The sequence below is a fragment of the Streptomyces sp. NPDC043878 genome, from assembly GCF_056435735.1.
This window is the reverse complement of record NZ_JBWKDW010000023.1, coordinates 88,533-144,838: the sequence shown is the minus strand read 5'-3', so window position 1 is coordinate 144,838 and position 56,306 is coordinate 88,533. Positions and strand designations below refer to the sequence as shown.

The window sequence follows — 56,306 nt, the reverse complement described above, 5'->3', positions numbered from 1 at the left end:
GGTCGGCTCCCCTGTCGAGCATGGCCCGGTGTGCGACGAGCGTCGCCCCGGCGGCGACGAGCACCGCCACGGTGATCCCCAACTGGCAGTACAGGCGCCTGCCACCCGGCACCGGCAGGCCTTCGGTCACGGTCACGACGCTCACCGCCCCGGCCGGATGTCGGGAGCCAGGTACGCCTTGAGCGCTCCCACCCGTTCCACCGGCCAGGAGCGCGCGTAGGCGGGCGGACGGCCACCCGGTCGGGTGAGAACGGCGACTGGCGTCCCGTGCGTGGTCCGGGCCAGTTCGGCCGTGGTGGTGCTCGTGTCGTGACCTGCGGTCTCGGCCGAACCGCATCCGGTGTAGAACGCGATCGGGACAGCCTCGTAGCCGCTGAGCAGACATGGCGGACGTACGCCGGCGGTGTGGAGGGCGGCCGCGGTGCGGGACCACTCGGCGCGGCCGGCGGCGGAGCGGCGCACGGTGTGTTCAAGGACGACGAACTGCACCGCCAGATGGCCCAGGAGGCAGACCGCCACCAGGCTCACGGCGAGGGTGCGGGCGACCTGCCGGGCCGGCGCGCCGACGAAGTGGAGGAGTCCGTACGCGACCGGAAGGGCGAGCAGGGCGTAGGTGGGCAGCAGGAAGCGCGGGGCAGCGTAACCGATCAACAGCAGGTAGGGGACGGCTGCCGTCACCGCGCAGGCCAGCGGGAGCACGACGGGCAGCGCACGCCGGGCGCGCACCGCGGTCACCGCGCCGGCGGCGGCGAGGAGCGGCAGCGCGAACCACCACAGGGTCACCGCGGGGCTGGGAAGCGATCCGGTGCAGGGCCGGCAGAGGACACGACCGCCGAGACCGCGCAGTTGATCGGCGACGGCGAGATGCCAGCCGAGGCCGCCCTGGATGCTGGAGGCGTCGGACAGGCGCCGCGCGAGGCCGCCGTAGCCGGTGTACGCCTCGATCACCCACTCGGCGGCGCCCGCCAGCAGCCCGGCGGCCGCCACGGCGAGCAGACGCGGGCGGCGCAGACCGAGGGCGAGCAGGGGCAGCACGACGTAGGCAGCGTCCATGGGACGCATCCACGCCATCAGCGCCGTCCCCGCGAACACGCCCCACCACGCCGCCCGGTCCCGCGTGTTCACGCGGGCGCGCAGAGCGCAGCCGACGCAGACCAGGGCGCCGACGGCGACCCAGTAGTTGGGCATGGCCTGCGGGCCGTAGAACACCGTCACCCACAGCGAGGCGAACAGGGCGCCCGCCAGCGCCAGGACGCGCGGCACGAGGTGCGCCCGCCAGACGCGCAGGGCGAAGTAGAGAGCCAGGCCGGAGAGGACGGCCAGGTAGCACCTGAGCAGGGCGGTGGAGTCGGACCACGACGTGATCGGCGCGACGAGCAGGGGGACGCCGCGGGCCCGGGGCGCGCTGAAGAAGGCGGCGGGAGCGTGGCCGCTGACCTGGCTGACGTACACCGTCTCGTCCCAGCCGAGGCCGAGATCCGGCCGGACCAGGAGGACCTGGGCGAGGGTGAAGGCGGCCGCGACCGTCGCGAGCCGGGGATCGACCGGCCGGCGCCGGAGCCGGGCGGCCGGTGAGGGAAGGCCGGCGGGAGGGGCTCCGGTCGTCGTGGCGTGCGAGCCGTCGGCCATCGTGCACCTCTCGTCGTCGACGCCACGGGACGACGCCCCCATGTTCGTGGGAGCGCCTGCCCACCGTACGAATCGCAGGTTGGAGACAGGTGAGAGGACGTTCTCCCACCTCTGCAGGGTGACCGAGACGAGCGGCGCAAGCACACAGCAGAGGTCCGAACGGCGTAGTGCGCCCGCCGCCTCGGCCGTGAAATTCACTGTCTTCCTGCCGGAGTGCGGTGATAGAGGGTCACCTGCGACAACGGCCGCCGCCTCTGGCCGGGGCACGGCCGGTGACCTGCTCCTCCGCCTGTACGGCCGCATTCCGTCGGACTCCCTCGAACTCGAAGGGGACCGAGGTCTGTTCGATCGGCTTCAGGCCTGGGAGCCGGAGGAGTAGCCCGCCGCCGGGAGTGCGCGTGCCACGCCGTGACGCCTCGGAGTCGGCGGGCTGCTCCCCGCCGTCCGTTCACCCGGCGTCCGGGCGGACGAGTCCGAGGTCGTAGGCGAAGATCACGGCCTGGACGCGGTCGCGGGCGCCGATCTTGGACAGGACCCGGCCCACGTGCGTCTTCACGGTGGACTCGGCCACGACGAAGTGGGCGGCGATCTCCCCGTTGGTCCAGCCCTTGCCGATGGCGACGAGGATCTCGCGCTCCCGGTCGGTGAGGGAGCCCAGTCTCGGGTCGTCGTCGCCGTCGCCGCGGGGAGCGGGCACGTGCTGGGCGTACTCGTCCAGGAGGCGGCGGGTGAGGGCCGGAGCGATGACGGCGTCGCCGGCGGCGACGGCCCGGATGCCGGCGAGGAGTTCCTCGGGGCGCGCGTCCTTGAGGAGGAAGCCGCTGGCTCCGGCGCGCAGGGCGGCGTGGACGTACTCGTCCAGGTCGAAGGTGGTCAGCACCAGGACGCGGGAGCGGGCCCCGGCGGCGCTGATCCGGCGGGTGGCCTCGATGCCGTCCATGCCCGGCATCCGTACGTCCATCAGGACGACGTCGGGGCGCAGTTCGGCGGTCTTGCGGACGGCCTCGGCGCCGTGCGCGGCCTCGCCGACCACCTCGGTCTCGGGGATGGAGTCGAGGAGCACCCGGAAGCCGTACCGCTGGAGGGGCTGGTCGTCGACGATGAGCACGGTGGTCACCGGGTGCCCGCCCGGGGTGTGAGTTCGAGAGTGGCCTCGACCGTCCATCCGCCGCCGGCCGCGGGTTCCGCGCTGACGGTCCCTCCGTAGAGCGCCGCTCGTTCTCGCATGCCCACCAGGCCGTGTCCTTCCTCGTTGCGGGGTCCGAGGCGGTCGGTGGGGCCGTTGTCCCGGACCCGGACGACCAGCCGCGTGTCCTCGACGACGACCGCCAGGTTGACCCGGGTGCCGGCGCCGGCGTGCTTCAGGGTGTTGGTGAGGGCTTCCTGGACGATCCTGTAGACCGTCAGCTGCACCCCGCTGTCCAGGGCGTCCACGTCGCCGACGGTCCGGTAGACGACCTCCAGGCCGGCGCTGCGCACACCATCGCACAGCGCCTCGACGTCCGCCACGCCGGGCTGCGGACTGAGTTCCGGCGCCCAGGCAGGGCCGTCCGTCGCCTCCCGCAGGACGCCGAGCACGCGCCGCAGCTCGCTGAGGGCCGTCCGGCCGGTGTCGCCGATGAGCTGCAGTGCCTCCTTGCCGCGTTCGGGAGCGGTGTCCGTGGCGTAGGCGCCGGCGTCGGCGAGCGTGATCATCACGGACAGGTTGTGGCCGACGATGTCGTGCATCTCACGGGCGACGCGGGCGCGTTCGGTGGCCGCCGCGAGCCGGCTGCGCTGGTCGCGCTCTATCTCCAGGCGGGCCGCCCGGTCCCGCAGCCCGGCGAGCTGGGCCCGGCGGATGCGGACCACCAGGCCGAGCGCCAGGGCGGCGGTCGCCGTGCTCAGCAGGAAGAACAGCGCGTCCCAGACGGACACCGCCTCCGACGCGCGCAGCGCGACCAGTCCCATCCCGGCCGCCATGACCGCGCAGGCCCACGGCAGCTGCCGTAGCGGACCGTGCAGGGCCAGGCTGTACAGGGCGATGAACAGGGCGATGTCCGCGCGCAGCGCAGCACCCAGGGACCACTGGAGGACGAACACGGCCGTGATGGTGGCGAAGGCCGCCATGGGCCTGCGCCGCCGCCACAGCAGCGGCAGCACCAGGCCGAGCTGCAGGGCCAGCATGGCCACCGGGGGGAGCCGGGTGAAGGCGAGCCGGAACCGGCGCGGGGCGTCACCGTCCCCGGCACGCCCGTGCATCAGGTCCGGCAGGCAGAACATGAGGAAGACCAGCACCACCACCGCGGTGTCCAGTACCCAGGGATGTGCCCGGTCCGCGTGGCGCAACCGCTGGCCGACCCGGCCGAGCCGGGCGACCAGCGGTCCCATCCCGCTGACGTCTTCGGTGGTGGTCGTCAAGGTGGTCACCTGCCCGTGGTGCGGGCGGTCAGACGTCGCTGCGGACCAGCCGGTACGCGGCTCCCGCCAGCGCGAGCGCCGTCCAGCCGAGGAAGACCAGCAGTCCCGCCGTGGGTGACAGCGTGGTGCTGTCGTGGGTCAGCGCGAAGAGCGACTCGCCCGCGTTGCTCGGCAGGTACGGGCTGATGTCGTCCCGCCAGGAGCTGGGGAGCAGGGAGATGAGTCCCGGGATCAGCATGAACGTGGCGACCAGCACCGAGATGCCGCCGGCCACCGACCGCAGCAGCGCGCCGAGGGCGACGCCGACCACTGCGACGAGTCCGAGGTAGAGCCCGGCGCCCAGCAGACTGCGCACCGCTCCGGCGTGCGAGAGGCTCATGGCGGCGGGTGTGCCGGAGACGATGCCGCTGCCGAACCCGAAGGCGATGAACGCGCCCAGGGTGCCGACCACGAGGGCGACCAGGCCGAACACGGCCGCCTTGGACCACAGGACGGGCAGCCGGCGCGGTACGGCCGCCAGCGTCGAGCGGATCATGCCGGTGGAGTACTCCCCCGCCGTCACCAGCACGCCGAGCACGCCGAGGGCGAGCTGGGCGAAGTTGGTGCCGAAGAGGGACAGGCTGACAGCCGTCGAGTCGGCGAAGTCCCGGTCCATGTGGCCGGAGCCGATCCCCGACTTGTAGCGGCTCGAGGCGATCAGGCCGAACGCGACGAGGAAGAGCAGGCCGAGGCCCAGGGTGATCCACGTCGAACGCAGCGTCCAGAGTTTGGACCACTCCGAGGCCAGCACGCGGCGCCCGGTCACCCGGTAGGCGGGCCGGGAGGGCGCGGCCGAGCGCGCCTCGGGGGTCGTCGTCAGGGTGCTCATGCGGGCCTCCCGGCGGTCGCGAGGCTCTCGACGGTGGTGGTGCCGTGGTACTCCACGGCATCCCTGGTCAGCTCCATGAACGCCTCCTCCAGCGATACCGACCGCGCGCTCAGCTCGAACAGCGCGATCCCGTGCTCGGCCGCCCTGAGACCGATCTCGCGGGCGCTGAGCCCGGTCACCTGCAGTTCCTCCGCTCCGATACGGCCGGTGACGTCGACGCCCGGACCGGCCAGGACGTCCCGCAGCCGCGCGGGGTCCTGCGTGGCCACCTTCACGGTGTCGCCGCCCGCCTCGCGGATGAGGTCCGCCACGGTGGTGTCGGCCAGCAGCCGGCCCCGCCCGACGACGATGAGGTGGTCCGCGACCAGGGCCATCTCGCTCATCAGGTGGGACGACACGAACACCGTCCGGCCCTCGTCGGCGAGCGACTTCAGCAGGTTGCGGATCCAGAGCACGCCCTCCGGGTCCAGTCCGTTGACCGGCTCGTCCAGCATCACCGTCTGCGGATCGCCCAGCAGCGCCGCCGCGATGCCCAGGCGCTGGCCCATGCCCAGGGAGAAGGCGCCGGCCCGCTTCCTCGCCACACTGCCGAGCCCCGCGAGGTCGATGACCTCCTCGACCCGGCGCCGGGGGATCCCGTGGGTGAGCGCGAGCGCCCTCAGGTGGTTGTAGGCCGAGCGGCCCGGGTGGATCGACTTCGCCTCCAGCAGGGCCCCGACCTCCTGGAGCGGCGCGCGGTGCCGGGCGTAGTGGTGGCCGTTGACCTGAACGGACCCTCTCGTCGGGGCGTCGAGTCCGACGATCATGCGCATGGTCGTCGACTTCCCCGCTCCGTTGGGCCCCAGGAAGCCGGTCACGGTGCCCGGCTTGACGGTGAAGTCCAACCCGTCGACGGCGGTCTTCTCGCCGTACCTCTTCGTCAGCTGCTGTGCGTCGATCATTCGCGTTTCTTCCTGTCGGGCACTGGCGTCCATCGGTCGCCCCCGAACGCCTCACCCGACAACCTAGGCACCGAACTGCCCCGATGCCGTGGTACCGGGGGCTGATCCACACCCGTCCGGTCGTACCGCGGTACTACGTGCCGCCCCGCCGGCTCCCGCCGTGCAGGCTGCGTTCAGGTTCGCGGTGCCACGGTGCGGATCACGACCGCGGAGCACCGGTCTGGGCGAGACGGCCTCCGACCTGCCGGCCCGTCTGCTCGGGGCGGTACCGGCGGTCGCACTGTCACCCTCGTGTGGACGGCGGCGATCGTCGGACACGTCGGCCGGCTGACCCTGCCACAGCGCGGCACACGCACCCACTCCGCGGCCTGAGACCGGCCCGGCCTGCGAGTGCCTCCCGGCCGGGGCCGCACCCCGGCGGGCGGATACCTCCCGGCCGGGGGCCACACCCCGGCGGCCGTGCCGAGGCTCCCGGGTTCCTCCCGGATGGGCCGATCCGTCCGGTCCGGCGTGATCGCGGAGGGACAGGGCAAGCGGTGGAGCAGACGAGAGAACCGCTGCAATCCACTCGACGCTCCGGGAGCCCGTACATGATCATCGCCGTTGTCCTTGCCGCCTGTGTCCTCCTGGCCGTGCTGGCCTTCTTCCTGCCGCGGCTGTCCCGGCATCCGCAGAACGGCGCCCAGCGCGGCCTCGGCGCCGGCTCCCGCGCCGGGTCGAAGGCTCCGGGTGCGCTGGGACGGCTGCTGAGCAAGCCCTTCAGCTCCAGTTCCCGCGCGGTCGGCCGCAGCGGCTCCGCCGGCCGCCGGGCCCGCGGCCGCCTCCCGTTCTGAGCGCCGTACGTACGTCCCGGACACGCGCCGCCGACCGAACCCGGTCGGCGGCGCGTGTTCGTCCGGGCGTCCTGCGGGAACTGTCCACGTCGGCCGGTACACGGGGATGATGGGGAGACTGACGATGTCAGAGCACGACGACGAGACGCGGTACGAGGACGACGAGACGCGAACCGAGGAGGATCTGCTCGACGGCCTGCGTGTGGACGAGCGCCGGCCGGAGAAGCCGATCCTGCTGGACGCCGACGGCAGCGCCGTGGACACGTGGCGGGAGAACTACCCGTACGACCGGAAGGTGAAGCGGGCCGCCTACGACCGCACCAAGCGGGTCCTGCAGATCGAGCTGCTGAAGATGCAGCGCTGGGTGAACGAGACCGGGCAGCGGATCGTCGTGCTGTGCGAGGGCCGTGACGCGGCCGGCAAGGGAGGCACGATCCAGCGGTTCACCGAGCGGCTCAACCCACGGGGCGCCCATGTGGTGGCGCTGGCGAAGCCGACCGAGCGGGAGGCGGGCCAGTGGTACTTCCAGCGGTACGTGCCGCACCTGCCCTCCCGCGGTGAGATCGTCTTCTTCGACCGCTCCTGGTACAACCGGGCCGGCGTCGAGCGCGTCATGGGCTTCTGCACCGAGGCCGAGTACCGCACCTTCCTCGAACAGGCCCCGCTGTTCGAAAAGATGCTGACCAAGGACGGGATCCTGCTGGTCAAGTTCTGGTTCTCCGTCTCGCGGGCCGAGCAGCGGACCCGGTTCGCGATCCGCCAGGTCGACCCGGTTCGCCGCTGGAAGCTCTCCCCCACCGACCTCGCCTCACTCGACCTGTGGGACGAGTACACCGCCGCCAAGGTCGACATGTTCCGGGCCACGGACACCCCGCACGCCCCGTGGACGGTGGTCAAGAACAACGACAAGCGCCGCGGCCGGCTCGAGGCGATGCGCAGTCTGCTCGACCGCTGCGACTACCCCGCCAAGGACCACACGGCCGTCGGCAAGCCGGACCCGCTCATCGTGGGCGCCGCGAACACCCTCCTGGAGACCGGCGAAGCACCCACCGACCTCTCCCCCACCCCGCTGGCCGGGTACGGCCACGGCCCGGGGAACCACCCGAACTCGGCTGACAGCAAGGGCAGTTGACGCACGGGCCGATGTGCTGCGTGGGCCGCCGTCCCCACCTCGCACCCGGACGCTTCCGCCGGCGGACGTGTGGCTTCCACCACTGCGTCCGAGGCGCAGCGGGCGGACCTCGGACGAGTTCCTACCCGGCTGGCCGTACTCGTTCGTCGCCGCGCTGGAGTCGGGCCGGACGTCCTGGTGCCAGCTCCTGGACGCCGTGCGTCTCGGGCCCGTCGACGACGTCGCCGAGGTCACCGCTGCCCAACTCCGCCGGGTGGTCGTGGATCTGATCGAGATGGGCCGCTGGCACACCGGCGACCGCGACATCCTCATCGTGTTCGACGCCGGCTACGACGCCCCGCGCATGGCCCACCTCCTCGACGGCCTCCCGGTCGGGGTGCTGGGACGGATGCGCTCCGACCGCGTCATGCGACGGCCGACGCCCTCGCTCAAGGAGTACGCCCTGTCTTGTCCCCAGGGCGGGCGACCACCGAAGCACGGCAAGGAGTTCCGCTTCGCCAAGCCGGAGACCTGGGGCGAGCCCGACGCTGCGACGGTTCAGGTCCCCGACCGGTACGGAACCGCCCGCGCGACGGCCTGGGACCGCCTCCACCCGAGGCTGACCACCCGCTCTGCGTGGATCGACCACACCAATGAACTCCCCGTCATCGAGGGCACGTTGATCCGCCTCCAGGTCGACCGCCTGCCCAGTGGTGGAGACCCGCTGCCCCTCTGGCCATGGTCGTCGGCCACCGGTCTGAGCGGCGAGGACGTCGATATCCGCTGGCAGGCCTTCCTGCGGCGCTTCGACCTGGAGCACACGTTCCGGATGATGAAGCAGACCCTGGGCCGGACCCGCCCGAAACTCCGCACCCCCGAGGCCGGCGACCGCTGGACCTGGATCGTCATCGCCGCCCACACCCAGCTCCGCCTCCTCCGCCAGGCGGCCACCGACCTGAGACGGCCGTGGGAGAAGCCGGCCGAGCCCGGCCGGCTCACCGCGGCCCGGGTCCGCCGGGGGTTCAGGAACCTCCGCCCCCACCTGCCCTGTCCAGCCCGTGCGCCAAAACCCTCAACTCCAGTCCCTGGAAGGCCACTTGGCTCGAAGAATCAGTGGCCCGCCACCCGCTACGACGTGGGCAAGACGATCAGACGCCCCGGCACCATCGCCGAACGTGACCAGGTCAGACCATGAAGGACAGGCTCAGCCGGCGAGCAGGGCGTGCACCCACTGGTCTTCGCGTTGCTCGATGTATTCGGCGTCGTTTCGCCAGGCGTCACCGTGGCCTTCAGCCCACAGCCTTGCCCAGGGTTGGACACCTTGGGCTGCCTGGTCTCGAAGGAAGTCGTGCATGGAACGCGTACGGCGCCCCAGCAGAGGGACCAACCGACGACGTTCGGACTCATCGAGACCGTACGCGTCGGCGAAGACTCGCAGTCGTTCCGCCGCGTCCGGGCGCTGCCAGTCTGGATGTGCGGACAGCGGGATGAACCCGTGCATGGCGTATGCGACATCCCACAGGAGGGAGCCGGGACCTGCTGCGTCCCAGTCGATGAGGGCCCACCGCGTCTCGTCTGCGACCACGAGGTTCCAGGGGGCCAGGTCGTTATGGGCGATGATGTCACCGCCCTCGGGAGGGATCAGCGTCTGCCAGTGCGCGTCGGACGGGGGCGTGAAGTCCTGCACGGCATCGTGGAAGTCTCGGACGAGGCGTGCAACGCGAGCCAATTGTCGAGCAGGTTCCATCAGCGAGAACCGGTCGGGCCAGACCACATGTCCCGGCATGAAGGTCAGGACCTCACGTCCTTGATCGTCGATGCCGAGTGGGCGAGGCGCCGCGCTGAATCCCACCTCGTTCAGGTGGGCAAGCAGGGCATGCACGGAGGGAGTCCACGGTCCTGCCGGACGGCGAACGGTGTCGCCGACGCGAACGACACCATCACTGACGTTGCCGCCAGGCAACGGCTGTTCATCATCGTGCTGCATCGAACCAGTGTGTCGGACCAGCTCGCCAGGATCACCCCATTAACAGGGGAACGTCAGACTGCGGGCAGAGGTTGAAGAACAAGCTGAGCGCCTGTGTCTGATGCGCGCATGACAGGTTGGGTGTACGGCTTCAGTGTTGCTGTCGCCTGCGGCTATCCGGCATCACGGACCGAGTGTTGTCAGTAGGGCCTGTCAGGATGCGGCCATGGAGTCTTCGAGGATCGTTGAAGCGATGTGGGACCGCATGCAGGCCCGGGACTGGGAGGGGCTAGGCGAGTTGCTGGCCGATGACCTGGTGGTGGAGTGGCCCGTGAGTGGAGAGCGGATCGTGGGTCGCGACAACTTCGTGAGCATCAACGCGGAGTACCCGGAGGGGTGGTCGATCCGGGTGCTGCGGATCGTGGCGGATGGCGAGGCAGTGGTCTCTGAGGTGGAGGTCCCGCACGACGCCATCGGGGTCCACCGCGTGGCATCGTTCTGGACCGTTCGGGACGGAAAGATCGTTGGTGGGCGGGAGTACTGGACCGAGCTGGGTACGGACCCGTCGCCGGAATGGCGGGCCGCGTACGTGCAGCGGATGTAGACCGCTCGCGTTGGCCGTCCGTGCGCCTGTCGTAAGCCGGCTGCCGGTCCTACGGTGCCCGTATGAGCAGGGACGGTGGCCCCGCTGCGGCTGGTTCTGGTCGCGGAGGGGGATGTTGGACCGCGGTCGTGCCGGGGGGTGCGGTGGGCCGTTAACGCCGTCGGCGAAGGCCACGGCGGTGTTCTGTGAGGCGGCCTGCCGCTCCAGGCACTGGCGGCGGAGGCGTCGGGCGAGGACAGGGACCGTGGCGGTGAAGGCCGTCCGGACGGCCGACTGCCCGCAGTGCGGGGTGTCGTGGATGGTGGGAGTCGACCGTCCCGCCTCGGCCGTCTACCGCTCTCCCGCCTGCCGCAAACGGGCCTGGCACGCGCGGCGCGCGCAGTCCGGCGGGGTGTGAGCCTGCGCGTTCGGTGATCGCGGGGCCGCTTCGGGCGCCGGGGCTACCGGCCGGTGATCACCACGCGGGCTCCGCCTTGCACCAGCAGCTCCGCTACCGCGAGCCCCATGCCGCTGCTGCCACCCGTGATCACCACATTCTTGGTGAGGACCCAGGGGATGGTCGCCTGCGTTCGGCTCGTTCCCCGCCTCGCGACGACGCCCGAAACGGCTCGTCAGGTACTCCTGCCGTCCTGACCGCTCAAGAGCCTGGCCGTTCTCCTGGGGCGAGGGCTTGGTTCTCGGCTCGGATCATTCGACGCAGGCCGTTCCGCCAACCGCCCTGGCCAACCTGCTCGGCCGCACCCGCGCCTGCACCCTTGGCCACCTCAAGTTCACCGGGCATCGCGAGCAGAGTCTCAGACGGTGCCCTCGTCCGGCTTGTCGAGGAGAGCCAGTTCCTCTTCGGTCAGGCGCAGGCTTCCGGCGGCGATGTTCTCCGCGAGGTGTGCCGGGTTCGTGGTGCCGGGAATGGCCAGCACGTGCGGACCGCGGTGGAGGGTCCAGGCGAGCCGTACCTGGGCCGGCGTCGCGTGGTGGGCGTCAGCGACGGAGTGGACCCGCGCATCGTGCTCCTGGCCCGCGGCCGCCTCGCGCCGCAGGCCGGAGACCGCGAAGAACGGGACGAAGGCGATGCCCTGCTCCCCGCACAGGTCCACCAGCCCGCTCTCGTCGGCACGGCGCCAGTTCAGGCCGTAGGAGTTCTGTACGCAGACCACGGGCGCGATCTTCTGGACCTCGGCCACGTGCTCGGGCAGGACACCGGAGAGCCCGAGGTGCCGGACCAGGCCCGCCTCGCGCAGCTCAGCGAGGGCGCCGAAGTGTTCGGCGATCGAGGCCGTGCGAGGGCCGCCGGCGCGCAGGTTCACCACGTCCAGGCAGTCCCGGCCGAGCTGGCGCAGGTTCTCCTCGACCTGGCCACGCAACTGGTCGGGACGGGCCATGGAGAGCCACTCGCCGGAGGGATCGCGCGCCGGGCCGACCTTGGTCACCACGACCACATCGCCGGACCAGGACGAGAGTGCGCGGTTGATGAGCTCGTTGGCGGACCGCAGTGGTGAGAAGTAGAAGGCGGCCGTGTCGATGTGGTTGACACCCTGCTCGAACGCGCTGTGCAGCAGGCCGACGGCGACATCGCGGTCGATCGGCATGCCGTCGGAGTTGCCCATCATGCCGTTGCCCGTCAGCCGCATCGCGCCGTAGCCGATGCGATTCACCTCCAGGTCCCCGAGCTTCCAGGTCCCTGCTGCCGCTGCTGCGCTCACCGTGCTCCTTCACCCGTCGGTTCGTCAGGTCCCGGAGTATGGGGCCGTCACGGTGTGCTGCGACAGATCAACGGGCTGGGCGAAACGTCACACGCCTATCGGGAACTCGCCATCGTCGCAAAGCCGTTGGACCTGACAAGAGAGCGTCGGTCGGGACGAGCTTTCAGACCTTGTGCCGCTGTCCTGCCGAGGCGGCAGACGATGGTGGCTGCGTCCAGTGCGGCCGGGCAAGGCGATCACCATTCCGCCGGTCGGACGGGGCTCGGGCGAGCGAGACGGAACGCGACCTGCCCGCGAGCAGCGAGTGGTGAGACGAGGCGAGCAGGTCCGTCCCGTGCCTGGGTACAGGGTGGGGATTTCAAAAGGCCCCATCACCAACGCGCTGCCGTTGCCGTTCGGAACGGCGACCGTCGACGCCCAGCCGAACGGCAAGCGGGATCACTACATCCTCCATGCCCTCGTGACCTGCGCGAAGAGGATGTGACACAGCTTCTGAACGGCCGGAGTCGGCCATGGCGGTCCGACACCTCAGGTGTTGTCCGTGCCCCAGGCTGCCGGGCCGCGGGAGATCAGTCCGGTCTCGTACGCGAAGACGACCGCCTGGGCCCGGCTGTTCAGCATGAGCTTGCTCATGCAGCGGTGGACGTGTGTCTTGATGGTCGCCGTGCTGAGTACGAGTCGCTGGGCAATGTCGGAGTTGGACAGGCCCGCCCCGACCAGCCCGAGGACTTCCAACTCCCTGGGGGTCAGCGTGTCCAGCCCGACGTGCGCCTCGGGCGCGGCCGGGCGGGGGGTGTAGGTCTCGATGAGCCCTTTGATCACCGAGGCGCTGAACAGCATGTCGCCTGCGTGCACGGTGTCGATGGCGGCGAGCAGCCGGTCCGGCGGGGTGTCTTTGAGCAGGAAGCCGCAGGCGCCGGCCTTCAGCGCGCCGTAGACGTACTCGTCGAGGTCGAAGGTGGTCAGGACGAGGATCTTGGGGAGCGGGGGCGCGGCCTGGGCGAGGATGCGCTCGGTGGCGGTGATCCCGCTGATGCCCGGCATCCGAATGTCCATCAGGACGACGTCGGGTCTGGTCCGCGTGGCGATCTTGACGGCCTCCTCTCCGTCCTGCGCCTCGCCGATGACGTCGATTCCCGGTGCGGCCCGCAGGAGTGCGACGAGTCCCGAGCGGATGAGGAACTGGTCGTCTGCGACGAGCACTGTGGGCATGCGGGGTTTCCGCCTTCCTCGCGGCTGCCCGGCCGGGAGCCGAGACTCTTCCTCACCCGTCGCGGGCCACGGGAACGGTCAGCGCGACTTCGAACCCGCCCTGCGGCCCGGGGCCGGCGGTCACCGTCCCGCCGTAGACACCGGCCCGCTCACGCATGCCGATCAAACCATGGGCAGCGGGCCCCGCGGTAGCGCCGGACCGAACCGGCGCCTGTCCGTCGTCGGCCACCCGGACGCGGATCTCGGCCTCGTCGAAGTGCACCGTGACACGCGCGTTCGCCGCCGGCGCGTGCTTCATGACGTTGGTGAGGGCCTCCTGGATGACCCGGTAGACGCACAGGTCGACGCCCGGCGGCAGCGGGAACGGGGCGCCCGTGATCCGGACGTCGACGGGAACGCCCGCGGCTTCGACGCGCCGGGCCAGCTGGTCCAGCCGCCCGAGACCGGGGCTCGCGGTGGGGTCGCCCGGCCCTTCCTCTTCCTGGGCGCGCTCCGCCCCTTCCCTCAGCACGACCAGCATGCGGCGCATCTCCGCCATGGCCTCCTGGGCGCTGCCCGCGATGGTCTCCAGCGCCTCGCGGGCCGTCCCCGGATCGGAGGTGAAGACGTATCCGGCCAGGCCGGTCTGCACAGAGATGGCAGACACGTGGTGGGCGACCACGTCGTGCAGTTCACGGGCTATGCTCATGCGCTCGGCCATGACGGCCCGCTGCGCCTTCTCCTCCTGCTCCAGGCGCAGTTGCTCGCTGAGCACCGCGAGCCGCTCGCCGCGCTCCGCGAGCCGGCGGGACCGGTCGCCGGTCACCCACAGGACGACGACCGTCACGGTCACGAAGACCACACTGAGCGGGCCGATCCCGGGCTCGGCGAGTCGCGTGCCCCACAGCAGCACGAGCAGCGACGCGGCGGCACACTTCGCCGCGACCCTGCGCGGGCACGACGCCGCGACAGTGTAGAACGCCAGGCCCAGTCCGCAGACGACGACCACGTGGTAGTAGCCCAGGGTGAAATAGCACAGCGTCCAGGCCGCCGTGCTGACGAGCACGGTCAGCGGAGCCCGGCGGCGCACGGCCAGCGGGAGATAGACCAGGGCGATCAGCACGTAGGCCCATGCATCGGTGTGCCGCCAGTAGCCCTGCGAGTTCGGCCAGTTGCGCAGCATGGTGCCCATGATGCCGAGCGACACCACCGCGTAGACGATGTCTGCCACCTGCGGGAAGGCCTGGCGAACCGTCCCGCCCCACGTGCGCCGCGCGAACATCGTCCGAGCGTAGGCGCCAAGCGGTGATCGCTCCACCCCGCTGTCCACCACAACTGCACACCGTTGCAACCACGTTGTACTCCGGCAACCGGTCCGGGCGGGCTCCCGGAATCCGCTGGCCGACTGGGTGGCCCTCGTAGAGCTGCCGGCCTCAAGCGGCGAAGGCTGATGTGCACGCTTCCCTGGCCCGAGGTCAGTTCGGACGACTCGTGGTTCCGGATCTCCGCGCACCTCGACGAGCACGGTGGGCAGGCGTGGTGTCAGCTTCCTCGCCCGGCTGCCCGGACGGGAGCCGAGACGCCTGTTCACCTGCCGCGGGCCACGGGGACGGTCAGCGCGACTTCGAACCCGCCCTGCGGCCCGGGGCCGGCGGTCACCGTCCCGCCGTAGATACCGGCCCGCTCGCGCATGCCGATCAAACCATGGCCGGCGGGCTTCGCGGTGGTGCCGACGGGAGTTGCCCGCGCTCCGTCGTCGGCCACCCGGACGCGGACCTCGGCCTCGTCGTAGTGCACCGTGACACGCGCGTTCGCCGCCGGCGCGTGCTTCATGACGTTGGTGAGAGCTTCCTGGATGACCCGGTAGACGCACAGGTCGGCGCCCGGCGGCAGCGGGAACGGGGCGCCCGTGATCCGGACGTCGACGGGGACACCCGCGGCTTCGACGCGCCGGGCCAGCTGGTCCAGTCGCCCGAGTCCGGGGCTCGCGGTGGGGTCGCCCGTACCCTCCTGGGCACGCTCGGTCCCCTGCCTGAGCACGACCAGCATGCGGCGCATCTCCGCCATGGCCTCGTGGGCGCTGCCCGCGATGGTCTCCAGCGCCTCGCGGGCCGTTGCCGGGTCGGAGGTGAAGACGTATCCGGCCAGGCCGGTCTGGACGGAGATCACGGACACGTGGTGGGCGACCACGTCGTGCAGTTCACGGGCTATCTTCATCCGCTCGGCGATGACGGCCCGCTGCGCGTTCTCCTCCTGCTCCAGGCGCAGTTGCTCGGTGAGCACCGCGAGGCGCTCGCCGCGCTCCGCGAGCCGGCGGGACCGGTCGCCGGTCACCCAGGCGACGGCGACCATCACGGACACGAAGGCCACACTGAACGGGCCGCTCCCGGGCTCGGCGAGCCGCGCGCCCCACAACAGCACGAGCAGCGACGCGGCGGCGCACTTCGCGGCGACCCTGCGCGGGCACCGCGCCGCGACGGTGTAGAGCGCCAGGCCCAGTCCGCTGACAACGACCACGTGGTAGTAGGCCAGGGTGAAGTAACACAGCACGCAGGCCGTCGTGCCGATGAACACGCTCAGCGGAGCCCGGCGGCGCACGGCCAGCGGGAGATAGACCAGGGCGATCAGCACGTAGGCCCATACATCGGCCTGCCGCCAGTAGCCGTGCGGGTCGGGCAGGTTGCGCAGCGCGGTGCTCGAGATCCAGACCGACACCACCGCGTAGACGGTATCTGCCACCTGCGGGAAGGCCGTGCGAACCGCCGGGCTCCACGTGCGCTGCGCGTACATCGTCCGAGCGTAGGCCCCAGGCGGTCGCTCCACCCGGCTTTCCACCCCGGCTACACCCCAGGTGGTACAGCGACAACCACCCTGGTTGCAAGCGCGGTTCAACCCTTGGTTGGGCGAGGAAGGAGGGTCCTTCCAGCTAGCTTTCCAGCTGTCACAAAGGCTGGGCATCGCCATGGCACTCCTCACGGAATTCCGGCGCTGGCCGGTTGTCCGATCGGCTCTGCCTTCATGAAAAAGCAGGCAGCGTCCGTCCTGACGCGACAACGATGGTCCGGAAGACTCGGGGGATTGCACGATGCGACGACCACAACGAATGCCGGTGATGATCAGAACGCTGGCGGCAGCAGCACTCGCGCTCGGTGCGCTGGGGGCCGGTGCCCAAGGCGTGCGAGCGGACGACACCGCCCCGGACACGGCGCGACCGCCGGTCGCGGTCGGCCGGGCGGCCTGGGCCACCGGCACCGACCGGCAGAACGCCGTGATCGCGTACTGGACCAGCGAGAACATGGCCCAGTGGAACGCCAACAACACGGACTACGGTGTCGACGGCCCCCACTACAGCAATCTGGACGAGGGCCGCGTGTGGAGCCGTCCCGGTGCGGTGCACAAGACAGTCGGGCGACTGTACTACCGACAGACACTGGCCTGGCCGGCCACCACCCGGCCCAGCAGGCCCGGAGACACGGTCGGCGCGGTGGACTCGACGAAGTGGTTCCATGTCGACTCCACCGGAGCCTATGTGCCGGCCGACGACACCGCCCAGCACATCTTCAAGGACAGCACGACGGTGACCTCCGTCGCGGACGGGACCACCACCACGGTCCGCACCGTCGCCTACCCCACCGAGTGCTCGGCGAACGCGGTGGACAGCGCCAACGGCAGCACCGTCCTGTCCGCGGGCCACTGTGTGGCCAATCCGCTGGCCGTGGTCGCGCTCGGCTCGCTCACCGGCACCATCCAGAAGGGCTCGGTGAGCGCGACCGACGACGCGTGGATGTTCATTCCCGGCTATGACGGCACCAAGGTCGGTCTGGCCCAGGCCCCCTACGGGCTCTGGCCCGCGACCTCCGTCCACACCACCGCGCAGTGGAACGACTTCACCACGCTGAACCCCGACACCGTCAACCTGTCCAACTTCAACTACGACGTCTCGGCGCTCACCGTCGCCGACCCGACCAGAGCCGGCGTGCGGCTGGCCGATGTCGTGGGCTCGCAGCACGTGGCCTTCAACCAGCCCTACAACCAGACCATGTTCGCCTTCGGCTACCCCAACGAGGGCAGCTGGGACACCGTCAGCACGCCGGTTCCGGCACCGGGTCAGGAAGGCAACACCCGTCAGATTTCACGCTACCGCTACGACGGGCGCTCACTCGTGGAGTGCAACGGCAGCACCTGGAAGGACTTCATCCTGAAGACCGACTACGAGATGACCTGCAACATGACGGGCGGTGCCAGCGGCGGCCCCTGGTTCCAGGACTTCGACCCGGTCACCGGCACCGGCACCCAGGTCGGGGTGAACTCCACCAAGTACCCGAACTTCGTCAGCGGCGAGGGGGTCTGGATGATCGCCCCGCACTTCGAGGACAACGACCAACTGCTCTACGACACGGTCCAGCACCTCACGCCCTGACCATCCCGTCACACGGTCAGGGCAAGCCCTCAGGCGGCGAAGGAAAAGCACGACCTCCATGTCCGCGTACCCCCACGGCCGCGGGGACGGGAGTTCAGCGATCCCTCGCCGCGTCATCACATCGATCAGTCGCACATTCGGACCACCTCACTGCACACGGGGGATCACCATGCGTACATCGCACAAGAGCTGGAAGACCTGCGCCCTGGGAGCCGCGGCCCTCACCGCCCTCCTCTCCGCCACGGCCTGCGAGCCGGACGGCACGAACAACGGCACGGGCACCGTCACCCCGTCCGCCACCCCGAGCGCGACCGCCTCCACCCAGCCCGGCGGCGGGGGCACGGCCCCCAGCGCGGCCGGATCCGCCCAGCCCGGCGGGGGCACGGGCACGGGCGGCAGCTCGCAGGACTCCGGCGGCGGCTCGGCTGACTCCGGTGGGTCGGGCAGCCCTGACGGCGGTGGGGCCGTCACCGCCGCCTGTAGCGACGCGAACATCTCGATCGCTACGACGGCCTACGCGCATGACTCGGCCCGGCACCTCCTCCTCACGGCCACCAACACCGGCGGCAAGGAATGCGCCCTGTACCGCTACCCGGTCGTCCGCTTCGACAACGGGCGGGAGGATCAGGTCGGCCCCATGGAGTCCGAGATGAAGGGAGCCACGATCAAGCCGGGCGAGAAGGCGTACGCGGGCATGCTCCTCTTCCGGGTCGGCGCGCCGACCAAGGCGGTGGAGACGATGACCGTCAGTCTCCAGGGCCGGGTCTCCAACGCCGATGCGGACAGCGGACCGATCGAGGTCCCGCTGCCCGACGAGGCCGACTTCCTGAACATCGACGACAACCCCCTGGTCTCGTACTGGAACGTCAGCCGTAAGACCGCCGAGAACTACATGTTCAAGGCGGCCGGCGGCAACTGACCTCTGCCCGAAGACCGTTCCCGGCCTACACCAGCTCGCAGCGCCCACGGCTTGCGGCGTCCTCGGTCTGCCCCTCGACCGAGGACGCCGCGTACCGGCCGCTCACGCGCTCCCCCCGGGAGCGGAGGTGACCCGTCGGCTGCTCGGGTCACGGACCGCCGGTAGCCGGGTGCGTTCCGATGCCCGCTCACCGACGTTCTGACCCCCTGAACCGCGGAGCACCACATGAGCAGACCGAGTGACCGCTAGGGGATCGGGCGGCAAGCTCCAACTAAGGGCTTGCAGAGAATCGAGGTGTTGCTTCCCTGCAAGCCCTTAGAGCAGCCCCCTGCAGGAATTCCAGTTGGCGTAACCTCCAGCTTCGATGAAGCAGACGTACAGCCCCACGTCGCGGACGTTGTACCCACGTCCGTCCTTGGCATAGCCGGGAGTGTCGTTGAAGCCGTTGGTGTCGCTGCCGAGCTTGGTGAGTGAGTGGTACTTCCACGCTCCGCTCTCCCACTTCTGGTACGTGGTGTAGAGCCCCGCGCCCCTGCCGTCGGAGCAGTTGTCCCAGATCTTGAAGTCCCAGCTCGTGTTGTAGAGCGGGTAACCTCCGGCCGTTCCGACCCGCTGATAGTCGTAGGCGCCGACGACTGAGGCGCATCCGTCGTCTGTGGACTTTTCATAGTCAGCGGCCTGAGCCTGGCCGGAGAAGGCCAGGACCAGTCCCGCGGCGGCGGCCGCGACCGCGAGCTTCTTCCGGGTACCTCTGAACGGCATGCTTCGTGTCATGGTCATCTCCTGAAAGTGAGAGTGCGACGGGAACGTCCCGACGCGGCGCGTACGGGCAACGGTCACGGTCGCCTGCCCGGTGAGACTGTCCCCCGGGGGCAGCGTTCGGAGCGCGCCCGAGGCGATGTTGCCCGGCTGCATCGAAAGTAGCTGGCGGGGCTGTTCCCCTTCGTCCACCCAGGACTTGAACTGCGTCTGCAACCACCGTGGTTACCGGTCTACAACCTGGGGTGTAGCTGGGACGGCAGGCCGGATCGACGGGGGTTCCGCACCGAGTGCGGACCGGAGTGCGTGGCGGGACCTGCCCGACCGGTCGGACCGCGGAAGACGGTATGCGAACGGCTGCGGCTGCGGTCGGCGAGGGCCCCCGGGGACGCCTGTTTTCCGGGTCCGGGGGCCAGCTAGTGTCCTGCGCCAGAGACCCGTCGGCAGAAGCGGGCGAGGAGTCGAGGATCTCTGGCGCAGGACACTAGCTGGGGCCGGTGCGCTGACGGGCCTCGTCCGCGAGGGTCCGGCCGGAGTCACGTGTCTGCTCGGTGACCTGACCGGTCTGCTCACGCGCCTGGTCCTGCGTGGCCTGGGCGGCCTGCGTGGCGGTGTCCCTGACCTCCGCGACCGCGTTCTGCGTGACCTCCTTGGCGCCTTCCTTCAGGTGCTGCGCGGACTCCCCGGCGGCCTGCTTCACGGGCTCCAGCGCGTCGCTCTGCAGCAGGTCGGCGGCCTTGTCCTGCTCCGCCTGCGTGGCCGGCAGCAGCGAGGACGCCAGCAGACCGACACCGAAGGCGACCAGGCCCGCGGCCAGCGGATTGCCCTGCGTCTGACTCCGGACCGTCTCAGGTGCCTGCTGCACCGCCTGTCCCGCCTGGCCGACGACGTCGCGTGCCGAGTCGGCTGCCCGGCCGGCGCCCTCCTGCAGCGAGCCGGCCGCCGAGTGGGTGCTGCCCGCCACACCCTGCGAGGTGTGTGACGCGCTGCCCATGACGCGGTCGCGGATCCCCCACACCGCGCCGCGCATCCGCTCCTTGCGCCGGCGGACCACCCGTCGGGGGCTGGTGCGGTCGGTGAGCTGGTCCACGTCCGCGGACAGCCGGCCGCGGGTGGCCTCGATCTCGGCCCTCACTTGGTCGGGTGACGTGCCCATTCCGCGTTCTCCTTCATGGTCTCGACAGTTCGCTCGGGCTTCGGGGAGACAGTGCGCATCTCCGTGCGGCCCCGCTGGTACAGCACGGCCGCGACGACGGCCCACACCGCGGTGACGATCAGGGCGGCCCAGCCTCCGTCCATCACGTTGGACAGGCCCAGCACGCCGGCCAGCGACAGAAACAGCAGAACCATGTAGCCCGCGAAGCCCGCGCCGCCGTACATGCCGGCTGCCTTGCCCGCCTTGGTCGCCTCCTCCCTGACCTCGGCCTTGGCCAGTTCCACCTCCTGCCGGAACAGGGTCTGCAGGTCCGAGGTGATCACGGACAGGAGCTGTCCCACGGACCTGTCCTGCGCCTGCGGGTCGGCAGGGCTGGGCGTGGGCGGCATCGGGGACATCTCACACCTCCGGATAAGGCCGGCCGGGCGCACCGGCCGGCGGGGTGCCGACGGTCGGCGGAACCGGCGGAGGCGCCGGCAGGGTCTCCGGCACAGGCCCCGCGGGAGGACCGGCCGGCAGCGCCGTCGAGACCGGGGCGCCCGGCCGCGTGCGGTCCGGCGCCCCGGTGGCCTGCTCCTGGCCGCTCCCGCCGGACTGGGAGGCGGTCTTGGCCACCTTCGCCAGCCGGCCGACGGCCAGTCCGGCCAGCAGCGCGCCGCCCAGGAAGGCTCCGGGACGTCGGCGGGCGAAGCCCTGGAGGTCGGAGACGAGGCCCTCGACCCCTTGTTTCTCCAGGTAGTCCGCGGCTCGGTGTCCACGCTCGGCCGCCTGGGCGGCCAGGCCGCGGGCCGGCGAATCGTCCTGGGCGTGCTCGGCGAGGCCGGACAGGTCGTGCGACCACTGACGCAGTACGTCGGCCGCCCGCCTGGTCTGCCCGTCGGCCTCTTCCATCGCGCGGCCGCGCAGGTCCTCGACGACCGTGCCGACCTGCTGCCGTGCCTCGCCCACCACGGTCCGAGCCTGTTCGGCTGCCGTTCCCGCGACCTGGCTCGCGGCCTGTTTGGCCTGCTCAGCGGTGGCGGAGGTTTCCGCCTTGACCCTTTCTCCCGTGCTCCCGGTTCCCGTCTGTATGGACTCAGTCATCAGTGACTTCTCCTCATCGGACATCCAGCGTGCGGCCATGTGTCCTGATACGGATGCATATCTGGCGTAGTACGCCGCTATGACACGTAACCGTCCGTCTCGCCCCGAGTGGCCAGTAACTGACGTTCGACACATATTTGCGACCGCCTGTCGAAGGTGATCGACATTCCGTGCCGGGGATGATCGACTCGCCGGCCCCGGCGGCTGAGCGACGGGGACCTCCGTAAGCCCGGCTTACGGGTGACCGGCCACCGGCGGCGCACCACCACGTCGAGGTCTGGACGTGCGGGACGCGGCCGGGGCGAGAGCGCGTGCCGGTTCCGGATATGGCGGGAACCCCGTGAGCCTGCGCCGCGGTCGACCTCGGCACCCGGTTGCCCCCGCCAACCAGTCGTGCAAATCCCGTGCTGTCAGGAGCTTTTGACGGACTCTCGGTCCATGTCCCATCAGCAGTCCACCAGCGCGCCGCGTACTGGACCCTCCTGGCCGCCACCGCGGTGATCGTCGCGGTGATCGTCTACGAGCGCCGGCAGATGATCTCCCACCTCGACGGCTACGGCTGGCCCCATCTGAAGTCCGGCTGGGAGCAGCGGTTCAACCAGCGACCGCTCACCACGGCCGCCCGGGTGATCGGTGTCGTCCCCGTCCTGCTCGGCGTCTTCCCGGGGGCTCCCCTGCTCGCCGGTGACCTGGAGAGCGGCACCGCCGAACCGGTCAACTCCCAGTCGGCCGGCCGCATCCGCCGGCCCGCGACGAAGCTCGGCGTGACCGCGCTCGTCATCGTGGTGTGCACCGCGGCGCTCTCCGTCGCTTTCGGCTGGTGGTCGTCCCCGATCAGGACCTCGTCGTACGTCATCAGCTGGGACGAGGGCTCCGCCTTCGACAACACCGGCCCGGTGCTCACGGCACTCAGCCTGATCACGGTCCTCGGCGGCGTCGCGATCGGCATGCTGCCGCGCCGCACCCTGGTGTCGATGGCTGTCACCCTCGGCTTCGCCGTCGCGGTGCAGGTGGTCTGGTCGCACTTCCGGATGTCCCTCGGAGACACCATCGCCGTCACCACGCACAGGGGTGTAGGGGACGGAGCCTCCCCACCCTGCCGGACGCCGCGCACGTCGTGGACCAGTCCTACCTCTCGGCGTCCGGCGACCTGACCGGCTGGGCAGCTGCGACGAGGCCCCGGCGAAGGCCACCACCGCCTGCCTGGACAAGGCTCATGTCATCGGTTGGTCCGTCGAGTACATCCCCATCTCCCGGATGTCCGCCATGCAGTGGTCCGGCGCCGCGCTCCTGCTGGCTCTCACCGCCGGCATCACGGCGTTCATCGTCCTGTGGGGCCGCAGGCGCCTCGCGTGACCGCCGCCCGCCGCGCGCGTGACCGCGGCCCGCCGTGCGCGTGACCGCGGCCCGCCGTGCGCGTGAGCGCGGCCCGTTCGCCGAGTGCTGCCCGGCCCGGGCCGGGCGGATTCACGACCAGGTGATCTCGCCGTGCCGGGAGAGGAAGCGTCCGGTGCCGGCACCGGGTTCCTCGGTGGCGAGGGCGACGATCGCGTCCGTGCCCTCGGTGACGGTCTGGGGGCCGCTGTGACCGTTGAGGTCGGTGGCGGTGTAGCCGGGGTCTGCCGCGTTGACGCGGATGCCCTCAAGTCCCTTGGCGTACTGCGTGGTCAGCATCGTCAGGGCCGCCTTCGACGCGGTGTACAGCGGCGCGACGACGCGCGACTCGGGCCGCGCGGGGTCGTGGGTGAGGGCGAGGGAGCCCATGCCGCTGCTGACGTTGACGATCACCGGGGCGTCCGAACGGCGCAGCAGCGGCAGGAACGCGGTGGTGGTGCGGACGACACCGATGACGTTGACGTCGAGGACGGCGAGGGCGTCGGCCGCGGTGAGGTCGCTGGGATCGCCGGCGGGGCCGTGGACCCCCGCGTTGTTGATCAGGACGTCGATCCTGCCCTCGTGTGCGGCGACGTTCGCGGCGGCGGCGGCCACGGACGCGTCGTCGGTCACGTCGACGGGGACATACCGTGCGCCGAGCGCGGCGGCGGTTTCCTCGCCCTGCTCACGGTCGCGGGCTCCCACGAGCACGGTGTGACCGTACTCGACGAGGCGGCGGGCGGTCTCACGGCCGAGACCCTTGTTGGCTCCGGTGATGAAAGTGATCGTCATGGCTTCGACAATGGCCCGGCCGGGGGACGCGCGACAGGGACGCCTCGACGGTAGGAGAACCAGTACCCCCCTGTGGCATCCCGCGCTCGCCCCGGGGTACGGCAGGATGGGGATCATGCCGACGACTCCCGGAACCGGACTGGGCGCGATGATCCGCACATGGCGCGACCGGCTGCCCCCGTCGGCCGCCGCGCTGCCGGTGGCCCACGGGCGCCGGGCGGCCGGGCTGCGGCGCGAGGAACTGGCCGACCTGGCCGGAGTCTCGGTCGACTACGTCGTACGACTGGAGCAGGGGCGGGCCACGACACCTTCGGCATCGGTGGTGGCCTCGCTGGCGCGCGCCCTGCAACTGTCCACCGCCGAGCGGGACCACCTGTACCGGCTGGCCCGGCTCGTCCCGCCGGCGGACGGGGCGATCCGCGACCATCTGCCGCCCGGCGTGCAGCGCGTGCTCGCCCGGCTCGGGGACGTGGCGGTCGCCGTGTTCGCGGCGGACTGGCAGCTGGTCTGGTGGAACCACGGATGGGCCGCCCTGCTGGGCGATCCCGCCGGCTCCCCGCCGCGGCTGCGCAACTTCGCCCGCGACAGGTTCCTGGTGGACGACGGCCCCGCCCACCTCGCGCTGTGGCCGGTGACCGAGGCGGATCGAGACGCCACCGACGCGGCGGTCGTCTCCGACCTGCGCCGCGCCACCGGCCGCTTCCCCCACGACCCCCGCCTGACCGTTCTGATCCGCGAACTGAGCGCGGGCAGCGGGAAGTTCACCGACCTGTGGGCGACGGGAGCGGTGGCCGCACACCGCGAGGACCACAAGACGATCCACCACCCGTCGGTGGGACCGGTCACGGTGGACTGCGACATCCTCACCGACGGCGACTCCGAACTCAAGATCGTCATCATGACCGCCGCCCCGGGCAGCGAGGACGAGACCAGACTCCGGCTCACCGCCGTCGCGGGCCTGACGGCCGACGCGCGCCGGTGACGGATCCCCGCGTGCCTCGGAGGGCTCGGCCCACCGACTGCGTGCCGCGGCCACGCTTGGATCAGGGCCGGCTCAGGCCCCACGTCTGCAAGGCGTAGGGCCGCCCCTTCTCCTCCCCCTCGATCAGCGGTACGTCGAGCAGTTCGAAGCCCGCCTTCACGGCCACGGCGGCGCTGGCGGTGTTCTCGGCCTCCAGCTCCAGGATCACCTGATCCACACCCAGCTGCTCGAAGGCGTACGCGGCCATCACACGCACCGCCCGCACGGCCAGCCCCTGGCCGCGGTGCGCGGGGCCCACCGCGTAACCGAGCTCCGCTCCCTCGGGGGCACGCCGCAACATCACCTCGCCGAGCGGTGCGCCGCCGTCGACGGTGATGGCGAGCAGGATGGTCGTGCCCTCCGCACGCAGCTGCCGGGCCCGGTCAAGGCGCAGGCGAGCGGCCGCCGCGTCGAAGGGGGAGACGATCGGCGTCCAGTACGCGATGTCAGGGTGGTCGAACAGCTCCGGCATCGCGCCCAGGTCCGCTTCCCTCCAGTCGCGCAGGACAAGCCCCTCCCCCGCAAGCTCGATCCGCTCGGGAAACGACGACGTGGTGCTGGTCATGGTGCGGGACCTCCCTGGCCTGTTCAGAACGAGGCAGGATAACCGGGCCCGGCCGCCGGCGGACCGGCATCCCCGGAAGTCTCCCCGGCGGCCCGCTGTGATGACCGTCCCCGCCTCGGGAACCGCATGTCCATGACGAGACTTCGTCGCGCGGGAGACGAGGGGGCCGGGCACCAGCCCCGGCAGTGCTCGTTCGATGACCGGCGTGCCCCGGTGTGGTCCTGCCTCACTGCCGGGTCGGCGGATTCTCCTCGACGCCGTTGACCGCGTCAGACGGTGAGGAGGGCTCGTCGAACAGCCTGCCCACGACCCGGAGGGCGGGAGCTGCCACCGTCCAGCAGACGGCGAGCGAGAAGGCGCGCCCCGCCGTGCCCGCGTCACGGGGTGGCCTTCTGGGCCGGCGCGGGGCGAGCGCCGCGTACGCGCGTCCACCGGCTCGCCCCGCCGTACGGTCCCGCGAGGCGAGGCGGAATGCACGGCAGGTGTCCCATCCCGACTGCACCGCCCCTGCGTTCGGAACGGCGACCGGCCGTGCCACGAACTCGCAGGCCGTGCACGATGCCCGCCGCTGCCCGCCCGGTCGGAGCTACGGCGCCGACCCCATTTCCGCCATGAAGCCCACCGGGTCGCTGTCGAATCCCTGGATCCTCTCGTGGAACTCCCACACTCCGGAGGCGTCCTTGGTGAACTCCGCGACGGTGCCGGCGGTGGATCCGGCGATCTGTGTCAGGTCGTTCTTCAGCAGCTCCCGGTACCCCTCGAGAACCAGAACCCCCGCGTTCGTCAGGTCGCCGAAGGTCTTGAAACCGGCGTTCTGGTGGATCACCACCCCCACGACGACCCGTGCGAAGGAGTGCGCGAGGCGGTCGAGTTCCAGGGTCATCTCCTCCACGTAGCCGAAGCCCTGGCCTGTCTCGCTGTGCCGGCCCATGTTGATGGTGCCGTCCGGTGAGCGGCTCTCGTAGTGGACGACGTACACCGGACGCCCGTAGGGAGCTTCCGAGGCGTAGGTCGCGGCGACGATGTCGAGATGGTGGGGCGGCTGGTCGAACGGAGCCGGATCCCACCTGAGCCGCACCTGGGCCTTCACCAGCCCCTTGCTGCCGCTGCCGCTGCCGCTGCTCACCAGTACTGCCCCTCGCGCCGTCACGCCACCGCGGGAAATCCCCCGCAGGTCAAGTATGTCTCCGTGTCGCCGTGTTGAAGCATCCGGAGCAGCACCTCCCCCGCCACCCGCGAACGGGGCGGTGGCCAGGCGCGTCTCTCGCGCGTGGGCGCGACGTTTTCCCGGGACTCGCAGGGGGGACCCGGCGCGTGTCGGCCGGGCGCCTCCGCCCCTGGAGAACGCCGAGGACAGCAGGAGAACAGGCGGGACGAGAGACAGGGCTTCCCTGGCCGGCATGAAGGTGTCGGACCACATCCTCCAGCGGCCGCGTGAATGGGGAGTGGAGCACGTCCTCGCCTACGCCGGTGACGGCATCAACGGCCTGCTGGCGGCACGGGGGCGCGCCGAGAACAACCCGAGGTTCGTGCAGGCGCGGCACGAGGAGATGGCCGCCTTCGAGGCCGAGTTCTCGGGCAGGTTCGGAGTGTGCGCCGCCCCTCGGGACCCGGCGCGATCCACCTGCTGGGGGCGCCCCTGCGGCCTATCTGGTGCCCGAGGCGACCATGGCGCAGAGGATCAGCCGGGCCAAGCGCACCGTCGCCGGCGCACGCCTCGACCAGCCCGGCGACGTGGCCACCGTGCTGCGCGTCCTCTACCTGGTCTTCAACGAGGGCTACTCCGGCGACGTCGACCTCGCCGCCGAGGCCATCCGCCTCACCCGTCAGGTCGCGGCCGTGATCGAGCATCCGGAGGTGGCGGGACTGCTCGCTCTCATGCTGCTGCATCATGCCCGTCGCGCCACCCGCACCGCGCCCGACGGCAGCCTGGTGCCGCTCGCCGAGCAGGACCGCGGCCGGTGGGACACCGACGCGATCGCCGAGGGCGTCACCGTCCTCCAGGCGGCCCTCGCCCGTGACCGGCTGGGCGAGTTCCAGGCCCAGGCCGCCATCGCGGCCCTGCACGCCGACGCGCCCACCGCCGAGGAGACCGACTGGGTGCAGATCGTCGAGTGGTACGACGAGCTCGCACGCCTGAGCGACAACCCTGTCGTCCGGCTCAACCGGGCGGTCGCCGTCGGCGAGGCCGACGGACCGCGCGCCGGCCTGGCGGCGCTCGCGACGCTGGACATTTCACTGCCCCGCCACACCGCGGTGGCGGCCCACCTCCACGAGCGCGACGGCGACCTGGCGACGGCGGCACGGCTGTACGCCGAGGCGGCCGCGAAGGCACCCAACCTCGCCGAACGCGACCACTTGACCCGTCAGGCGGCCCGACTCAACACCCGTCGCCGGGGCTGACGCCCACGGGCTTGCCGGAAGCGCCGTCGCCACCGCCTCGACTCGGCAAACTCGTCAGGCGGTCAGAACGGCCAGGCGGTCAGGCGGCCAAGCGGCCAAGCAGTCAGAACTGCCAGGCGGTCAGGCGGTCAGGGGCTGCCAGCGGTCCCGCGTCTCGGGGTCGACGGTGCTGAGCCACACCAGCGCTCCACCGATGAGTCCCGGCTTGTCCCGCGTGCCCAGGGCGGGGGCTTCGAGCATGTCGGCAGCCTCTTCGAGATAGGTGACCAGCGTGTCGAGCTCTTCGCCGTTGGCGTCGTTGTAGCGGGACCAGCGGCCCAGGTAGCCGGTCGCGGCGTCCAGGTAGAGGCCCGAGGTGCTGTCAGCCGGGCCTTGCGAGACGACCGGGATCCAGGTCGCCTTCCACCGGACGACCCGCTCTTCTTCGGGACGGTCGGCGTTGAGGACGTCCTGGGAGGCCTGAGAGTCCATCATCCGCCGGTGGACGGCGGCCACCCCATCCAGGGGCATCAGAGCCTCGTTGCCCGGAAGGCACCCCCGGCCGTCGCCCGCCGTCAGCAGCCACAGGGCGCGCAGCTCGACGGGTATCGGGATGCCGAGGCCTTCTTCCAGGGCGGCGACGGCGCCGGGGCCGGCACCGGCGTGGAGGGCGGCATAGGAATCCGGGGCGTCGTCCTTCAGCCGGCCGGTGATGCGCTGCCAGGCGTCGGCGATCTGCCGCACGGTGACCGCGGTGGCGGCGGGGTCGACGGGCGGGCCCTGGTCTCGGCCCAGCTCCTGCTCCTCCTCCTTGTCCTCTTCCCGGGCCTGGGGCTCGGTGGTGTGTACCGGTCGCAGGAAGCGGATCTGGATCCGGTCCGGCTCGCGTATGTAGCCGACGGCAAGGTCGGGGCAGTCATCGAACATGTCACCGTCGACCATCACGGTGAGAATGCCGGGCAGCTCCGAGGGCCGGCCCATGTCCGGATCGTCCACCAACTGCCCGGCCAGCGCCTTCAAGGCATACGGGACGCCGCCCCCGAACCGGGCGGCGGTCTCACGGACGAGCGGGTCGATCTCGACGTTCACGAACTGTTGCTCCTCGCTGGTCGCACAGGGCCCCGTGAGGGCGGGTGGCACAGGGTGATGGCGACGCCCTGTGCGCGTCAGCCGGCGGCCGGTCGGCTGAGATCGGAGAGTCCCCACAACTCGGCCACCTCACACATGCGCGGACCGACAGACCCGGTGCCCCGCACATCGGCGGTCACCGCGCCGCCTCCAACTCGTAGTCGAACCAGACGCGATGCGTTCCGTCCGCGTCGACGGCCAGCCCTCCGCCACCGGAGATGCCCGCGAGCTCCTCGGTGCCGCTCGTGGGCACGATGGTGAAGAACTCCGCTGTACGATCGCTGCCGGACGTCGTCGCCGAGTGCACGAAGTTGAAGGCGCCCGCCCTGCCGCACAGCGAGCCTTCGAACGACTCCATCGCCACATAGGTACCCACGCCGGTCGCCTGGTCGAACGCGGCTGTGAACAGGGTCGCCGAGCGGCCGGTGACCTCGCCCTCGAAGCGCTTCTCCATGGTGGCCACACCCACCGGCAGCGCGGTGGACACAGCCGGGTCCGGCTTCAGCTCGGTCGGGACGAACGCTTCCACTGTGAACGTGCCTGCGGCTCTCATGGAACGACCGTATCGCTGCGGTCTGACAATGCTCTGCCTCTCCCGCGCGGCGCCCACCCGCCCGTTGGGCACTGTGGTGCGTTCACGCAACCCACTCGCGTGGCCAGGGTGCCCCTCGGCGGCTTCCCGGTGCGCGAGCACAGCGGGCGGCAGGTGTCATCGGTCGGCGCGGCGAGGTCCCTCGACTCCGTCTCCGGGATCGACGGCACCTCCCACGAAGGCTCGCCCCGCCCGGCCCGGCGTGGACGAAGACAAGTCGCGTATCCCCGTCTGGGACCAGGAGATCCATCAGGCCCAGCCTCAGCCGCTCCCGCACGCAGCGGACGAGCGGGTGGACTCGGTGGTGCTGGCGGTGCGTGACGGGGTGACCAAGGCAGGCGATCCGCCACCCGATTTGGAGCACCGTTGTCCTTCACCTCTCCGTCCGCCGGCAGCCGCGCGGTGCCGGCTGCGGCGACGCTTCCCCTGCTGGCCACGTTCCTCAGCGCGTGCTCCGTCGTCGACGGCGACGGCTACGACGGTACGGACGCCGAACTCCGGCGGCTGGCGGCGCAGCCGCTCCTCGCGGCAGCGCCCGCCCACGCCACGACTCCCGCCCACTACCGGGGCGTCGGCGTGACCACCGGATGTGACGACGACAGCAGCGGGGCGCCCTGGCTGCACGCGGACCGCCTGTACGCCGTCCCAGACCGGCCCGACGCTGTCATCGCCCACTACACGAAGGCCGCGGCGGCGGCCGGCTGGCACGTCGAAAAGGACCCTGACGCCGGGGCAGCGACGGCGACCGTGGAGGGCGTCTGCTGGACCAGGACCGAGCAGGGCCGGCACCTGCTGCTGAGCGTCGGCTTCCGTACGGAAGGCTTCTCGCCGGAGCCGGAGCCGGAGCCGGAGCCGGACCCGGAGACCGGCACGGGCCTCGTCTACGCGGTGTCGGTCGGCACCGAGCGGGACGGCGGCGCGGCCACCTGTTGGCAATAGGGTTCACCGGCGACGGGCCGGGTGCCGACGGCACCGGAGACGCGGGCAGATTGCCTGGCGGCGGCATCCTCAGGCACTATCAGGTCCGGCGCCCGTGTGGACGTCTCCGAGCCGGGCGTCACCCGCCTCTCGGACCTCACTTGAACGACGGCGGGTGGCCCATGGCGTGGATGGTGGGAACCGGCATGCTCATGGGTCTGCTGGCGATCGCAGCGGGGATCGTGACGCTCCAGACGGGCTGGATCCTGCCGGCGGCGCGCCGTCGCGTGACCAGGCCCCGGCTCCACGCCCTGGGTGCACAACTCGTGGGGGCTTCCCCCCTTCTTCAGGGCCTCTTCTACTTTCGAATCCTGCCGAGCGCCTCCTGGGAGGTCCGCTTCCTCGGCGCGAACGCCCTCGCGCTTGCCGGGCTCCTCCTCATCGCCCTCGGCCAGGTGTTGCCACCCCTCCGGAGCGGCTGCTCGCTGTCGTCGCCGCCTGCGGTGGGGCCGGCGTCGAAGCTCCGGGTCGCGGTGAGCCCGGGGCGGAAGTGACCGGGACGGCCGGGACGACACCCCCAAGGCCCGCCTGACCTCACCTCCGCTGTCCAGCGACCGCTTCCACTTGCGGTAGGTGGGCCGCCGCCGCGCTCCACCTGATCCCCCGGAGTCCCGGGGCAGGAGAGGAGTGTCGTAGCGCCTGCCCTTGAAGCGCGCGAGCGGGCCGGACGCCCGGTGGGGCGGGGTCGGCCGGAACCGGCGGGCGTCCGCCGCACCACCGTCGACGGCGATGGACCGGCAGACGGCAAACCGCAAACCGCAAACCGCAGACCGCAGATCGCAGATCGCAGACCCCAGACCCCAGACCCCAGACCGCAGACCGCAGACCGCAGACCGCAGACCGCAGACCCCAGACCGCACAGGATCTGCTGATCTGCGGAAGCGGCAGGACCGCGGGTTACCTCGCCCGGCGTATGGCGCCCGGCGTGCGCCGCCCGCCACCCTGGGTGCAGCACGTCACGCACCACTTACGGGGAGTACTTCATGCACCACGTCCGCCCTCGCCCTGCCCGCCGCGCCGCCCTCGCCATCACCGCCCTGCTGCTCGCCTGCGGTCCACTGGCCGCCTGCCAGAGCAACGACGACGCGCCCGCGCCGGCACCGGCGCCGACAACAGTCGCCGCTTCCCCGACGACCGACGGCAAGGAGAGCCCCACCGCGGCGCGGGGCATCGCGCCCGACCTCAGGGGACTCACCGTCGCCGACGCGCGCGGTCGGCTCGCCGAACTGGACTACGGCATGGCGTTCAGTGACGACTCCCGGATCGGTGACGACTCCCTCAAGGTCACCGCCCAGTCCCCGGCCCCCGGCACCCCGCTGAGGACGGGCGCCACCGTGACGCTCACCGTGCCTGGCCAGTAGAACGGTGAGCACCATCCATTCACCGCGCGCAGCAGGGGAGTTGGAGGAGTCCAGCGTCTCGTGAGAGGTGCCGGAGCTGTCAGTGGTGTCGCCTAGGATCGCCCGCGATCGGGGCGGGATTCCAGGGGACAGGGGCGTCATGAGTTTTGATCTTGCGGTGTGGTTCGAGCGGACGCGTCCGTCGGGCGCCGAAGCCCAGCGGACGTACGAGCGGATGTGCGCGGGTGCGTCCGGGGCGGCGGTCGGGCATCCGGCAGTGGCGCGTTTCCACGGGGCGTTGGTCGCGGAGTTCCCCCAACTGCCTGACGGCACGGGCGCGGCGGCCGATCCGGCCTCCCCGTGGTCGGCGGGGCTGGATGTCTCCGGGGAGCATGTGCTGATGGCGATGGGATGGAGTCGTGTCGCGGTGGTGGCTCCGCGGGTGATCGAGTTGGCCGGTGAGCACGGTCTGGTCTGTTTCGACCCGCAGGCAGGGGTGGTGCATGTCCCGCCCGGCCTGCGCGGACGAAGGGCGTTGCGGCTGGAGTCGTGCACCGGCCTGCCGGTGGAGGATCCGGACCCCGAGACGGTCGAGCGGGTGGTGCGGGGTCTGTCGGCGGACAACTGGTTCGTCATCCTGGAGGGAGACGCCGGGCGGTACGTCCAGGTGGGGGCCGGGTCGCGTGCCGGGGTGGAGTCGGGGGGCTTCGGCGTCGAGCACCGAGACGGCTCGGCTGATCGCCACTACCGGTGTGTGCTGCGCGATCTCGACCAGGTCGTCGCCGTGTTCGCGGACTTCGCGCTGGGGGCGCGGACCTGGAGCGTGGAGGCGGAATGGGAGAAGCTGGCGTGGTAGATGAGGGTGTTCGCGGCGCCCACGACGAGCGGGTCCGGCTTGCCGAAGGCCGTGTGGTCCTTGGCGGGGTTGGTCACAGCGGTCGATGCGGTCCGTGCGGGCGGGCAGCCGACGAAGCGCCGGGGCCGGGACGTACGCAGTTCCGGGCCGTAGTCGTCCGGCGTCCGTCAGGTGGCAGCCGGGCGCGCGGGCGGGCTGAGCTCGGCCCAGACCGTCTTGCCGGTGTCGAGCGGTGTGACACCCCAGCGCTGGGTGAGTTGTTCGACGATCCGGATGCCGAAGCCTCCGGGCTCGGCGGCGTCGGCGGTGCGCAGTCGTGGCCAGCGGGCACCACGGTCGCTGACGGCGATCCGGAGCATCCGTCCGTTCCACGTCAGGCGGATCACGGGAGAGCCGGCGCCGTGCCGGATCGCGTTGGTGATCAGTTCGGAGACCAGCAGTTCCGCCGCCTCGATGACGCGGTGCTGGCGCAGCGGGCCACCGAAGTCCTGCACACAAGCCCTGGCCCAGTCCCGGGCCGCGGCGATGCTCGCGGCGACGGCCGGAAAGCGCGAAACGCATTGGGCGACGGACGGTTTGGTGTTCATGAATTTCCACCCCGCGGCCCGTTGCTGCCTGCCGATCGCGGCCGGGCTGTCCGCGGCCGGCGTCCCATAAGAGTCGGTTACCCGTATCTCAGCTTTGAACCATCCCGCATTCGAGCCTGATCGGGAGATCTCGTGAAGAAAAGGCCGCCGCTTTTCGGCGCACCCCGGAGAACGGCCCGGAACCGCGCACGGTGGCGTCGACATTCAACCATTTACCTTGAAGGTTGCCCGCTACAACCTTCCGGCGGCCCGGACTTCTGGTTTTGACCCCGGCCGAAAGCGCTTCCCAACGGCTGACGGCGTACTCAGCCCCGAGCCAGTGGCACCGGAGAACACGCAAGCGCGGCTGACGTGCGCGACCGCACACCGGGTCACCGCAGGGCGACGCGCCGCCGGCCACCTCGGCACGCAGTCCACCCGCTCTCCGGATCAAGCCGTCGACCACCCGGGGAAACCAGCCACCGCGTTGTGAGCCGCCTCACCCACCCCTTTCCGGGCCGGAACTTGAACTGCCTGGTCAGTTCGCCTTTTGGGTAGTCGTCGACCGAGCGTTGGCCGGATACGTCAATAATCTGGCATTGCAGTCAGTACCACGCCCGATACAGGGTGTGATCGTGTTTGAGCGACGTGTTGTTGTGGTGGTGTACCCGGGCGCACTGGCCCTGGACATCACCGGACCGATTGAAGTGTTCGATACCGCCAACCGGCTTCTCGCCTCTCCGGGCATGCCCTATCGGATCGACCTCGTCTCCGCCGACGGCCCACGGGTACGCACGAGTTCCGGTGTGATCGTGGAAGCCCTGCCGCTGGAGGCGGCCGACGGACCGATCGACACGCTCCTGGTGCCGGGCGGGTGGAGCCTCAACAGCGCCCTCCAGGACCGGGCGCTGCTGTCCTGGATCCGCCGGGCCGCGGCCCGCTCCCGCCGGGTCACCTCCGTGTGCGGTGGGTCCTTCCTGCTGGCCGAGGCCGGCCTGCTCGACGGCAGACACGCGACCACGCACTGGGCGTACACGGACGCGATGGCCCACCGCTATCCGGACGTGACGGTGGACGCGGAACCGATCTTCGTCTGGGACGGCCCCTACGTGACGTCGGCGGGCGTGTCGACCGGGATCGACATGGCACTGGCCCTGGTGGAGGCCGACCACGGAGCGCCGCTCGCGCTGGAGGCGGCTCGGTTCCTGGTGCTGTCCCTCAAACGGCCCGCGGCGCAACCGCAGTTCAGCGCCGTCCTCGACGCGCAGCTGGCCGACCATCCGCCGATCCGGGCCGCGCAGGAGTGGATCCTGCACAACCTGCACAACCCACTGCCCGTGGCCGACATCGCCCGGCGCGCCAACATGAGCCTGCGCAACTTCGCCCGGGTCTTCCGGCGCGAGGTGGGCGAGACCCCCGGGCAGTACGTCGAGCGGGAGCGCATCGCCCGCGCCCGCGAACTGCTCGAGACCACCGATCTGACGATCAGTCAGGTCGCGCGGCGCTGCGGATTCCCGGCCCCCGAGACCTTCTTCCGCTCCTTCGGACGAACCCTGGGCCTCACCCCCAAGCAGTACCGGCACCGCTTTCAGCTCATCTCACCGTCCGGCCTCACCGACCGGCACCACGAGACGGACAGGAGCCCCGTATGACCACCACGACCTCGGACACCCCCGAGCCAGCGGCGATACGCATGGTCGACTACCTGGCGAGGGAACTCGCCCGGTCGGGTGTCACCCACATGTTCGGCGTCGGCGGCGCGAACATCGAGGACCTGTACGACGCCGTCCACCGCGGCGGCGCCGTCCGCGGCGTCGTCGCCAAACACGAGTTCGCCGCCGTCACGATGGCCGACGGGTACGCCCGCACCACCAGGCGCCTGGGCGTGGTCGCCGCCACCTCGGGCGGCGGCGCGATGAACCTCGTCCCGGGCCTGGCCGAGGCGCATGCCTCCCGGGTGCCCGTGCTCGCCCTGGTCGGACAGCCCCCGACCGGCCAGGAGGGCCGCGGAGCGTTCCAGGACTCCAGCGGCAGGGCGGGCTCCTTCGACGCCCGGGAGGTCTTCGCCCCGGTCTCCCGGTTCTGCGCCCGGGTGGACGACGCCGGCACACTGCCGGAGCTGTTGCCCCGCGCCCTGGCGGCCGCCCAGACGCATCCGCGTGGGCCCGCCGTGTTGCTGCTGCCCAAGGACGTACAGCAGGCGGAGTTCCGCCCACCGGGCCGCCCCGCACCGGCACGAGGTGCGCCGGCGTCGACGCCGCGGCTCGACGACGCGGCCCTCACCTCCGTGGCGGACACCCTGCGCGGGTCCGGCCGGGTCCTGGTCATCGCCGGCGAGGACGTCGCCGCCGCCGACGCGCGCACGGAGCTGGCCGAACTGGCCCGGCGGCTGGGGGCTTGGGTGGCGGTGACCCCCGACGCGAAGGACGTCTTCGACAACCGCGATCCCCGGTTCGCCGGAGTCGCGGGAGTGATGGGCCATGCCAACGTCGAGGACTGCCTGCGCCGGGCCGACGTGTGCGTGCTGGCCGGCACCCGGCTGCCGCTGCTGGCCCGCGGCGGACTCGACCAGGCCCTGGCAGGCACCGAAGTCGTGTGCCTGGGGCCCGAGCCGCCGTTCGTGGAGGGCACCACTCTGGGCGGTGACCTGCGCGAGGCGCTGCGCGCGGTGACCGACCGGCTCCCGCCGCTCCCCCGGACCTGCCCGCCGCACGCCGGCCCGCTCCCCACTCCCACGCCGGGCCCGGTGTCGCGGATTCCCAGGCCCACCGTTCCCTACGCCGACGCGGTCGCCGCGGTGGACGCCGCCCTCCCCCACCACGCCCATGTCTTCGTGGACGCCGGCAACACGGGGGCCAGCGCGATCCATCTCCTGCCCGCGCCGCGAGACGGCCGCTTCGTCGTGGCGCTCGGCATGGGAGGCATGGGTTACACCTTCGGCGCCGGCATCGGCGCCGCGCTCGCCACCGGCCGGCGTACCTACGTCCTCGCCGGTGACGGAGCCTTCCTCATGCACGGGATGGAAGTGCACACCGCCGTCGAGCACTCCGCGCCCGTCACTTTCGTGATCTTCAACAACAACGCACACGCCATGTGCGCGGTACGTGAGGAGTACCTCCAGGGCGGGGGCCGCGACGACGACCTGTTCGCCCCGACCGACATCGCCGCCGCGGTGGCCGCCGCCTTCCCGTCGCTGGAGGTCACCGGCACGGCGGACGCGGCTCACCTGCGCCAGGCGCTGCTGCGGGGCAACGCGGGCGCGGGCCCGGCGTTCGTCACCGTGGACTGCGACCCCCACGAGATCCCGCCGTTCCTCCCCTTCCGGTCCTTCCGGCCGCTCAGCCCGGCCGAGGCGACACCCCCGGTCAGGCATCCCGCCGAAGCCACCGAACCCACCGACAGCCCTGAAACGACAACCGAGAGCAAGGAGTGCCCCCATGAGCGAGGCGTCGTCCCCGTTGGCTGACATCCCCGGTCTGATGCGGATCGAGAACCCCGGCAAGGAGGAGCTGACCGCGCACTGCATGGACCTCACCCACGCCGTCTACCCCCACGACCAGGTCTACGGCCAGTACTGCACGATCCACGCGTACGTCGACTGCCCTCCCGAGCAGGCCTACGACTATCTGAGCCAGGGACACCACCTGGAGGAATGGACGTGCAGCCTGCGGGACTTCGCGCCCTCCGGCACGCCCGGCCTGTGGGTGGGCCACGACCGACTCGAGGACGACACCGAGATCTACTGCGAGGTCGTCGCCAACCCCGACGCCCTGACCGTGGACTACCACTGCTCGTGGGACCAGGGCGACAAGCTCTGGATGATCTACCTGATGCGGGTCGTGCCGGCCGCGCTGGTGCTCGACAAGCCGGGATCGGTGATCACCTGGACCAACTGCCGGCACCCCTACTACGACGACAACCCGCACCCCGACAAGGCTCCGCGCCCGGACCGGGCCTGGGTCGGCGACTTCTGGGACCTCTTCTACGCGGGACACACCGTGGAGATGAACAACCTCAAGGCGATCCTGGAGTACCGCCACCGCAACGGTCTGCCGGTCAGTGTGGCACCGGCGAAGGCGGTGGCCCGGTGACCACGGTCAGCCTCGCCGACGTCGCGAGCTACCTGCCCGGCGAGCCGGTACCCGCCGCGTTCTACACCGGCTACCCCGGAGCCGAGGACAAGCTCCGCGACCACCCCATGTTCAAGGTGCCGCCGGCACGGCACCACGTCGCCGCCGACGAGACGAACGCGGACATGGTCGAGCGGGCCGTACAGCCCCTGATCGAACGCCACGGCAGCGACGAGATCCGCGGCGTCGACGTGCTGCTGGTCCACAGCCAGCTGCCGGACCTGCCGTTCGTGGGCGCCGGCACCGAAGTGGCGCGCCGGCTCGGACTGAATCCGGAGTGGCTGGTCGACGTGGCCAACGCGGGCTGCGCGTCGTTCGTGTACATGCTGAAGCTGGCCCGGCAGATCCTCTCCACCACCGACGCGAGGACCGCGCTCATCTGCAACGCGCAGAGCGCGGCGGGACAGTGCTTCACCCAGTCCGAGGTGCGCCGGCTCGCCCAGGCCGCGATCCCGGGCGACGGCTGCGGCGTGGGATACCTGACGACGTCGGCCCACAGCCCGGTCCTCGACGTGGAGACACGGCACATCGCCGCGTACGCGGGGGACATGACGGTGGCGCTCGACGACGGCCGCAAGTACTGGGAGCCGGGCGAGTCCCAGCTCCGGATCGGCTTCACCGACGCGAGTGTCGCCAAGGTGCTGGCCCGCGGGAACCGCCTGGTGCCCGAGGTGGTCACGGACCTGTGCCGGCGTCTCGGGGTCGCGACCACCGACATCGACGCCCTCATCACCAACCAGCCCAACCGAACGTTCCTGCGCAACTGGCGCGAGGCGCTGCGACTCCCCGCCGAACGGCACCTCAACACCTTCGACGACTGCGGGAACCTGTTCGGCGCGGCGATCCCGGTCACGCTGGACCGTGCGATCCGCTCCGGGCAGGTCGAGGACGGTGACCTCGTGGTGCTCGGCGGCTTCGCCCACGCCGGTGACTTCGCCGGCGCGGTCGCCGTCCGCTGGCACGGTGGGCGGAGCTGACCGATGGACATCCCCGTACTGCACCGGCTGGCCCTCAACGAGAGCCCCTATCCCCCGCTGCCCTCGGTGCGTGAGGCGATGCGGGAGGCCGTCGCCGAGGCCCACCGCTACCCGCAGTTCCACCCCGACGACCTGACCGGGCGGATCGCCGCGTGGTGCCGGGTGCCGACAGCCCGCGTCGCGGTCGGCAGCGGATCGGTGGGCGTGGCACTGCAGTTGCTGCACGCGGTCGTCGAGCGCGGTGACTCGATGGTCTACGCGTGGCGCACCTTCGACGCGTATCCGCTGCTGGCGTCCATGGTGGGCGCCCGGCCCGTCGCGGTGCCGCTGAGCCCGGACGGAAGCCAGGATCTGCCCGCCCTGCTCGCGGCGCTCGACCACCGCACACGCGTCGTGGTGCTGTGCAATCCGCACAATCCCACCGGGAGCCTGGTCACCGCGGACGACCTGGCCGAGTTCCTGCGGCGCGTCCCCCCGCACGTGACCGTGCTGCTGGACGAGGCGTACGTGGAGTTCGCCCGCGACCCCCGGCTGCCGGACACGCTCGCGCTCCTGGACGCGCACCCCGGCCTGCTGGTCCTGCGCACCTTCTCCAAGGCCTACGGCCTGGCGGCCCTGCGGGTCGGTTACGGACTGGGCTCGCCCGACCTGGTGGCGCGCGTCCGCCGGCAGCAACTTCCCTTCGGCATCAACGCGGTGGCGAGTGCCGCGGTGGAGGCCTCGCTGCGGGCCGGCGACGAGCTGGAGCGGCGGGTGGAGAGCGTGGTCGCCGAACGGGAGCGGTTACGGCGGCAACTCCTCGCCCTCGGCTGGCACATCCGCCCGAGCCACACCAACTCGCTCTGGCTGGCCGCGCCCGACCCGATCGACGACGGCGCCGCCGCGCTCGCCGCCGTCGGGGTCCAGGCACGCCACTACCCCGGCGAGGGCATACGGCTGACCGTCGGCAGCCGGGAGGCCAACGACGCCGTGCGCACCGCGCTGGCGGCCGTGGGCGGGGAGGGCAGGTCAGGCAGCGGCGCGCTGAGCGCAGCCCGATCCGACGGGGTGATCACCGCGTAGAGCCGGCTGCCGGGCGGAGCCCGGTCACAGCGGCGGCACGCAGTGGCAGCCGGGCCTGTTCGTCGTCCCGGTCCGGCAGGCCCGCCCGGTGGGCGGTCGCGCAGATCCGCGGATCGTCGCGGAGGGGCCGGGGGAGAAACTCGTCGCCGAACTCTGGGAACAGGGTCCGCCGCGCTGCGCCTTCGCCAGGTCGACCAGCAGCCGGACGAGTTCGCGGTCGTCGTACCGGTCGGCCGCACCACGCAAGCGGCGTCACGCCACAGCGAAGGCCGTGGTGTGGTGGCACGGCGTCGGCATGGGACCGCGGTCGCTCCGGTCCCTCCGGCCGCTCCGCACCGTGCGCGGATGACGGTGACGTCTCAGGCCCCCGTCTCGCGCCCCCGCGGCGGAGCCGTACTCGACCGCAGGACGAGGCGGGTGGGTACGAGCGTCGTCCCGCGTTGCGCTCCGCCCAGGCGCATGTTGCGCAGCACCGCCTCGACGCAGAGGCGGCCCACCTCGGCGAAGTCCTGGTGGAGGGTGGTGAGCGGGGGGAGGAACGAACCCGCTTCGGGGATGTCGTCGAAACCGATGACGCTGACGTCCTCGGGCACCCGCCGCCCGCGTTCGTGCAGGGCGCGCAGCAGGCCCAGGGCCATCTGGTCGTTGGCCGCGAAGACGGCGGTGCACTCGTCCCGGGCGGCGAGTTCGAGGCCGGCGCGGTAGCCGGACTCCGCGGACCAGTCGCCTCGGACGAGGGGTGGGGCGGGGCGACCGGCCTCGGCGAGGGCGGCGCGCCAGGCGTCGGTGCGGCGCTGTGCGGCGAACGAGCCCTCGGGGCCGCCGAGATGCCATACGGTCCGGTGTCCGAGGCCGAGCAGATGCTGTACGGCGGTACGGGTGCCGCCGCTCTGGTCGGTGTCGACGACCGTGTACCGGTCGCCGGCGTCGGAGTCGACGACCACGACCTGGACGTGCGGCGGGAGTGTGACGGTCGCGGCGTCCAGGAGGTGGACCTCCATGATGACGATGACCGCGTCGACCGCGAGTTCCTCCAGGCGGGAGAAGGCGCCCTGCACCTCGTCCTGGGTCGGCATGGCGACCGGCAGCAGGGTCACCGCGTATCCCTCGGCCGCGGCGGAGGTGGCGATCGCCTCCAGGGTGCGTACGTTGCCGGTGGTGGACAGCGTGAAGGTGATGACGCCTATCGTGCGGAACTCGCCGCGCTTGAGGGCACGGGCCGCACTGTTGGGGCGGTAACCGAGCTCCTTCATGGCGGCGAGCACCTGGCGGCGGGTCTCCTCGTTCACCCCGGCGTAACCGTTGGAGACCCGGGAGACGGTCTGCGAGGACACGCCGGCGAGCTGGGCCACGTCCGCCATGGAGGCGCTGGCCCGGCCGCCGCGGGTGCGTGCGGGGGCGGGTTTCGGGCCGTCACCCGGCGCGTCGGCGGGCCCGCACACCGCTTCCGCAGCCCGGCCCGGCCCGTTCGTCGGGGTTCCTCCGGCCGTCTCCACTCGCTGTCCGCCACCTCTCCACCGCTGCTCACGTCACGGTTTCCCCAGGGGACCCTTGACCCCCGTCAACGGGACAGTGTAGACATGCCGCCATCAGATGTTTACGTAAACATAACAGCTCCCGGCTTTTTCGGGACGATGGATGTTTGCGTAAACATCTAGGTGGTACGGCCCACGCGTCGAACGTCCGGCCGTTCACCACCGGTTCCGGAATGTGAACGAGCGAGGAACGACATGACGACGCTGCAACCGCCGGTGGCCGCCGAGCCGCGGCCGGCACCGCCTCCGGCGAAACGGGACCGCCGCTCCTGGACGGGGTGGGGTTTCATCGGTCCCTTCGTGGCCGTGTTCGCCCTGGTCTTCCTGGCTCCGATCGTGTACTCGATCTACCTGAGCCTCTTCCGCGACCAGCTCATCGGCGGAAACACCTTCGTCGGCCTGGACAACTACACCCAGGCCCTGAAGGACGACCAGTTCTGGGCCTCGCTCGGCCGGGTCTCCCTCTTCCTGTGCGTGCAGGTCCCGGTCATGCTCGGCATCGCCCTGCTGGTGGCGCTGGCACTGGACAGCGGGCGCCTGTACGGCAAGAGCTTCTTCCGGATCACCATCTTCCTGCCGTACGCCGTGCCCGCCGTGGTGGCCACCCTGATGTGGGGCTTCATGTACGGCACCAAGTACGGCCTGGTCGGCGACATCAACGACGCCTTCGGCGTCACGCTGCCCGACCCGCTCTCCCCCCACCTGGTGCTGGCCTCCATCGGCAACATCGTGACGTGGGAGTTCGTCGGCTACAACATGCTGATCTTCTACTCGGCGCTGCGCGTCATCCCGACCTCCCTGTACGAGGCGGCGGAGATCGACGGCGCCGGCCAGATCCGGATGATCACCGCGATCAAACTGCCCGCGATCCGCGGCGCCCTGGTCATCGCGACGATCTTCTCCATCATCGGCAGCTTCCAGCTGTTCAACGAGCCGAACATCCTGCGGCCGCTGGCGCGGAACGCCATCACGACCGACTACACCCCGAACTTCTACACGTACTCGCTGTCCTTCAACGGCCAGCAGCAGAACTACTCCGCGGCGGTGGCCATCATCATGGGCCTGATCACGATGGTGATCGCCTACGTCGTGCAGCTGCGCGGCATGCGCAAGGGAGCGTGACCCGATGAGCACCCATGTCACCACCACCTCCCCGACCCCGCCCGCCGAAGCCGCCGCCCCCGCCGACAGCGCGCCACGGCTGCGTACTCCGCGCCGGCACTCCCCCGGGCGGCCCAGGCGCAGCCTGCTGCTCACGGTACTGACCGCACTGGTGGTCCTGTACACCGTCGTGCCGCTGATCTGGCTGGTCGTCAACGCCACCAAGACCCAGTCGGGCCTGGCCGATTCGTCCGGGATGTGGTTCGCCCACGACTTCGCCCTGTGGGACAACATCCGCGACACGTTCACCTATCACGACGGCATCTTCGGGCGCTGGCTCCTGAACACCGCGATGTACGTCGTACTCGGCGCCGGCGGCGCCACTCTCCTCGCCGTGCTGGGCGGCTACGCGCTGGCGAAGTTCGACTTCCTCGGCAAGCGCGGCGTCTTCGCCGTGGTCATCGGCGCCGTCGCCGTTCCCGGCACGGCGCTCGCGGTGCCCACCTTCCTGATGTTCAGCAAGATGGGCCTGACCGACACCCCCTGGGCGGTCATCATCCCGTCGCTGGTGTCGCCGTTCGGCCTGTACCTGATGTGGGTCTTCGCCACCGAGGCCATCCCGACCGAACTCCTCGAGGCCGCCCGCATAGACGGAGCCGGCGAGGTGCGCACCTTCTTCCAGGTCGCCCTGCCGCTGCTCGCCCCCGGGCTCGTGACGGTCCTGCTGTTCACCACGGTGGCCACCTGGAACAACTACTTCCTGCCGCTGATCATGCTCAAGGACTCCGACTGGTATCCGCTGACCCTGGGCCTGAGCGCCTGGAACTCGCAGGCGGAGACCATCGGAGGCGACGTGATCTACAACCTGGTGATCACCGGTTCGCTGATCACCATCCTTCCGCTGATCGCCGCCTTCCTCCTGCTGCAGAAGTACTGGCAGTCGGGACTCTCCGCCGGAAGCGTCAAGGAATGACCTCGCGTCCCTCCAGCCCCACGTCTGCCCATCCCCACCCTCACCTGTCCCACCCACGAAGAAGCGGAAGCACCTCCATGCGCAGAAAGACCAGCCGCATCCTGCGCGGCCTCGCTCTCCTGTCCACCCTCGCCCTGGGCGCCACCGCCTGCGGCGGCTCGGACGACAGCTCCGAGCAGAAGCAGGTCTCGGCCGGAGACATCCAGGCAGCCCTGGAGAAGGGCGGCACGGTCTCGGTCTGGGCGTGGGAGCCGACGCTCAAGACGGTCGCCGCCGACTTCGAGAAGAAGTACCCCAAGGTCAAGATCAACCTCGTCAGCGAGCGCTCGGGCGACAAGCACTACACCGCCCTGTCGAACGCCATCTCCGCCGGCAAGGGCGTCCCCGACGTCGCGCAGGTCGAGTACTTCGCGCTGGGCCAGTACTCGTTGACCAAGGGCCTCACGGACCTGTCCTCGTACGGCGCCGACAAGCTCGCCTCCAAGTACACCCCGGGTCCGTGGAACGCGGTCAGTGACGGCAAGGCCGTCTACGGCCTGCCGATGGACTCCGGCCCGATGGCGCTGTTCTACAACAAGAAGGTCTTCGACAAGTACAAGATCGCCGTTCCGACCACCTGGGACGAGTACGTCGAGGCGGCCCGCAAGCTGCACAAGGCCGACCCCAAGGCCTACATAGCCGCCGACGCCGGCGACGCGGGTCTCACCACCAGCCTGCTGTGGCAGGCCGGTTCGCGTCCCTACAAGGTCGACGGCACCAAGGTGAAGATCGACTTCGCCGACGCGGGCGCCAAGAAGTACACCGCCACCTGGCAGAAGCTCATCGACGAAAAGCTCGTCGCGCCCGTCTACGGCTGGACCGACGACTGGTACAAGGGCCTGGGCGACGGCACCATCGCCACGCTGCCGAGCGGCGCCTGGATGCCGGCCAACTTCGTCACCGGCGTGAAGAACGCCTCCGGTGACTGGCGAGCGGCCCCGATGCCGGCCTGGACCAAGGGTGACAAGGCGAGCACGGAGAACGGCGGCAGCTCCCTGGCGCTGCCCGCGCTGGGCAAGAACAAGGAACTCGCCTATGCCTTCGTCGAGTACGCGAACGCCGGCGCCGGTGTGCAGACCCGTGTCAAGCAGGGCGCCTTCCCGGCGACCACCGCGGAGCTGAAGTCCACTCAGTTCCTGAACACCAAGTTCGACTACTTCGGCGGCCAGGAGGCGAACAAGATCTTCGCCGAGTCCGCCGCCAACGTCGCGTCCGACTGGTCGTACCTGCCCTTCCAGCAGTACGCCAACTCGATCTTCAACGACACGGTCGGCAAGGCCTACGTCTCCGGCACCAAGCTGGCGGACGCGCTGAAGTCGTGGCAGGACGCCTCGGTCAAGTACGGCCAGGAGCAGGGCTTCACCGTCGAGAAGTAGCAGTAACCGAGCAGGAGAACGCCGGGCGGGGGGGGGGGGGGGGGGGGGGGGGGGGGGGGGGCCCGCCCCCCCCCCCCCCCCCCCCCCCCCCCCCCCCCCCCCCCCCCCCCGCCCCCGTGCACCACTTTCCGGAAGGACCGCCATGATCTCCACCCTCCTGTCCCGCCTGCGGAGCGGGGCGGACGGTGACCCCGCCCCCCGCCTCGCCTACGGCGCCGACTACAACCCGGAGCAGTGGCCCCGGGACGTGTGGGAGGAGGACGTCAGGCTGATGCGCGAGGCCGGCGTCAACGTCGTCTCCGTGGGGATCTTCTCGTGGGCCCGCATCCAGCCCGGCGCGGACGAGTGGGACTTCGCCTGGCTGGACGAGGTCATGGACCTGCTCCACCAGGGCGGCATCGGCGTGGACCTGGCCACTGCCACCGCCTCCCCGCCCCCGTGGCTCAGCACGGCCCACCCGGAGATCCTGCCGGTCACGGCGAACGGCGAGACCCTGTGGCCGGGCGCCCGCCAGCACTGGCGGCCCACCTCGCCCGTGTTCCGCGAGCACGCCCTGCGCCTGGTCCGCGCGATGGCCGACCGGTACAAGGACCATCCCGCGCTGGTCGCCTGGCACGTCTCCAACGAGCTGGGCTGCCACAACATCCACGACTACTCCGACGACGCGGCCCGCGCCTTCCGTGTCTGGCTGCGCGCCCGCTACGGCACGCTCGCCGACCTCAACCACGCCTGGGGCACGGCGTTCTGGTCGCAGCGCTACAGCGACTGGGAGCAGATCCTGCCGCCCCGGCTGGCCGCCTCGCACCCCAACCCGACGCAGCAGCTGGACTTCAAGCGGTTCTCCTCGGACGCGCTGAAGGACTACCTGCGCGCCGAGCGGGACATCCTGCGCGAGATCACCCCCGACGTGCCCGTCACCACGAACTTCATGGTGATGGGCGGCACCAAGGGCATGAACTACCCGGACTGGGCGGAGGAGATCGACTTCGTCTCCAACGACCACTACGTCCACCCCGGCCCCCAGGACCGCGACGAGCTGTCCTTCTCCGCGAACCTCACCAGCGGCATCGCGGGCGGCCGGCCCTGGTTCCTGATGGAGCACTCCACCAGCGCCGTCAACTGGCAGCCCGTCAACGTCGCCAAACGCCCGGGCGACCTGGCCCGCGACTCCCTGCTGCACGTGGCCCACGGCGCCGACGCGGTGTGCTTCTTCCAGTGGCGGCAGTCGTCGGCCGGCGCCGAGAAGTACCACTCGGCGATGGTCCCGCACGCAGGCGAGGACAGCGAGCTCTTCCGCGCGGTGGCCGGGCTCGGCGCGACCCTCAAGGCCCTCGCCCCGGTCGCCGGGTCCGAGCGGGAGCCGGCCAGGGTGGGCATCGTCTACGACTGGGAGTCGTGGTGGGCGAGCGAACAGGACTCACACCCCACCTCCCTGCTCGACTACCGCCAGGAGGCGCTCGACTGGTACTCGGCGCTCCTCGCTCTCGGCATCCGCGCCGACCTCGTCACCACCCGCGCCGACCTGACCCGCCACCAGGTGCTGATCGCCCCGGTGCTGCACATGGTGTCCGCCGACCTCGCGAAGGAGCTGACGCGGTACACCGAGCAGGGCGGCCACCTGATCACGACGTATTTCTCCGCGGTCGTCGACGAGAACGACCACGTCTGGCTCGGCGGCTACCCCGGTGCCCTGCGTGACCTTCTCGGCCTGCGCGTCGAGGAGTTCGGCCCGCTGCTGCCCGGGGAGAGCGTCACCCTGGACGACGCGACCACCGGCACCGTGTGGACCGACCGGATCACCGTCACCGCCCCGGAGACCGAGGTCCTGGCCCACTACAGCACCGGCGCCCAGGCCGGCCGCCCCGCCGTCACCCGGCGGCCGACGGGCGGCGGTTCGGCCTCCTACGTCTCCACCCGGCTGGGCGTCGAGGGCCTCACCGCCCTGCTGCCGCGCCTGCTCGAACCGGCCGGCGTGGAGAGCGAACTGCCCGCCGATGTCCGCGGACTGGTCGAGCTGACCGTCCGCAGAAGCGCCGACAGCCGGTACCTGTTCCTCACCAACCGCACCGACACCGCCGTGCGCGTGCCCGGCCTCGACGCGGAGGTGCTGCACGGCACCGCCCTGACCGACGGAGTCCTGACCCTCGGACCGCGAGACGTCGCCGTACTCCGCCGGCCGGCCGGCTGACCCACCCGCTGGACGCGCCACCCGCACGCACGACTCCTCCGGCGGCGCAGACCGCCGGAGGGCCGTCCCCTCCCTCCCGCGGGTGGGAGGGGACATCGCAGCGACCACCTCACAGTTGGGAGCACACGATGGCACGCCGTACCCGCACCAGACGGACCCTCGGGGCCGCCGCACTGACGGCCCTGGCGACCGGGGCCGCCCTGCTCAGCGTCCCCGCACAGGCCGAGGCAGCCGCCTCCGTCACCGTGACACCGGACCCGTCGTACAAGCAGCAGAAGTTCGAGGGCTGGGGCACCAGCCTGGTCTGGTTCGCGAACGCCACCGGCGACTACCCGCCGGCGATCCGCGAGAAGCTCGCCAAGCTCCTGTTCGGCGACGACGGCCTCGCGCTGAACATAGCCCGGTACAACATCGGCGGCGGCAACGCGCCCGACGTGCCCGACTACCTGCGCGCCGGTGGCGCCGTCGAGGGCTGGTGGCAGGCTCCCGCGGGCACCACCCGCGAAGACACCGACTGGTGGAGTGCGGACGACCCGGCCGACTGGAACAAGAACGCCGACGCGACCCAGCGCTGGTGGGTGGACCGCATCAGGAAGGACATCACCCACTGGGAGGCGTTCAGCAACTCCCCGCCCTGGTTCATGACCGAGAGCGGTTACGTCTCCGGCGGCTTCGACGCCAACAAGGACCAGCTGAAGGCCGACTCGGTCGACGACTTCGCCGCCTATCTGGCCGGTGCGACCAAGCGACTGGAGAAGGCCGAGCACATCAAGGTCGACACCGTCGACCCGTTCAACGAGCCCAACACCGGCTACTGGAGCACCCGCCTCGGCACGGACGGACAGCCGGTCGCGGGTCGCCAGGAGGGCGCGCACATCGGCCCCGAACTCCAGCAGAAGGTCCTCGCCGCGCTGGCCCCCGCGCTGAAGAAGGCCAAGGTCAAGGCGGAGATCTCGGCGATGGACGAGACCAACCCGTCCATTTTCGCGACGAACTGGAACTCCTACTCGCAGACCTCGCGCGACCTGGTCGACCAGATGAACGTCCACACCTACGGCACCGGACAGCGCACCACCGTGCGCGACCTGGCGAAGGCCGCGGACAAGCCGCTGTGGATGAGCGAGGTCGAGGGCGACTGGGGCGACGGACAGAGCTTCACCGACATGCGGCCGGGCCTCGGGCTGGCCCAGCAGATGGTGAACGACCTGCGTGAACTGGAGCCCACGGCCTGGGTGTTCTGGCAGCCTGTCGAGGACTACGACAACATGAAGCCGGGCGGCGAGTCGGCCAAGGGCGGCAACTGGGGCAGCATCCAGCTCCCGTTCAGCTGCACCTCCACGGACACCCTCGAGTCCTGCCCCATTCACACGAACACCAAGTTCGACACCGCGCGCAACTTCACGCACTTCATCAAGCCCGGCGACAAGCTGATCAAGACGAACGACACCTCCAGCGCCGCCGCCGTCACCGCGAACGGCAAGGGCGCCTCCCTCGTCCACGTCAACAGCACCACCGAGGCCCGCACGGTCACCGTCGACCTGTCCAAGTTCGGCACCGTCAGCCGCGACGCGACCGTCACTCCAGTCGTCACCAGCGCCGACGGCAAGCTCCAGAAGCAGGCACCGATCAGGGTCAGCGACCGCGCCGCCACGTTCACCGTGCCCGCCCAGTCGGTCACGTCCTTCACCATCAGGGGCGTCTCCGGCGTCGCGAAGGACGCCCCGCTGATCCGCAAGGGCCACACCTACACCCTGACCGGCGTACAGAGCGGCAAGTCGGTCACGGTCACGGCCGACGGCACCCACCTGGCCATCGGCTCCGGCAACGGCAGCACCGCGCAGCAGTGGCGGCTCGACGCCCGCTACGGCGAGACCGGCGCCCGCCAGCGCTACGTCTTCGCCAACCCGGCGGAGGGCAAGCGCCTGGCCGTCCGCGACAACGTACCGGTGGTGGAACCCGACACCGGCAAGCGCGACGCAGCCTCCGAGTGGATCGTGTCGACCACCGGCGACGGCACATGGACCCTGGTCAACGAGGCCACCGGCCGCGTCCTGGAGGTCGGCGGCCAGGCCACGAACGAGGGCGCGGCCGTCACCACCTGGCAGCCCAACTCCGGCTCCAACCAGCGCTGGACCATCACGGACGTGACCAACCAGACGAGCGGCGACTGACGAACAACACCCACTCCGCAGGACCCCCCATCGCCCGCAGCCCCGGCCGGTCGCACAACCGGTCGGGGCTGCGGGCGTGTTCGGGGAGGGTGGCTCGTGCGGCCGGCGCAGGCAGGATGAACGTCGTCGTCTTCGTCAGGGAGATCTGAGCTGCGGCCTGCCCGCTCAGCGGCGCGGCATGCCGCCGTGGGGGCTGTCGACCACGAGGGACAGTGATCCCTCGACGAGGTAGGGGTGGTCGGGGAAGTGGTCGACGTGGAGGTGGCCGCCGTCCTCGGCTGCCGCCATGGACCGCACGTTGTCCGCGAGGACCGCCCTTCCGTCGCGGTCACCGCTGATCACGAGGACCTGCCGCGAGGGGTCCACGACGATCAGGACGCCGGGGCCTGGGGCCTGCCTGACCTCGACGCCCACGAGGGTGTCGCCGGCTTTTGGTGGTGAGGACTCGACGAAGCCCTCGCCGGCGGCTATGGCATCGGCCAGAGCGGCAAGCCCCTGCGCCGAAGCAGCGAGGACCACTTCTCCGTACAGCGGATCGGACATCAGGCGCACGTTTGGCACTCCTTCGCGGTCATGTGTCCAGGGTGGCATCGGAGACCGGCGGGCCCGCACGGACCGACGGTGCGAAGACCCCCACGACGTGACCGGCGCTCCTCAGCCGCGCCCGCTCACACCCTCGGCCGCATCCAAACGGGTCCACATCGCCGCCCCGGCGAACCCACAACGGCACGACCGGCGTTAGACAGGACCCACTCCACACCCGAAAGGCCCCGCCGATGCACCGCACCACCCTCCTCGCCGTCTGCGCCCTCATCACCGCCGCGGCGACCGGATTCCTCGCCACCACCGCCATCCGCAACCGATAGCCCCACCGGCCCACGCGGGCAACGCACTTCGAGGCCCGCGACGCGTGAAAGGGCCGCTCACGCCGCCGGAGATCGCCACCCTCCGGTCCTGACCCGGCCGCCCCAGCCCCGATCGGACACCGGAGACCTGCCCCCGGGGCCGAACTCTCGCTCGCGGCAGGCGGGTTCAAAAAGGATCCCGTGGGCGGGGACGGCCCTGACGGGGAGCAGCGGCCGTCGCCTGTCCGTCGAACGTCGGGCGGCGGCCCTCCCGGGCCTGCTCTGCTGACATCAGCCGGGTCCCGGCCGCCCGCGCGCGCCGGTGTTCCAGTCGAGGCGCAGGACCGCGAGGTCGTCGGTGTGCCGGTCGGCGTTGAGCGTGCGGGTTCGGGCGATGAGCTGGTCGAGGTGGGTTCCCGGGTCCGGCGTGTGGATCGCGTCGACGATGCTCAGAAGGCCCTCGACGCCGAGACGCGCGCCGTCGGCGGTGTCCGCGAAGCCCTCCACGAGACCGTCGGTGTAGGCGATCAGGGCACCGCGGGCGGGCAGGGCGAGGGTGGTCGCCGGCCACTTGCCCAGGCCCGGTGCGATGCCGAGGGCGATGCCGTGGGCCGCGGCGACCTCCTGCACACCGCCCGGAGTGATGAGCAGGGGCTCGTGATGGCCCGCCAGGTGCAGGGTGGCCGTGGCGCCGGCCGGGTCGAGGGTGATCAGGGTGCAGGTGGTGAAGAGGTCACTGCCGGTGCGTTCGGCGATGTGGATCTGTTCCAGCAGGTGCAGCAGATGCTGGTCACGGTGACCGCCGAGAGTCAGTGCCCGCCAGGCGATGCGCAGGCACACCCCGAGGGCGGCCGCGTCGGGGCCGTGGCCGCTGACGTCCCCGATGACGGCGTGCACCTGCCCGTCGTCGGTCTGCACGACGTCGAGGAAGTCACCTCCGAGCAGCGCCTGCGCCCGCCCCGGGTAGTAGCGGCTGGAAGCGGTGACGGCGGCCGAGGACAGCAGGGGCTCGGGCAGCAGTCCGCGTTCCAGGCGTGCGTTCTCCTGCGCCCGCAGCCGGCCGATCTGCAGGGCCGCGTTGGCGCGCTCGGCCTGCTTTCGCTGGACGGCGTAGCGGACGGCACGCTGCATCAGGTCCGGTTCGACCTTGCCCTTGATGAGGTAGTCCTGCGCGCCGGCGGCCAGCGCCTCGACTCCCGCGTGGAGCTCGTCCAGGCCGGTCAGGACGATGATGGCGGCCTCGGTGTCCGGCTGGACCGCCTGGACGGTCTGCACGCCGGACGCGTCGGGGAGGTGCAGGTCCAGCAGGATGCAGTCGACGGAGGTCGCCGCGAGCGCGCGGCGGGACTCGGCGGCCGTGCGGCATCGCGCGAGGGTGTACGGGAGGCCGGTGTCGTAGAGGAGTTCCTCGACCAGGAGGGCGTCTCCGTCGTCGTCCTCCACGAGCAGGATGCGGTACCCCTCCGCGCGGCCTGCGGCCTGATCGGTCACGGCTGCGTCTTTCTCTCCGGGGCCGCGGGCGCGGCCTCGACTACGGGAAGGGTGAAGAGGATACGGGTGCCCTGCTGGTGGTCGGGGTCGATCCTGATGGTGCCCCCGTGGAACTCCACGATCTTCTTGCACATCGCCAGGCCGATGCCGGTACCCGGGTAGGCGTCCTTGGTGTGCAGCCGCTGGAAGAGGATGAAGACCTTCTCCTGGAACTCCGGGGCGATGCCGATGCCGTTGTCGGAGACGGCGAACTCCCACATCCCGTCCGCGGACGCGGCGCTGACATGGATGCGCGGCGGCCGGTCGGGGCTGCGGAACTTGATGGCGTTGGACAGCAGGTTCTGCCAGAGCATGGTCAGCTGGGTCGTGTCCCCCACCACCGTGGGCAGCGCGTCGTGGGTGATCCCGGCGTCGCTCTCCTCGACGGCCACACTGAGGTTGTCGAGACTCTTGCCCACGACCTGCTCCAGGTCGACGGTCCGGTGGTCGTTGTGCACCCGGCCGACCCGGGAGAAGGCCAGCAGGTCGTTGATGAGGACCTGCATGCGGTTGGCACCGTCGACGGCGAAGGCGATGTACTGGTCGGCGCGCTCGTCGAGTTGGTCTCCGTAGCGCCGCTGGAGGAGCTGGGTGAAGCTGGACACCTTGCGCAGCGGTTCCTGGAGGTCGTGCGAGGCGACGTAGGCGAACTGCTCCAGTTCCGTGTTGGACCGCTTCAGGTCGGCCGCCTGCTCGTCCAGGAGCGTGCGGGACGCTTCACTGAACTCCAGTTCCTCCACCAGGCGCCGACGCATCGACTCGACGTCCGAGGACAGCTGCCGCAGGTCGGCGGGGCCGGTGCCGGCGAAGGACAGGTCGAAGCGGCCGCCGGCGACCTCCCGCGCGTCGGAGCCGAGCCGGGCGAGCGGGCCGGTGATGCCCCGCCGTAGTCCTTCGAAGACGGCGAACGCCACCAGGACGATGACGACGGCGATGACGGTGAACATCCAGTTCCGCAGTTTCACCGCGTGCCGCAGCTCATGCCTGGCCGCTGTGCGCTCGCTCTCGAGGTGGGCCTGCTGGCGGGCCAGGGCCCGACGCAGCGAGTCGAAGGTGGTCTTGCCCTCCGACGCCCGCTCCGTGGCCAGGCGCACAGCCTGCGCGGCCGGGGCGAGTGAGATCGGACGCGCTGTGCGCGTCTGCCAGGTGCCGGCCAGTTCCTCCACGTCGGCCAGGTCGGCGCGGGCCCGGGCGTCGCCCGACACCAGGGGGCGCAGGCGCCGCAGGGAGGTCTCCTCGTCGGCCATGCCCTGCGTGTACGGCTGGAGGAAGTCGCGGCGGCCGGACAGACCGTAGCCGCGGATGCCGGTCTCCTGGTTGACCAGGGCCTGCTCCAGCCGCATGGAGCCGATCAGCGCGGGAGACCGCCTGTCCACCAGCTCGGAGGTGATCTGAGAGGTACGCCACATCGCCCAGGCGCCCAGCGACCCGAGTACCGCCAGCACGATCAGCGTGACCGAGACCCCCGCCCACAGCCAGCGGCGGGTCGTCCAGGTGGAGAACGCGCTCTCGGCGCCGGACGACTTGCTGTTCATCGGGGTGCGCAGCCTCTCGTGTTCGGTGACCGCGACCCGGGTGTGCGGCAGGGCAACTGTACCGGGAGCCCGACAACACATGTTGTCTCCGGTGAGACCGACGCCGTAGGGTGGGCGCATGTCTGGCCCCACCCCCATTCCGCACGCGTCCGGTGGGGAGGCGGCCGCTCTCGTCATGCAGCTGGTGGACGAGTTGGCCCGCCGTCTCGAACAGGACTCCGCTCCCGCGCTGAGCGAGTCACGCGGAGGCGTCGGCGACGCACGTGCGCGCGCCCTGGTGCGTCTGCGGGTCCTCGCCGACGTCAGACGGGCCGCCCGGCGCCTGGAGGACCAGGCCGCCCACGCCGCCGCCGCGAGCGGCGCCGGCTACCCGGAGATCGGTCAGGCCCTGAGCATGAGCCGCCAGGGAGCCCGGCGCCGCTGGCCCGGACTGATCAGCCACAGCACCCATCGTCCCTCCCCCCATCCCACCCCCCGGAGCACGTGACTCATGGCCGCCGCCGCAACCCGCCCCTACGACGTCCTGCTGGTCGAAGACGACATCGCCGACGCCATGCTCATCCAGGACGCCCTCTCCGAGCGCGGTGCCCGCAACCTCACGCAGGTACCCGACGGTGTCGCGGCGCTGGACTACCTGCGCGACCCGGAGAACCCGCGGCCCGACCTCATCGTGCTCGACCTGAACATGCCGCGGATGAACGGGCGGGAGTTCCTCGCGGTGGTGAAGGAGGACGCCGACCTGCGCACCATTCCGGTCGTCGTCCTCACCACATCCGCCGCCCCGGACGACGTCACCGGCGCCTACCACCACCACGCCAACGCCTATGTCACCAAGCCGGTGAATCTGGAGGAGTTCGAGGCGGCGGTCCGCAGCATCGACGCGTTCTACCTCGACATCGCGGTCAAGCCCCCGAAACCGTAGCCCACACCGACGCGGGCCGGCCGCAGTTCCTACGGCGGGACGGCCCGCTCGGTTCGCCCGGCCCAGACGCGCGCGTTGCGGACGGAGCGCGCAACTCCGTTCACGTTCGGGCCCCTTGACGAGTACACGTGCTGGCGCAAAGAATGACCCCGCGCTCTGACAACGTTGTCTGGCTTCCGGGAGGCGTTTCCGCCCATGCGATGGACCCTGCGATCGACCCGACGAATGCGCGCCGCCGGGACGGTGGTCGTGGCGGCCGCCCTGTTCGGCGCCGCCCTGGTCGCCCCCGCGGCCGGGGCGGCCGCCGCGCAGGACACCCGACTCACCGACCTCGTCAACCCGTTCATCGGGACCCAGAACGAGGGCAACACCTATCCGGGTGCGGCCGTACCGTTCGGGATGGTGCAGTTCTCACCGGACACCGGTCACAACACCGGTTACGACTACGCCCAGAACCACATCCGCGGCTTCTCACTCGTCCATCTCTCCGGCGTCGGCTGCGGCCTCGGCGGTGACCTGCCCGTGCTGCCGACCACCGGTGACGTCACGGAGACGGACTACGCCACGTACGAGGCGGAGTTCAGCCACGACTCGGAACAGGCCGGCCCCGGCTACTACAAGGTCGGCCTGAAGACGGGCATCGACGCCGAGCTGACCGCGACCGCGCGCACCGGTGTGCAGCGCTACACCTTCCCCGCCACCGGCAAGGCCAACGTCCTGCTCAACGCGGGCCAGTCACTGCACCGGACGGTCTCCACCAAGGTCGAGGTCCTCGACAGCCGGACCGTGCGCACCGCGATCACGGGCAGCGGATTCTGCCAGGACACCAAGCCGTACACCGTCTACACGATCACCCGCTTCGACCGCCCGTTCACCGCCTACGGCACCTGGAACGGCTCCACCGTCACCGACGGGTCGAAGAGCGGACGCGACGGCGCCTACGTCCGTTTCGACACCACCAAGGACCGTACGGTCGAGGCGACGACCGCCCTCTCCTACGTCGACGCCCGCGGCGCCGCCCTCAACCTCCGCGCCGAGGGCGGCCGTTCCTTCGACCGGGTACGCGATGCCGCCCGGCGGACCTGGGAGGACCGCCTGGACGGCGTACGCGTGCAGGGCGCCAGCGACACCCTGCGGCGCACCTTCTACTCCTCCCTGTACCGGTCGTTCCTCGCGCCCAACATCGGCAGTGACGCCGACGGCCGCTACACCGGCTGGGACCAGAGGATCCACCGCGCGCGGGGATTCACGTACTACCAGAACTGGTCGCTGTGGGACACCTACCGCACCCAGTCCCAGCTCCTGTCCCTGCTGGCGCCGCGCGAGGCCCGCGACATGGCGATATCCGTCATCAGGATCGACGAGGAGAGCGGCTGGCTGCCCAAGTGGGGCTACGGCACGGTGGAGACCAACATCATGACCGGTGACCCGGTCACCCCGTTCCTCACCAACGCCTACCAGCAGGGTCTGCTGAAGGGCTACGAGGAGCGGGCCTACCGCGCCCTGAGGAAGAACGCGGACGGGGTGCCGCCCGCCGACTCACCGGCCGTGGGCCGCGAGGCCAACAAGGAGTACATCGCGGACGGTTTCGCGCCCTACATCCACGACCGCCCGCATGTGAAGCCCGGCGACTCCGACTACGACCACGGCGCCTCCGCGACACTGGAGTACGCGTTGTCGGACGCGATGCTCGCGGCCATGGCCCGCGATCTCGGCCACTCCGCGGACGCCGCGCGCTACTCCGCCCGGGCCCAGAACTACCGCAGGATCTTCGACTCCTCGACCGGCTTCTTCAGGGCCCGTGACGCCTCCGGCGCCTTCACCGGCCCGGACGACCCGGCCCGCAGCGAGGGTTTCCACGAGGGCACCGCCTGGCAGTACCAGTGGCTCGTGCCGCAGGACCTGCCCGGCATGGTCGACCTGATCGGCGGCAAGCAGGCGGCGAACGACCGGCTGGACTCGTTCTTCGCCTACGACCAGCTGGTGCGGGACCCCGCGAAGACCGCGCGCGAGGTGTGGGTCAACGGCCCGTACGACTACTACAACGCGGACAGGTACAACCCGCAGAACGAACCCGATCTGATCGCCCCGTACACCTACCTGTCCACCGGCCAGCCCTGGAAGACCACCGACGTGGTGCACGCGGCGCTCACGCTGTTCACCGACGCGCCGACCGGCATGACGGGCAACGACGACCTCGGCACGATGTCCGCCTGGAACGTGCTGTCGTCGATCGGTGTCTTCCCCGTGCAGCCCGGCTACGACACCTGGGGCCTTTCCACCCCGGTCTTCTCGCGGGTCGACCTCACGCTGGACCGGCGCTACTACCCGCACGGCGCGCTCACCGTGACGGCGCCCGGCACCTCCGACAGCCGCCACTACATCCAGTCGGCCCGCGTCGACGGCTCTGCGTACGGCCGCACGTACCTGACGACCGGCGCCCTGCGGGACATACGGTCGCTCGCGTTCACGGTCGGCGGCGAACCGTCCGCCTGGGGCACGGGCGCCGAGGCCGGGCCGCCCGCGCTGAACCGGTCCACGACCGGTGACCGGGGGTGACCGCGCTCGGCTGAGCCATGACCGCGGAACACGACCCGCGGTCGCAACGGGCCCTCACCGGAGGGGACTTACAACGGGCGTACGGGTGCGGGGGGGGGGGGGGGGGGGGGGGGGGGGGGGGGGGGAGCGGGGGTGGGGGGGGGGGGGGGGGGGGGGGGGGGGGGGGGGGGGGGGGGGGGGAGGGGGGGG

50 protein-coding genes and 4 pseudogenes (1 of these 54 only partly in view) are annotated in these 56,306 nt (G+C 71.1%); 28 read left to right on the top strand and 26 right to left on the bottom strand.

Annotated elements, in window-relative coordinates:
• From AC07AZ_RS28600 to AC07AZ_RS28575, 6 genes are all read right to left on the bottom strand, one after another.
• On the bottom strand, positions 1–136 hold the 5' end (the start) of the coding sequence (locus tag AC07AZ_RS28600) for a lysylphosphatidylglycerol synthase transmembrane domain-containing protein (RefSeq protein ID WP_478852675.1). Its footprint begins 803 nt before the window's first position; 136 of the gene's 939 nt are visible here — the first part of the coding sequence; the start codon lies at positions 134–136; the stop codon falls past the left edge of the window.
• A 5-nt stretch (positions 137–141) separates the two neighbouring features.
• Positions 142–1,629: a hypothetical protein gene (locus tag AC07AZ_RS28595; protein ID WP_478852673.1), complete on the bottom strand. Its 1,488-nt coding sequence runs from the start codon at positions 1,627–1,629 to the stop codon at positions 142–144.
• Positions 1,630–2,077: 448 nt separating this feature from the next.
• Positions 2,078–2,746, bottom strand: coding sequence for a response regulator (locus AC07AZ_RS28590; RefSeq protein WP_478852671.1), 669 nt, complete (start codon positions 2,744–2,746; stop codon positions 2,078–2,080).
• Positions 2,743–3,999 carry a sensor histidine kinase gene (locus tag AC07AZ_RS28585; protein WP_478852709.1) on the bottom strand — a complete coding sequence of 419 codons (1,257 nt, stop codon included), beginning with the start codon at positions 3,997–3,999 and terminating at the stop codon, positions 2,743–2,745. The genes AC07AZ_RS28590 and AC07AZ_RS28585 overlap by 4 nt, the downstream gene beginning before the upstream one ends.
• 58 nt (positions 4,000–4,057) lie before the next feature.
• On the bottom strand, positions 4,058–4,897 hold the full coding sequence (locus tag AC07AZ_RS28580; protein ID WP_478852669.1) for an ABC transporter permease: 840 nt from the start codon (positions 4,895–4,897) through the stop codon (positions 4,058–4,060).
• Entirely contained in the window at positions 4,894–5,838 is a 945-nt protein-coding gene (locus tag AC07AZ_RS28575; RefSeq protein WP_478852667.1) for an ABC transporter ATP-binding protein, read from the bottom strand. Before AC07AZ_RS28575 ends, AC07AZ_RS28580 begins: the two co-directional genes overlap by 4 nt.
• A 590-nt stretch (positions 5,839–6,428) precedes the next feature.
• On the opposite strand from AC07AZ_RS28575, the gene AC07AZ_RS28570 reads away from it, so the two are divergent.
• The 3 genes and pseudogenes from AC07AZ_RS28570 to AC07AZ_RS28560 form a co-directional block, all read left to right on the top strand.
• The gene (locus AC07AZ_RS28570) at positions 6,429–6,671 is read left to right on the top strand and encodes a DUF6411 family protein (protein ID WP_478852665.1); all 243 of its coding nucleotides are present in this window, start codon (positions 6,429–6,431) and stop codon (positions 6,669–6,671) included.
• A 124-nt stretch (positions 6,672–6,795) separates the two neighbouring features.
• Positions 6,796–7,803: a polyphosphate kinase 2 gene (gene ppk2 / locus AC07AZ_RS28565; RefSeq protein ID WP_478852663.1), complete on the top strand. Its 1,008-nt coding sequence runs from the start codon at positions 6,796–6,798 to the stop codon at positions 7,801–7,803.
• Positions 7,804–7,897: 94 nt separating this feature from the next.
• A pseudogene (locus AC07AZ_RS28560) lies at positions 7,898–8,977 on the top strand (transposase); the annotation flags it as partial.
• A gap of 9 nt (positions 8,978–8,986) precedes the next feature.
• On the opposite strand, the gene AC07AZ_RS28555 reads toward AC07AZ_RS28560, so the two are convergent.
• Positions 8,987–9,769: a phosphotransferase enzyme family protein gene (locus tag AC07AZ_RS28555; protein ID WP_478852661.1), complete on the bottom strand. Its 783-nt coding sequence runs from the start codon at positions 9,767–9,769 to the stop codon at positions 8,987–8,989.
• 205 nt (positions 9,770–9,974) lie between these two features.
• Here AC07AZ_RS28555 and AC07AZ_RS28550 point away from each other — a divergent pair, with 205 nt between their 5' ends.
• Together AC07AZ_RS28550 and AC07AZ_RS28545 are read left to right on the top strand one after the other, a co-directional pair.
• A complete protein-coding gene (locus AC07AZ_RS28550) occupies positions 9,975–10,352 on the top strand; it encodes a nuclear transport factor 2 family protein (RefSeq protein WP_478852659.1) in 378 nt (125 codons plus the stop codon).
• Between the two features lie 244 nt (positions 10,353–10,596).
• Positions 10,597–10,749 (top strand): hypothetical protein, encoded by a 153-nt coding sequence (locus AC07AZ_RS28545; protein ID WP_478852657.1) that lies wholly within the window; start codon positions 10,597–10,599, stop codon positions 10,747–10,749.
• A gap of 46 nt (positions 10,750–10,795) precedes the next feature.
• On the opposite strand, the pseudogene AC07AZ_RS28540 reads toward AC07AZ_RS28545, so the two are convergent.
• From AC07AZ_RS28540 to AC07AZ_RS28520, 5 genes and pseudogenes are all read right to left on the bottom strand, one after another.
• Positions 10,796–10,909: pseudogene (locus tag AC07AZ_RS28540) on the bottom strand (SDR family NAD(P)-dependent oxidoreductase); the annotation flags it as partial.
• Between the two features lie 237 nt (positions 10,910–11,146).
• The gene (locus AC07AZ_RS28535) at positions 11,147–12,052 is read right to left on the bottom strand and encodes an oxidoreductase (RefSeq protein ID WP_478852655.1); all 906 of its coding nucleotides are present in this window, start codon (positions 12,050–12,052) and stop codon (positions 11,147–11,149) included.
• Between the two features lie 528 nt (positions 12,053–12,580).
• Positions 12,581–13,264, bottom strand: a complete 684-nt coding sequence (locus AC07AZ_RS28530) for a response regulator transcription factor (RefSeq protein ID WP_478852653.1) — start codon at positions 13,262–13,264, stop codon at positions 12,581–12,583.
• A 52-nt stretch (positions 13,265–13,316) separates the two neighbouring features.
• Positions 13,317–14,525, bottom strand: a complete 1,209-nt coding sequence (locus AC07AZ_RS28525; protein WP_478852651.1) for a sensor histidine kinase — start codon at positions 14,523–14,525, stop codon at positions 13,317–13,319.
• A 305-nt stretch (positions 14,526–14,830) separates the two neighbouring features.
• A complete protein-coding gene (locus tag AC07AZ_RS28520) occupies positions 14,831–16,033 on the bottom strand; it encodes a sensor histidine kinase (RefSeq protein ID WP_478852649.1) in 1,203 nt (400 codons plus the stop codon).
• Between the two features lie 322 nt (positions 16,034–16,355).
• Between AC07AZ_RS28520 and AC07AZ_RS28515 the strand changes: the two genes are divergently transcribed.
• The gene (locus tag AC07AZ_RS28515; protein WP_478852647.1) at positions 16,356–17,663 is read left to right on the top strand and encodes a trypsin-like serine peptidase; all 1,308 of its coding nucleotides are present in this window, start codon (positions 16,356–16,358) and stop codon (positions 17,661–17,663) included.
• 169 nt (positions 17,664–17,832) lie between these two features.
• Complete coding sequence (locus tag AC07AZ_RS28510; protein ID WP_478852645.1) at positions 17,833–18,582, top strand: DUF4232 domain-containing protein; 750 nt, start codon at positions 17,833–17,835, stop codon at positions 18,580–18,582.
• 315 nt (positions 18,583–18,897) lie between these two features.
• On the opposite strand, the gene AC07AZ_RS28505 is transcribed toward AC07AZ_RS28510, so the two are convergent.
• From AC07AZ_RS28505 to AC07AZ_RS28490, 4 genes are all read right to left on the bottom strand, one after another.
• Positions 18,898–19,344, bottom strand: coding sequence for a Tat pathway signal protein (locus tag AC07AZ_RS28505; protein WP_478852643.1), 447 nt, complete (start codon positions 19,342–19,344; stop codon positions 18,898–18,900).
• Between the two features lie 481 nt (positions 19,345–19,825).
• Entirely contained in the window at positions 19,826–20,497 is a 672-nt protein-coding gene (locus AC07AZ_RS28500; protein ID WP_478852641.1) for a DUF3618 domain-containing protein, read from the bottom strand.
• Entirely contained in the window at positions 20,473–20,895 is a 423-nt protein-coding gene (locus tag AC07AZ_RS28495) for a phage holin family protein (RefSeq protein WP_478852639.1), read from the bottom strand. The genes AC07AZ_RS28500 and AC07AZ_RS28495 overlap by 25 nt, the downstream gene beginning before the upstream one ends.
• Position 20,896: 1 nt before the next feature.
• Complete coding sequence (locus AC07AZ_RS28490) at positions 20,897–21,580, bottom strand: hypothetical protein (RefSeq protein ID WP_478852637.1); 684 nt, start codon at positions 21,578–21,580, stop codon at positions 20,897–20,899.
• 404 nt (positions 21,581–21,984) lie between these two features.
• On the opposite strand from AC07AZ_RS28490, the gene AC07AZ_RS28485 reads away from it, so the two are divergent.
• Positions 21,985–22,734, top strand: a complete 750-nt coding sequence (locus AC07AZ_RS28485) for a hypothetical protein (RefSeq protein ID WP_478852635.1) — start codon at positions 21,985–21,987, stop codon at positions 22,732–22,734.
• Positions 22,735–23,047: 313 nt separating this feature from the next.
• On the opposite strand, the gene AC07AZ_RS28480 is transcribed toward AC07AZ_RS28485, so the two are convergent.
• On the bottom strand, positions 23,048–23,746 hold the full coding sequence (locus AC07AZ_RS28480; protein ID WP_478852633.1) for an SDR family NAD(P)-dependent oxidoreductase: 699 nt from the start codon (positions 23,744–23,746) through the stop codon (positions 23,048–23,050).
• A 115-nt stretch (positions 23,747–23,861) separates the two neighbouring features.
• On the opposite strand from AC07AZ_RS28480, the gene AC07AZ_RS28475 reads away from it, so the two are divergent.
• Entirely contained in the window at positions 23,862–24,728 is an 867-nt protein-coding gene (locus AC07AZ_RS28475) for a helix-turn-helix transcriptional regulator (protein WP_478852631.1), read from the top strand.
• Between the two features lie 61 nt (positions 24,729–24,789).
• On the opposite strand, the gene AC07AZ_RS28470 is transcribed toward AC07AZ_RS28475, so the two are convergent.
• Both AC07AZ_RS28470 and AC07AZ_RS28465 read right to left on the bottom strand, forming a co-directional pair.
• Positions 24,790–25,332: a GNAT family N-acetyltransferase gene (locus AC07AZ_RS28470; RefSeq protein WP_478852629.1), complete on the bottom strand. Its 543-nt coding sequence runs from the start codon at positions 25,330–25,332 to the stop codon at positions 24,790–24,792.
• A 586-nt stretch (positions 25,333–25,918) separates the two neighbouring features.
• Positions 25,919–26,458, bottom strand: coding sequence for a TerD family protein (locus AC07AZ_RS28465; protein ID WP_478852627.1), 540 nt, complete (start codon positions 26,456–26,458; stop codon positions 25,919–25,921).
• Positions 26,459–26,732: 274 nt separating this feature from the next.
• Here AC07AZ_RS28465 and AC07AZ_RS28460 point away from each other — a divergent pair.
• Together AC07AZ_RS28460 and AC07AZ_RS28455 are read left to right on the top strand one after the other, a co-directional pair.
• A pseudogene (locus AC07AZ_RS28460) lies at positions 26,733–26,962 on the top strand (thiamine pyrophosphate-binding protein); the annotation flags it as partial.
• Between the two features lie 14 nt (positions 26,963–26,976).
• Positions 26,977–27,735, top strand: a pseudogene (locus AC07AZ_RS28455) (DUF6596 domain-containing protein); the annotation flags it as partial.
• A gap of 120 nt (positions 27,736–27,855) precedes the next feature.
• Here AC07AZ_RS28455 and AC07AZ_RS28450 read toward each other — a convergent pair.
• Together AC07AZ_RS28450 and AC07AZ_RS28445 are read right to left on the bottom strand one after the other, a co-directional pair.
• A complete protein-coding gene (locus tag AC07AZ_RS28450) occupies positions 27,856–28,803 on the bottom strand; it encodes an SMI1/KNR4 family protein (RefSeq protein WP_478852625.1) in 948 nt (315 codons plus the stop codon).
• Between the two features lie 175 nt (positions 28,804–28,978).
• Positions 28,979–29,395 (bottom strand): DUF3224 domain-containing protein, encoded by a 417-nt coding sequence (locus AC07AZ_RS28445; protein ID WP_478852623.1) that lies wholly within the window; start codon positions 29,393–29,395, stop codon positions 28,979–28,981.
• Between the two features lie 405 nt (positions 29,396–29,800).
• Here AC07AZ_RS28445 and AC07AZ_RS28440 point away from each other — a divergent pair, with 405 nt between their 5' ends.
• The 4 genes from AC07AZ_RS28440 (at position 29,801) to AC07AZ_RS28425 (ending at position 32,608) form a co-directional block, all read left to right on the top strand.
• Positions 29,801–30,373, top strand: a complete 573-nt coding sequence (locus AC07AZ_RS28440; RefSeq protein WP_478852621.1) for a hypothetical protein — start codon at positions 29,801–29,803, stop codon at positions 30,371–30,373.
• A gap of 161 nt (positions 30,374–30,534) precedes the next feature.
• Positions 30,535–30,906: a hypothetical protein gene (locus tag AC07AZ_RS28435; protein WP_478852619.1), complete on the top strand. Its 372-nt coding sequence runs from the start codon at positions 30,535–30,537 to the stop codon at positions 30,904–30,906.
• A 489-nt stretch (positions 30,907–31,395) separates the two neighbouring features.
• On the top strand, positions 31,396–31,773 hold the full coding sequence (locus AC07AZ_RS28430; protein ID WP_478852617.1) for a PASTA domain-containing protein: 378 nt from the start codon (positions 31,396–31,398) through the stop codon (positions 31,771–31,773).
• Between the two features lie 139 nt (positions 31,774–31,912).
• Positions 31,913–32,608, top strand: a complete 696-nt coding sequence (locus tag AC07AZ_RS28425) for a hypothetical protein (protein ID WP_478852615.1) — start codon at positions 31,913–31,915, stop codon at positions 32,606–32,608.
• A 167-nt stretch (positions 32,609–32,775) separates the two neighbouring features.
• On the opposite strand, the gene AC07AZ_RS28420 is transcribed toward AC07AZ_RS28425, so the two are convergent.
• Positions 32,776–33,195, bottom strand: coding sequence for an ATP-binding protein (locus tag AC07AZ_RS28420; protein WP_478852613.1), 420 nt, complete (start codon positions 33,193–33,195; stop codon positions 32,776–32,778).
• A 614-nt stretch (positions 33,196–33,809) separates the two neighbouring features.
• Here AC07AZ_RS28420 and AC07AZ_RS28415 point away from each other — a divergent pair.
• The 5 genes from AC07AZ_RS28415 to AC07AZ_RS28395 are packed head-to-tail and all read left to right on the top strand — an operon-like array spanning position 33,810 to position 39,343.
• Positions 33,810–34,826, top strand: coding sequence for a GlxA family transcriptional regulator (locus tag AC07AZ_RS28415; RefSeq protein ID WP_478852611.1), 1,017 nt, complete (start codon positions 33,810–33,812; stop codon positions 34,824–34,826).
• Positions 34,823–36,640: a thiamine pyrophosphate-binding protein gene (locus tag AC07AZ_RS28410; RefSeq protein ID WP_478852609.1), complete on the top strand. Its 1,818-nt coding sequence runs from the start codon at positions 34,823–34,825 to the stop codon at positions 36,638–36,640. Before AC07AZ_RS28415 ends, AC07AZ_RS28410 begins: the two co-directional genes overlap by 4 nt.
• On the top strand, positions 36,612–37,265 hold the full coding sequence (locus AC07AZ_RS28405) for an SRPBCC family protein (RefSeq protein WP_478852607.1): 654 nt from the start codon (positions 36,612–36,614) through the stop codon (positions 37,263–37,265). The genes AC07AZ_RS28410 and AC07AZ_RS28405 overlap by 29 nt, the downstream gene beginning before the upstream one ends.
• The gene (locus AC07AZ_RS28400) at positions 37,262–38,281 is read left to right on the top strand and encodes a 3-oxoacyl-ACP synthase III family protein (protein WP_478852605.1); all 1,020 of its coding nucleotides are present in this window, start codon (positions 37,262–37,264) and stop codon (positions 38,279–38,281) included. The genes AC07AZ_RS28405 and AC07AZ_RS28400 overlap by 4 nt, the downstream gene beginning before the upstream one ends.
• A 3-nt stretch (positions 38,282–38,284) precedes the next feature.
• Positions 38,285–39,343: a histidinol-phosphate transaminase gene (locus tag AC07AZ_RS28395; protein ID WP_478852603.1), complete on the top strand. Its 1,059-nt coding sequence runs from the start codon at positions 38,285–38,287 to the stop codon at positions 39,341–39,343.
• 359 nt (positions 39,344–39,702) lie between these two features.
• Here AC07AZ_RS28395 and AC07AZ_RS28390 read toward each other — a convergent pair whose 3' ends face one another.
• Entirely contained in the window at positions 39,703–40,704 is a 1,002-nt protein-coding gene (locus tag AC07AZ_RS28390; protein WP_478852601.1) for a LacI family DNA-binding transcriptional regulator, read from the bottom strand.
• 369 nt (positions 40,705–41,073) lie between these two features.
• Here AC07AZ_RS28390 and AC07AZ_RS28385 point away from each other — a divergent pair, with 369 nt between their 5' ends.
• The 5 genes from AC07AZ_RS28385 to AC07AZ_RS28365 all read left to right on the top strand — a co-directional run bounded on the left by AC07AZ_RS28385 (position 41,074) and on the right by AC07AZ_RS28365 (position 48,726).
• A complete protein-coding gene (locus AC07AZ_RS28385) occupies positions 41,074–42,000 on the top strand; it encodes a carbohydrate ABC transporter permease (protein ID WP_356034194.1) in 927 nt (308 codons plus the stop codon).
• 4 nt (positions 42,001–42,004) lie between these two features.
• Positions 42,005–42,952, top strand: coding sequence for a carbohydrate ABC transporter permease (locus tag AC07AZ_RS28380; RefSeq protein WP_478852598.1), 948 nt, complete (start codon positions 42,005–42,007; stop codon positions 42,950–42,952).
• A 77-nt stretch (positions 42,953–43,029) separates the two neighbouring features.
• Positions 43,030–44,367, top strand: a complete 1,338-nt coding sequence (locus tag AC07AZ_RS28375; RefSeq protein WP_478852596.1) for an ABC transporter substrate-binding protein — start codon at positions 43,030–43,032, stop codon at positions 44,365–44,367.
• A gap of 142 nt (positions 44,368–44,509) precedes the next feature.
• Complete coding sequence (locus tag AC07AZ_RS28370; protein WP_478852594.1) at positions 44,510–46,555, top strand: beta-galactosidase; 2,046 nt, start codon at positions 44,510–44,512, stop codon at positions 46,553–46,555.
• 128 nt (positions 46,556–46,683) lie between these two features.
• A complete protein-coding gene (locus AC07AZ_RS28365; protein ID WP_478852592.1) occupies positions 46,684–48,726 on the top strand; it encodes a glycoside hydrolase in 2,043 nt (680 codons plus the stop codon).
• Positions 48,727–48,891: 165 nt separating this feature from the next.
• Here AC07AZ_RS28365 and AC07AZ_RS28360 read toward each other — a convergent pair whose 3' ends face one another.
• From AC07AZ_RS28360 to AC07AZ_RS28350, 3 genes are all read right to left on the bottom strand, one after another.
• Complete coding sequence (locus AC07AZ_RS28360; RefSeq protein WP_478852707.1) at positions 48,892–49,269, bottom strand: Imm32 family immunity protein; 378 nt, start codon at positions 49,267–49,269, stop codon at positions 48,892–48,894.
• A gap of 593 nt (positions 49,270–49,862) precedes the next feature.
• Complete coding sequence (locus AC07AZ_RS28355; RefSeq protein WP_478852590.1) at positions 49,863–51,062, bottom strand: PP2C family protein-serine/threonine phosphatase; 1,200 nt, start codon at positions 51,060–51,062, stop codon at positions 49,863–49,865.
• Positions 51,059–52,636, bottom strand: coding sequence for a sensor histidine kinase (locus tag AC07AZ_RS28350; protein ID WP_478852588.1), 1,578 nt, complete (start codon positions 52,634–52,636; stop codon positions 51,059–51,061). Before AC07AZ_RS28350 ends, AC07AZ_RS28355 begins: the two co-directional genes overlap by 4 nt.
• A gap of 118 nt (positions 52,637–52,754) precedes the next feature.
• Here AC07AZ_RS28350 and AC07AZ_RS28345 point away from each other — a divergent pair, with 118 nt between their 5' ends.
• The 3 genes from AC07AZ_RS28345 (at position 52,755) to AC07AZ_RS28335 (ending at position 56,117) form a co-directional block, all read left to right on the top strand.
• On the top strand, positions 52,755–53,123 hold the full coding sequence (locus AC07AZ_RS28345) for a hypothetical protein (RefSeq protein WP_478852586.1): 369 nt from the start codon (positions 52,755–52,757) through the stop codon (positions 53,121–53,123).
• A gap of 3 nt (positions 53,124–53,126) precedes the next feature.
• Positions 53,127–53,558 carry a response regulator gene (locus tag AC07AZ_RS28340; protein ID WP_478852584.1) on the top strand — a complete coding sequence of 144 codons (432 nt, stop codon included), beginning with the start codon at positions 53,127–53,129 and terminating at the stop codon, positions 53,556–53,558.
• Between the two features lie 195 nt (positions 53,559–53,753).
• On the top strand, positions 53,754–56,117 hold the full coding sequence (locus AC07AZ_RS28335; RefSeq protein ID WP_478852582.1) for a GH92 family glycosyl hydrolase: 2,364 nt from the start codon (positions 53,754–53,756) through the stop codon (positions 56,115–56,117).
• Positions 56,118–56,306 lie beyond the last annotated feature (189 nt).

Excerpts from the sequence above, each read along its gene's own strand:
- AC07AZ_RS28365 (WP_478852592.1), top strand. The coding sequence starts at position 46,684 with ATGGCACGCCGTACCCGCACCAGACGGACCCTCGGGGCCGCCGCACTG.
- AC07AZ_RS28585 (WP_478852709.1), bottom strand. The coding sequence starts at position 3,999 with ATGGGACCGCTGGTCGCCCGGCTCGGCCGGGTCGGCCAGCGGTTGCGC.
- AC07AZ_RS28395 (WP_478852603.1), top strand. The coding sequence starts at position 38,285 with ATGGACATCCCCGTACTGCACCGGCTGGCCCTCAACGAGAGCCCCTAT.
- AC07AZ_RS28380 (WP_478852598.1), top strand. The coding sequence starts at position 42,005 with ATGAGCACCCATGTCACCACCACCTCCCCGACCCCGCCCGCCGAAGCC.
- AC07AZ_RS28390 (WP_478852601.1), bottom strand. The coding sequence starts at position 40,704 with ATGGCGGACGTGGCCCAGCTCGCCGGCGTGTCCTCGCAGACCGTCTCC.
- AC07AZ_RS28430 (WP_478852617.1), top strand. The coding sequence starts at position 31,396 with ATGCACCACGTCCGCCCTCGCCCTGCCCGCCGCGCCGCCCTCGCCATC.
- AC07AZ_RS28340 (WP_478852584.1), top strand. The coding sequence starts at position 53,127 with ATGGCCGCCGCCGCAACCCGCCCCTACGACGTCCTGCTGGTCGAAGAC.
- AC07AZ_RS28505 (WP_478852643.1), bottom strand. The coding sequence starts at position 19,344 with ATGCCGTTCAGAGGTACCCGGAAGAAGCTCGCGGTCGCGGCCGCCGCC.
- AC07AZ_RS28570 (WP_478852665.1), top strand. The coding sequence starts at position 6,429 with ATGATCATCGCCGTTGTCCTTGCCGCCTGTGTCCTCCTGGCCGTGCTG.
- AC07AZ_RS28550 (WP_478852659.1), top strand. The coding sequence starts at position 9,975 with ATGGAGTCTTCGAGGATCGTTGAAGCGATGTGGGACCGCATGCAGGCC.
- AC07AZ_RS28515 (WP_478852647.1), top strand. The coding sequence starts at position 16,356 with ATGATCAGAACGCTGGCGGCAGCAGCACTCGCGCTCGGTGCGCTGGGG.
- AC07AZ_RS28530 (WP_478852653.1), bottom strand. The coding sequence starts at position 13,264 with ATGCCCACAGTGCTCGTCGCAGACGACCAGTTCCTCATCCGCTCGGGA.
- AC07AZ_RS28480 (WP_478852633.1), bottom strand. The coding sequence starts at position 23,746 with ATGACGATCACTTTCATCACCGGAGCCAACAAGGGTCTCGGCCGTGAG.
- AC07AZ_RS28425 (WP_478852615.1), top strand. The coding sequence starts at position 31,913 with ATGAGTTTTGATCTTGCGGTGTGGTTCGAGCGGACGCGTCCGTCGGGC.
- AC07AZ_RS28495 (WP_478852639.1), bottom strand. The coding sequence starts at position 20,895 with ATGTCCCCGATGCCGCCCACGCCCAGCCCTGCCGACCCGCAGGCGCAG.
- AC07AZ_RS28490 (WP_478852637.1), bottom strand. The coding sequence starts at position 21,580 with ATGACTGAGTCCATACAGACGGGAACCGGGAGCACGGGAGAAAGGGTC.
- AC07AZ_RS28350 (WP_478852588.1), bottom strand. The coding sequence starts at position 52,636 with ATGAACAGCAAGTCGTCCGGCGCCGAGAGCGCGTTCTCCACCTGGACG.
- AC07AZ_RS28375 (WP_478852596.1), top strand. The coding sequence starts at position 43,030 with ATGCGCAGAAAGACCAGCCGCATCCTGCGCGGCCTCGCTCTCCTGTCC.
- AC07AZ_RS28410 (WP_478852609.1), top strand. The coding sequence starts at position 34,823 with ATGACCACCACGACCTCGGACACCCCCGAGCCAGCGGCGATACGCATG.
- AC07AZ_RS28335 (WP_478852582.1), top strand. The coding sequence starts at position 53,754 with ATGCGATGGACCCTGCGATCGACCCGACGAATGCGCGCCGCCGGGACG.
- AC07AZ_RS28435 (WP_478852619.1), top strand. The coding sequence starts at position 30,535 with ATGGCGTGGATGGTGGGAACCGGCATGCTCATGGGTCTGCTGGCGATC.
- AC07AZ_RS28385 (WP_356034194.1), top strand. The coding sequence starts at position 41,074 with ATGACGACGCTGCAACCGCCGGTGGCCGCCGAGCCGCGGCCGGCACCG.
- AC07AZ_RS28500 (WP_478852641.1), bottom strand. The coding sequence starts at position 20,497 with ATGGGCACGTCACCCGACCAAGTGAGGGCCGAGATCGAGGCCACCCGC.
- AC07AZ_RS28370 (WP_478852594.1), top strand. The coding sequence starts at position 44,510 with ATGATCTCCACCCTCCTGTCCCGCCTGCGGAGCGGGGCGGACGGTGAC.
- AC07AZ_RS28580 (WP_478852669.1), bottom strand. The coding sequence starts at position 4,897 with ATGAGCACCCTGACGACGACCCCCGAGGCGCGCTCGGCCGCGCCCTCC.
- ppk2 (WP_478852663.1), top strand. The coding sequence starts at position 6,796 with ATGTCAGAGCACGACGACGAGACGCGGTACGAGGACGACGAGACGCGA.
- AC07AZ_RS28345 (WP_478852586.1), top strand. The coding sequence starts at position 52,755 with ATGTCTGGCCCCACCCCCATTCCGCACGCGTCCGGTGGGGAGGCGGCC.
- AC07AZ_RS28360 (WP_478852707.1), bottom strand. The coding sequence starts at position 49,269 with ATGTCCGATCCGCTGTACGGAGAAGTGGTCCTCGCTGCTTCGGCGCAG.
- AC07AZ_RS28525 (WP_478852651.1), bottom strand. The coding sequence starts at position 14,525 with ATGTTCGCGCGGCGCACGTGGGGCGGGACGGTTCGCCAGGCCTTCCCG.
- AC07AZ_RS28575 (WP_478852667.1), bottom strand. The coding sequence starts at position 5,838 with ATGATCGACGCACAGCAGCTGACGAAGAGGTACGGCGAGAAGACCGCC.
- AC07AZ_RS28510 (WP_478852645.1), top strand. The coding sequence starts at position 17,833 with ATGCGTACATCGCACAAGAGCTGGAAGACCTGCGCCCTGGGAGCCGCG.
- AC07AZ_RS28555 (WP_478852661.1), bottom strand. The coding sequence starts at position 9,769 with ATGCAGCACGATGATGAACAGCCGTTGCCTGGCGGCAACGTCAGTGAT.
- AC07AZ_RS28405 (WP_478852607.1), top strand. The coding sequence starts at position 36,612 with ATGAGCGAGGCGTCGTCCCCGTTGGCTGACATCCCCGGTCTGATGCGG.
- AC07AZ_RS28520 (WP_478852649.1), bottom strand. The coding sequence starts at position 16,033 with ATGTACGCGCAGCGCACGTGGAGCCCGGCGGTTCGCACGGCCTTCCCG.
- AC07AZ_RS28595 (WP_478852673.1), bottom strand. The coding sequence starts at position 1,629 with ATGGCCGACGGCTCGCACGCCACGACGACCGGAGCCCCTCCCGCCGGC.
- AC07AZ_RS28445 (WP_478852623.1), bottom strand. The coding sequence starts at position 29,395 with ATGAGAGCCGCAGGCACGTTCACAGTGGAAGCGTTCGTCCCGACCGAG.
- AC07AZ_RS28475 (WP_478852631.1), top strand. The coding sequence starts at position 23,862 with ATGCCGACGACTCCCGGAACCGGACTGGGCGCGATGATCCGCACATGG.
- AC07AZ_RS28470 (WP_478852629.1), bottom strand. The coding sequence starts at position 25,332 with ATGACCAGCACCACGTCGTCGTTTCCCGAGCGGATCGAGCTTGCGGGG.
- AC07AZ_RS28420 (WP_478852613.1), bottom strand. The coding sequence starts at position 33,195 with ATGAACACCAAACCGTCCGTCGCCCAATGCGTTTCGCGCTTTCCGGCC.